The organism is Streptomyces tremellae (genome assembly GCF_039540215.1).
Lineage (GTDB): Bacteria > Actinomycetota > Actinomycetes > Streptomycetales > Streptomycetaceae > Streptomyces > Streptomyces tremellae.
Genome location: NZ_BAABEP010000023.1, coordinates 1 through 52,813, shown reverse-complemented (window position 1 = coordinate 52,813; position 52,813 = coordinate 1). Strand labels below are relative to the sequence as shown.

General features: G+C 74.4%; 46 protein-coding genes and 2 pseudogenes. 27 read left to right on the top strand and 21 right to left on the bottom strand.

Annotation, left to right across the window (positions count from 1 at the left end):
* Positions 1-564: 564 nt before the first annotated feature.
* Positions 565-1,806 (bottom strand): HAD-IA family hydrolase, encoded by a 1,242-nt coding sequence (locus ABEA77_RS17510; RefSeq protein ID WP_345647965.1) that lies wholly within the window; start codon positions 1,804-1,806, stop codon positions 565-567.
* Positions 1,807-1,894: 88 nt separating this feature from the next.
* On the opposite strand from ABEA77_RS17510, the gene ABEA77_RS17505 reads away from it, so the two are divergent.
* Together ABEA77_RS17505 and ABEA77_RS17500 are read left to right on the top strand one after the other, a co-directional pair.
* Positions 1,895-3,226, top strand: coding sequence for an FGGY-family carbohydrate kinase (locus ABEA77_RS17505; protein ID WP_345647962.1), 1,332 nt, complete (start codon positions 1,895-1,897; stop codon positions 3,224-3,226).
* A gap of 28 nt (positions 3,227-3,254) precedes the next feature.
* Entirely contained in the window at positions 3,255-4,139 is an 885-nt protein-coding gene (locus tag ABEA77_RS17500; protein ID WP_345647959.1) for a hypothetical protein, read from the top strand.
* Between the two features lie 30 nt (positions 4,140-4,169).
* Here ABEA77_RS17500 and coaA read toward each other — a convergent pair whose 3' ends face one another.
* The 3 genes from coaA to ABEA77_RS17485 form a co-directional block, all read right to left on the bottom strand.
* Positions 4,170-5,198, bottom strand: coding sequence for a type I pantothenate kinase (gene coaA / locus ABEA77_RS17495; protein ID WP_345648080.1), 1,029 nt, complete (start codon positions 5,196-5,198; stop codon positions 4,170-4,172).
* 128 nt (positions 5,199-5,326) lie between these two features.
* Positions 5,327-5,689: a nuclear transport factor 2 family protein gene (locus ABEA77_RS17490; RefSeq protein WP_345647956.1), complete on the bottom strand. Its 363-nt coding sequence runs from the start codon at positions 5,687-5,689 to the stop codon at positions 5,327-5,329.
* A 28-nt stretch (positions 5,690-5,717) separates the two neighbouring features.
* Positions 5,718-6,521 carry an SDR family oxidoreductase gene (locus ABEA77_RS17485; protein WP_345647953.1) on the bottom strand — a complete coding sequence of 268 codons (804 nt, stop codon included), beginning with the start codon at positions 6,519-6,521 and terminating at the stop codon, positions 5,718-5,720.
* A gap of 122 nt (positions 6,522-6,643) precedes the next feature.
* Here ABEA77_RS17485 and ABEA77_RS17480 point away from each other — a divergent pair, with 122 nt between their 5' ends.
* Complete coding sequence (locus tag ABEA77_RS17480) at positions 6,644-7,153, top strand: winged helix-turn-helix transcriptional regulator (RefSeq protein WP_345647950.1); 510 nt, start codon at positions 6,644-6,646, stop codon at positions 7,151-7,153.
* A gap of 93 nt (positions 7,154-7,246) precedes the next feature.
* On the opposite strand, the gene ABEA77_RS17475 is transcribed toward ABEA77_RS17480, so the two are convergent.
* Together ABEA77_RS17475 and ABEA77_RS17470 are read right to left on the bottom strand one after the other, a co-directional pair.
* Positions 7,247-8,020 carry a hypothetical protein gene (locus ABEA77_RS17475; protein ID WP_345647947.1) on the bottom strand — a complete coding sequence of 258 codons (774 nt, stop codon included), beginning with the start codon at positions 8,018-8,020 and terminating at the stop codon, positions 7,247-7,249.
* A gap of 65 nt (positions 8,021-8,085) precedes the next feature.
* Positions 8,086-9,894 (bottom strand): hypothetical protein, encoded by a 1,809-nt coding sequence (locus tag ABEA77_RS17470; RefSeq protein ID WP_345647944.1) that lies wholly within the window; start codon positions 9,892-9,894, stop codon positions 8,086-8,088.
* Between the two features lie 296 nt (positions 9,895-10,190).
* Between ABEA77_RS17470 and glmS the strand changes: the two genes are divergently transcribed.
* Genes glmS through ABEA77_RS17455 form a run of 3 tightly spaced genes read left to right on the top strand, consistent with a single transcriptional unit; the run spans position 10,191 to position 13,890 of the window.
* On the top strand, positions 10,191-12,038 hold the full coding sequence (gene glmS, locus ABEA77_RS17465; protein WP_345647941.1) for a glutamine--fructose-6-phosphate transaminase (isomerizing): 1,848 nt from the start codon (positions 10,191-10,193) through the stop codon (positions 12,036-12,038).
* Between the two features lie 33 nt (positions 12,039-12,071).
* A complete protein-coding gene (locus ABEA77_RS17460) occupies positions 12,072-12,440 on the top strand; it encodes a holo-ACP synthase (protein ID WP_345647938.1) in 369 nt (122 codons plus the stop codon).
* Between the two features lie 4 nt (positions 12,441-12,444).
* Positions 12,445-13,890 carry an NAD(P)H-hydrate dehydratase gene (locus tag ABEA77_RS17455; protein ID WP_345647937.1) on the top strand — a complete coding sequence of 482 codons (1,446 nt, stop codon included), beginning with the start codon at positions 12,445-12,447 and terminating at the stop codon, positions 13,888-13,890.
* 69 nt (positions 13,891-13,959) lie between these two features.
* On the opposite strand, the gene ABEA77_RS17450 is transcribed toward ABEA77_RS17455, so the two are convergent.
* The 3 genes from ABEA77_RS17450 to ABEA77_RS17440 form a co-directional block, all read right to left on the bottom strand.
* Complete coding sequence (locus tag ABEA77_RS17450) at positions 13,960-14,895, bottom strand: D-alanyl-D-alanine carboxypeptidase family protein (protein ID WP_345647934.1); 936 nt, start codon at positions 14,893-14,895, stop codon at positions 13,960-13,962.
* Between the two features lie 318 nt (positions 14,896-15,213).
* Positions 15,214-16,089, bottom strand: coding sequence for a LysR family transcriptional regulator (locus tag ABEA77_RS17445; protein WP_345647932.1), 876 nt, complete (start codon positions 16,087-16,089; stop codon positions 15,214-15,216).
* Between the two features lie 75 nt (positions 16,090-16,164).
* Positions 16,165-16,914, bottom strand: a complete 750-nt coding sequence (locus tag ABEA77_RS17440) for an SDR family oxidoreductase (RefSeq protein ID WP_345647929.1) — start codon at positions 16,912-16,914, stop codon at positions 16,165-16,167.
* Between the two features lie 299 nt (positions 16,915-17,213).
* Between ABEA77_RS17440 and ABEA77_RS17435 the strand changes: the two genes are divergently transcribed.
* From ABEA77_RS17435 to ABEA77_RS17410, 6 genes are all read left to right on the top strand, one after another.
* Positions 17,214-18,107 carry a FadR/GntR family transcriptional regulator gene (locus tag ABEA77_RS17435; protein ID WP_345647927.1) on the top strand — a complete coding sequence of 298 codons (894 nt, stop codon included), beginning with the start codon at positions 17,214-17,216 and terminating at the stop codon, positions 18,105-18,107.
* A complete protein-coding gene (locus ABEA77_RS17430) occupies positions 18,104-19,618 on the top strand; it encodes a CynX/NimT family MFS transporter (protein ID WP_345647925.1) in 1,515 nt (504 codons plus the stop codon). Before ABEA77_RS17435 ends, ABEA77_RS17430 begins: the two co-directional genes overlap by 4 nt.
* A 72-nt stretch (positions 19,619-19,690) precedes the next feature.
* Positions 19,691-20,854, top strand: coding sequence for an alanine racemase (alr, locus tag ABEA77_RS17425; RefSeq protein ID WP_345647922.1), 1,164 nt, complete (start codon positions 19,691-19,693; stop codon positions 20,852-20,854).
* A 59-nt stretch (positions 20,855-20,913) separates the two neighbouring features.
* Positions 20,914-22,167 (top strand): alpha/beta fold hydrolase, encoded by a 1,254-nt coding sequence (locus ABEA77_RS17420; RefSeq protein WP_345647919.1) that lies wholly within the window; start codon positions 20,914-20,916, stop codon positions 22,165-22,167.
* Positions 22,136-22,708 carry a tRNA (adenosine(37)-N6)-threonylcarbamoyltransferase complex ATPase subunit type 1 TsaE gene (gene tsaE, locus ABEA77_RS17415; RefSeq protein WP_345647916.1) on the top strand — a complete coding sequence of 191 codons (573 nt, stop codon included), beginning with the start codon at positions 22,136-22,138 and terminating at the stop codon, positions 22,706-22,708. The genes ABEA77_RS17420 and tsaE overlap by 32 nt, the downstream gene beginning before the upstream one ends.
* 244 nt (positions 22,709-22,952) lie before the next feature.
* On the top strand, positions 22,953-23,114 hold the full coding sequence (locus ABEA77_RS17410) for a hypothetical protein (protein WP_345647913.1): 162 nt from the start codon (positions 22,953-22,955) through the stop codon (positions 23,112-23,114).
* A gap of 22 nt (positions 23,115-23,136) precedes the next feature.
* Here ABEA77_RS17410 and ABEA77_RS17405 read toward each other — a convergent pair whose 3' ends face one another.
* The gene (locus ABEA77_RS17405; RefSeq protein ID WP_345647910.1) at positions 23,137-23,691 is read right to left on the bottom strand and encodes a hypothetical protein; all 555 of its coding nucleotides are present in this window, start codon (positions 23,689-23,691) and stop codon (positions 23,137-23,139) included.
* Between the two features lie 135 nt (positions 23,692-23,826).
* Between ABEA77_RS17405 and tsaB the strand changes: the two genes are divergently transcribed.
* The 5 genes from tsaB (at position 23,827) to ABEA77_RS17380 (ending at position 27,165) form a co-directional block, all read left to right on the top strand.
* Positions 23,827-24,510, top strand: coding sequence for a tRNA (adenosine(37)-N6)-threonylcarbamoyltransferase complex dimerization subunit type 1 TsaB (gene tsaB, locus ABEA77_RS17400; protein ID WP_345647908.1), 684 nt, complete (start codon positions 23,827-23,829; stop codon positions 24,508-24,510).
* A 29-nt stretch (positions 24,511-24,539) separates the two neighbouring features.
* On the top strand, positions 24,540-25,094 hold the full coding sequence (gene rimI / locus ABEA77_RS17395; protein ID WP_345648077.1) for a ribosomal protein S18-alanine N-acetyltransferase: 555 nt from the start codon (positions 24,540-24,542) through the stop codon (positions 25,092-25,094).
* On the top strand, positions 25,078-26,208 hold the full coding sequence (tsaD, locus tag ABEA77_RS17390) for a tRNA (adenosine(37)-N6)-threonylcarbamoyltransferase complex transferase subunit TsaD (protein ID WP_345647905.1): 1,131 nt from the start codon (positions 25,078-25,080) through the stop codon (positions 26,206-26,208). Before rimI ends, tsaD begins: the two co-directional genes overlap by 17 nt.
* Positions 26,208-26,471, top strand: coding sequence for a hypothetical protein (locus ABEA77_RS17385; RefSeq protein ID WP_345647902.1), 264 nt, complete (start codon positions 26,208-26,210; stop codon positions 26,469-26,471). Before tsaD ends, ABEA77_RS17385 begins: the two co-directional genes overlap by 1 nt.
* A gap of 319 nt (positions 26,472-26,790) precedes the next feature.
* Entirely contained in the window at positions 26,791-27,165 is a 375-nt protein-coding gene (locus ABEA77_RS17380) for a hypothetical protein (RefSeq protein ID WP_345647900.1), read from the top strand.
* 134 nt (positions 27,166-27,299) lie between these two features.
* Here ABEA77_RS17380 and ABEA77_RS17375 read toward each other — a convergent pair whose 3' ends face one another.
* Positions 27,300-28,496 carry a THUMP-like domain-containing protein gene (locus ABEA77_RS17375; protein WP_345647898.1) on the bottom strand — a complete coding sequence of 399 codons (1,197 nt, stop codon included), beginning with the start codon at positions 28,494-28,496 and terminating at the stop codon, positions 27,300-27,302.
* 677 nt (positions 28,497-29,173) lie between these two features.
* Between ABEA77_RS17375 and ABEA77_RS17370 the strand changes: the two are divergent.
* From ABEA77_RS17370 to groL, 3 genes and pseudogenes are all read left to right on the top strand, one after another.
* A pseudogene (locus ABEA77_RS17370) lies at positions 29,174-29,998 on the top strand (polysaccharide deacetylase family protein); the annotation flags it as partial.
* 356 nt (positions 29,999-30,354) lie between these two features.
* Positions 30,355-30,663: a co-chaperone GroES gene (gene groES, locus ABEA77_RS17365; RefSeq protein WP_023539274.1), complete on the top strand. Its 309-nt coding sequence runs from the start codon at positions 30,355-30,357 to the stop codon at positions 30,661-30,663.
* A gap of 96 nt (positions 30,664-30,759) precedes the next feature.
* The gene (groL, locus tag ABEA77_RS17360) at positions 30,760-32,382 is read left to right on the top strand and encodes a chaperonin GroEL (RefSeq protein ID WP_345647895.1); all 1,623 of its coding nucleotides are present in this window, start codon (positions 30,760-30,762) and stop codon (positions 32,380-32,382) included.
* 131 nt (positions 32,383-32,513) lie between these two features.
* Here groL and ABEA77_RS17355 read toward each other — a convergent pair whose 3' ends face one another.
* The 6 genes and pseudogenes from ABEA77_RS17355 to ABEA77_RS17330 form a co-directional block, all read right to left on the bottom strand.
* Positions 32,514-33,542, bottom strand: a complete 1,029-nt coding sequence (locus ABEA77_RS17355; protein ID WP_345647892.1) for a hydroxyacid dehydrogenase — start codon at positions 33,540-33,542, stop codon at positions 32,514-32,516.
* Between the two features lie 52 nt (positions 33,543-33,594).
* Positions 33,595-34,527 carry a carbohydrate ABC transporter permease gene (locus tag ABEA77_RS17350; RefSeq protein WP_345647889.1) on the bottom strand — a complete coding sequence of 311 codons (933 nt, stop codon included), beginning with the start codon at positions 34,525-34,527 and terminating at the stop codon, positions 33,595-33,597.
* Positions 34,524-35,501, bottom strand: a complete 978-nt coding sequence (locus tag ABEA77_RS17345) for a carbohydrate ABC transporter permease (protein ID WP_345647886.1) — start codon at positions 35,499-35,501, stop codon at positions 34,524-34,526. The genes ABEA77_RS17350 and ABEA77_RS17345 overlap by 4 nt, the downstream gene beginning before the upstream one ends.
* Entirely contained in the window at positions 35,498-36,832 is a 1,335-nt protein-coding gene (locus ABEA77_RS17340; RefSeq protein WP_345647883.1) for an ABC transporter substrate-binding protein, read from the bottom strand. Before ABEA77_RS17340 ends, ABEA77_RS17345 begins: the two co-directional genes overlap by 4 nt.
* Positions 36,833-36,982: 150 nt before the next feature.
* Complete coding sequence (locus tag ABEA77_RS17335) at positions 36,983-38,080, bottom strand: substrate-binding domain-containing protein (protein ID WP_345647880.1); 1,098 nt, start codon at positions 38,078-38,080, stop codon at positions 36,983-36,985.
* 276 nt (positions 38,081-38,356) lie between these two features.
* Positions 38,357-39,127: pseudogene (locus tag ABEA77_RS17330) on the bottom strand (SDR family NAD(P)-dependent oxidoreductase); the annotation flags it as partial.
* 103 nt (positions 39,128-39,230) lie between these two features.
* Between ABEA77_RS17330 and ABEA77_RS17325 the strand changes: the two are divergent.
* Positions 39,231-41,351, top strand: a complete 2,121-nt coding sequence (locus tag ABEA77_RS17325) for an FUSC family protein (protein WP_345647877.1) — start codon at positions 39,231-39,233, stop codon at positions 41,349-41,351.
* 73 nt (positions 41,352-41,424) lie between these two features.
* Here the strand turns inward: ABEA77_RS17325 and ABEA77_RS17320 are convergent, their stop codons facing one another.
* Positions 41,425-42,588: an epoxide hydrolase family protein gene (locus ABEA77_RS17320; RefSeq protein ID WP_345647874.1), complete on the bottom strand. Its 1,164-nt coding sequence runs from the start codon at positions 42,586-42,588 to the stop codon at positions 41,425-41,427.
* Between the two features lie 102 nt (positions 42,589-42,690).
* On the opposite strand from ABEA77_RS17320, the gene ABEA77_RS17315 reads away from it, so the two are divergent.
* Positions 42,691-43,290 (top strand): TetR/AcrR family transcriptional regulator, encoded by a 600-nt coding sequence (locus ABEA77_RS17315; protein ID WP_345647871.1) that lies wholly within the window; start codon positions 42,691-42,693, stop codon positions 43,288-43,290.
* 161 nt (positions 43,291-43,451) lie between these two features.
* On the opposite strand, the gene ABEA77_RS17310 is transcribed toward ABEA77_RS17315, so the two are convergent.
* A complete protein-coding gene (locus tag ABEA77_RS17310; RefSeq protein WP_345647868.1) occupies positions 43,452-44,183 on the bottom strand; it encodes an MOSC domain-containing protein in 732 nt (243 codons plus the stop codon).
* Positions 44,184-44,275: 92 nt separating this feature from the next.
* Between ABEA77_RS17310 and ABEA77_RS17305 the strand changes: the two genes are divergently transcribed.
* Positions 44,276-45,166: a LysR family transcriptional regulator gene (locus tag ABEA77_RS17305; protein ID WP_345647865.1), complete on the top strand. Its 891-nt coding sequence runs from the start codon at positions 44,276-44,278 to the stop codon at positions 45,164-45,166.
* A 122-nt stretch (positions 45,167-45,288) separates the two neighbouring features.
* On the opposite strand, the gene ABEA77_RS17300 is transcribed toward ABEA77_RS17305, so the two are convergent.
* Complete coding sequence (locus ABEA77_RS17300) at positions 45,289-45,660, bottom strand: WhiB family transcriptional regulator (RefSeq protein ID WP_345647862.1); 372 nt, start codon at positions 45,658-45,660, stop codon at positions 45,289-45,291.
* 307 nt (positions 45,661-45,967) lie between these two features.
* Here ABEA77_RS17300 and ABEA77_RS17295 point away from each other — a divergent pair, with 307 nt between their 5' ends.
* The 4 genes from ABEA77_RS17295 to ABEA77_RS17280 all read left to right on the top strand — a co-directional run bounded on the left by ABEA77_RS17295 (position 45,968) and on the right by ABEA77_RS17280 (position 50,722).
* Positions 45,968-46,579 (top strand): response regulator transcription factor, encoded by a 612-nt coding sequence (locus ABEA77_RS17295; protein WP_003948568.1) that lies wholly within the window; start codon positions 45,968-45,970, stop codon positions 46,577-46,579.
* Between the two features lie 477 nt (positions 46,580-47,056).
* Positions 47,057-47,632 (top strand): sigma-70 family RNA polymerase sigma factor, encoded by a 576-nt coding sequence (locus tag ABEA77_RS17290; RefSeq protein WP_345647859.1) that lies wholly within the window; start codon positions 47,057-47,059, stop codon positions 47,630-47,632.
* Positions 47,633-47,970: 338 nt separating this feature from the next.
* Positions 47,971-49,473: an IMP dehydrogenase gene (guaB, locus tag ABEA77_RS17285; protein ID WP_345647856.1), complete on the top strand. Its 1,503-nt coding sequence runs from the start codon at positions 47,971-47,973 to the stop codon at positions 49,471-49,473.
* A 124-nt stretch (positions 49,474-49,597) separates the two neighbouring features.
* The gene (locus ABEA77_RS17280) at positions 49,598-50,722 is read left to right on the top strand and encodes a GuaB3 family IMP dehydrogenase-related protein (RefSeq protein WP_345647855.1); all 1,125 of its coding nucleotides are present in this window, start codon (positions 49,598-49,600) and stop codon (positions 50,720-50,722) included.
* Positions 50,723-50,741: 19 nt separating this feature from the next.
* On the opposite strand, the gene ABEA77_RS17275 is transcribed toward ABEA77_RS17280, so the two are convergent.
* Complete coding sequence (locus ABEA77_RS17275) at positions 50,742-52,010, bottom strand: nucleotide sugar dehydrogenase (RefSeq protein ID WP_345647852.1); 1,269 nt, start codon at positions 52,008-52,010, stop codon at positions 50,742-50,744.
* Between the last annotated feature and the right edge of the window lie 803 nt (positions 52,011-52,813).

Sequence of the window (52,813 nt, the reverse complement as noted above, 5' to 3'; positions counted from 1 at the left end):
CGAGCGCGAGCCGAGCCCGGACCCGAGCGCGAGCCCGGATTTGAACCCGGACCCGAACCCGAACCCGAGCGCGAGCCGAGCCCGGACCCGAGCGCGAGCCCGGATTTGAACCCGGACCCGGACCCGAACCCGAACCCGAGCGCGAGCCGAGCCCGAACCCGAGCGCGAGCCCGGATTTGAACCCGGACCCGGACCCGGACCCGGCCCCGAACCGCAGCCGGAGTCAGATTCGGATTCCCGGCAACGGCGCGGTGTCGATCCGCGGTGCCGCCCCGCGGTGACACGCGCCGCCGCGCTTCGCGGTGGGGCGACGGCGGGGCCTCGCCACCCGGGGCTCGGCACCCGAGGCCTCGCCCCCGGGGTTCGGCCCAGGACCCCCATCTCACGCCCCCCGCCCCCCCCGCCCCGCCTCCCGCGATGACCTGACGCCCCGTCCGGCCCCGCAGGGCGGCGCGGGGGCCTTCGCGGTCCGGCCCCGGCGGGCGCCGTACCGCGGCACCGAGGGGCCGCGGTACGGGTGGGGGAGGCGGGCGCGCACCGCGCGACGGCCGTCGGCGTCGCCGGTCAGTGGCCGCAGGGCCCGGGCGCTTCGACGGGCGACAGGCGCAGTCCCCCGTCGGCCGTGACCACGCGCAGGCGGTCGAGCCCGTCCACCACGACATCGGCGCCGTCGAGTTCCTCGGGCGGTACGGTGCCGAGGACCCCGACGACGGCGCACCCGGCCGCGCGCGCCGCCGTAACACCGGCGGGCGCGTCCTCCACGACCACACACCGTTCCGGCGCGAAGCCGAGCCCGGCCGCCGCGCGGAGATAGGGCTCGGGGTCGGGTTTCGCCCTGCCGACCACGTCGGCGGTGACGAACACCCGGGGCGCCGCGAGCCCCGCGGCGTCGAGCCGGGCGGACGCGACTGCCAGGGATCCGGAGGTCGCGATGGCGTACCGGTGCGGCGGCAGCGCCTCGGTCAGTGCCCTCGCGCCCGGTACCTGATCCACGGTGGACGCGTCCCGCACCTCCAGCTCCTCGATGCGGCGCAGGCCGTCCGCTACCTGTTCCGGCGGGACGAGCTGCTCCATGAGGACCCGCGCGGGGCGGCCGTGGTTGTGCTCGACGACGGCCGTGGGGAGCCCGCGCTCCCGTGTGAAGCGGTCCCACGAGCGCAGGACCGACGCCGTCGAGTCGGCCAGCACACCGTCCAGATCGAACAGGACGGCGTCGAAGGTCCGCGCGAACAGCGCGGCATCCGGGTCCTGCGGCAGCCGGTGGCCCAGGGCGCGCAGGACGCGGAACCGCTGCTGGTCCGGGGAGAGCTCGGCGTCGACCGGCAGGTGCGGCACGGCAGGGGCCGGTGGCGCGGCGGCGTCGGGCCGGTACGCGTCGCGGCCGGCGGCACGGCCCGCACGGCGGCGCGCGAACAGCTCGGGATCGCCCTTCAGATGGACCATGCGCAGCGCCGCGGGCGCGACCGCCCGCGTGAGTGCCGTCCATTCGGGACCGCCGGTCAGCTCGGCGGTGAACGGGGCGACGAGGACCGCGGAACCGGCCGTCGCGACCACGTCGGAGGCCGTCGCGCGCAGGGCGGCGTAGCGCGCCGCGCGGATGTCCGCCGCACGCGGATGGGCGAGCCAGCGCTCGCCGAAGGACTCATCCGGCAGGCGCTCGAGCAGGGTGGTGGTGAGTGTGTCGAGGTCCAGCAGTGGCAGCCGCAATGCCTCGGCGAGCGCCCGGCCGAGTGTGGACTTCCCACTCCCGGCAACGCCGGAGACGCCGATCACGACGGGCGGACCTGGTTGACAGCGGGACGGCATGGTCCTGATGATAGCCCGGCAAGTCACCGGTGTCATGGCTCGCCATGACACCGGAGTCATCTTTGCTGGGCAAGGAAGGGAGCGGGCCATGGCCGACCGGCTCGTGGCAGGTCTCGACCTCGGTAGTACGGGGATCAAGCTGCTGGTCGCCGACGAGGACGGGGCCGAGCTGGCGCTCGTGGAGACTCCGACCCCTTGGCAGCCGGGGCCCGGAGGAACCGCCGAGCTGCCTGTCGACGGGCTCGTCGCCGCGCTGCACAGCCTGCTCCACAGCGCGGCGGACCGGCTCGAAGGCCGCCGGGTCGAGGCGCTCGCCGTCGCGGGGATGGGTGAGAGCGGCGTGCTGCTCGACGGCGCCGGCCGCCCCGCGGCACCGGTGTTCGCGTGGTTCGACCCGCGCGGCGCGGAGCAGGCGCGCGGGTTCCCCGCGGCGATCCGGGCGGAGTTCGCCGGAAGGACGGGACTGCCGCTCGGAGCGCAGGCGTCCGTGGCCAAGCTCGCCTTCCTGCGCGACGGCGGACTCGCTCTGGCGGGACACCGCTGGCTCGACCTGCCCGAGTTCGCCGCCACGGTGCTGGGCGGCCGGCCGTCGCTTGAGGCGTCGCTTGTCTCCCGCACGGGCCTGATCGACCAGGACACGGGCGAGCCGTGGGACGCGATGCTCGCCGAACTCGGCGCGACACGTGACCTGCTGCCGCCGATCGAGCCCGCGGGCACGGACCTCGGCGCGGTCTTCGACCGGTTCCCGGCAGCCTTCGCCGGCGCGCGGATCACCGTCGCGGGCCACGACCATCTCGTCGCCGCCGAGGCGGGCGGGGGCCTCGGCCCGGACCGCTACCACGTGTCGATTGGCACCGCCGAGGTCCTGCTGCGGGTGCTCGACGCGCCGTTGGGCTACGCCGCGCGCGCCCGGCTGGCCGAGCACCTGATCAACGAGGTCCGGCACGTCGTGCCGGGCAAGCACGTGCTGGTGGCGGGGGTGAAGACCGGACTGCTGCTGCGCCGTGCGCTGCGGGCGTTCGGGATCACCGACCGCGCCGGCCGTGACCGGCTTGACGCGGCGGTGATGGGCCTGCCCTTCGAGGGCGCGCTGCCCGAGGGCGGACTCGACGTCTCCGGTGCCCGCAACGACGACGGTGACCTCGTCCTGACCGTACGTACGGACGGCGCGACGCCCGCCGAGGTCTTCGGGGCCGTCCTCAGACACAGCAACGAGGAGATCCGGCGGCTCGTCGCCGCGATCGACCGCGAGGTCCCGCCCGCGACCTCGGCGACGCTGACCGGCGGCTGGGCCGGCATGCGCAGTGTCCGCCGCGCCCGCGAGCGCGTGCTCCCCGACCCGACGGTTTCCGAACGCTCTCAGGAGACCGCGTTCGGTGCCGCCCTGGTAGCCGCGCGGCTTCTGCCCGCTCCGGCCTGACATCGAACCGCGAAACAGGAGAAAGCCCATGAACACACTGACGACGTCCGAACGCCGCGGTCTGGCCTCGATCTCGACGCCGGGAGGCCGGATGCTGATCGTCGCAGCCGACCAGCGCAACGGTATGAAGGCGGCGATGAAGGACGCCCCCGGGGGCGCTTCCGCCATCAGCGCGGGCGAGCTGGCGGAGGCCAAGGCCGATGTCGTCCGCTACCTCGCGAACCGGGCACCCGCCATCCTGCTCGACGCGGAGGTCGCGCTGCCGGCGGTCGTCGACGACGGCACACTCGCGCGCGACACGGGCCTGGTCGTGGGCATGGACGCGTCCGGCTACGAAGTGCTCGACGGACTGCGCCACACCCGCTACGTGGAGGGCGTGAGCCCGCGGCGCGTGCGCGATCTGGGCGGTGACGTCGCGAAGATGCTCTTCTACCTCAGGCCCGACCGCCAGGGAGCCGACTCCCTCGTGGCGCGGCAGATCCGCGACCTGGTGCGCGCGTGCGAGGAGGAGGGCGTGCTGCTGATCGTCGAGCTGCTCACCTACCAGCTGGAGGACGAGTCGGACGAGGACTACGCCGCCGTGTTCCCGAGCCTGGTGGTGAACGGCGCGAAGCTCGCGGTGGACTGCGGGGCGAAGGTGCTGAAGCTGCAGTACCCGGGGTCGGCGGAGGCGTGCGCCGAGGTGACGGAAGCCGCCGGGGGAGTGCCGTGGGCGGTGCTCTCGGCAGGCGTCGACCACGAGACGTTCATCGGCCAGGTGAAGGCCGCGGTCGACAACGGCGCGGGCGGCGCCATGGCGGGCCGGTCGTTGTGGAAGGACAGCCTTTCGATCGCCCACGACGAGCGTGAGCGCCTGCTGACCCGCCAGGCCCTGCCGCGGCTGCTTGAGCTGGAGTCCGTCCTCGACGCGTGAGCGGCGAAGAGGCCTGAAGGGACGGCGCGGCTAGAGCTTGCGCAGGGAGAGGCGCTGGACCTTGTGGTCGGCGGCCTTGCGCAGGATCAGCGTGGCGCGGCCGCGGGTCGGGGCGACGTTCTCCAGCAGGTTGGGCTTGTTGACGGTGCGCCACGTCGTGCGCGCGTAGTCGAGCGCCTCCCGCTCGGAGACCTTGGTGTACTTCGTGAAGTACGAGGAGGGGTCCTGGAACGCGGTCGCGCGCAGCGTGCGGAAACGATTCAGGTACCACGCCTCGATGTCCTCGGCCCGCGCGTCCACGTACACGCTGAAGTCGAAGTAGTCGGCGAGCGCGACCCGCGTCCTGCCGTCCTGTCCGGGCAGGGCGGGCTGGAGGACGTTGATGCCCTCCACGATCAGGATGTCGGGGCGCCGCACCACCAGCCGCTCGCCTGGCACGATGTCGTAGATCAGGTGCGAGTAGACCGGCGCGGTGACCTCCTCCCTGCCCGCCTTGATGTCGGCGACGAAGCGGGTCAGCGCGCGGCGGTCGTACGACTCGGGGAAGCCCTTGCGGTGTACGAGGTCCCTGGCCCGGAGCTCCTTCATCGGCAGCAGGAAGCCGTCCGTGGTGACGCGTTCCACGCGCGGGTGCTCGGGCCAGCGCGCGAGCAGCGCCTGGAGGAGGCGGGCCACGGTCGACTTGCCGACGGCCACGCTGCCCGCGACCCCTATGACGAAGGGCGTGCCGCGCTGGGCGCCGTGGCCGCCGCCCGCGTCGCCGAGGAACGTGTTGAGCGCTCCCCGCAGCCCGGCCGTGGCCTGCACGTACAGGTTGAGCAGGCGGGAGAGCGGCAGATAGACGTCCCGCACCTCGTCCAGGTCGATCACGTCGCCGAGGCCGCGCAGCCGCTCGACCTCCTCCGCGGTGAGCGGCAGCGGCGTCTTCTCGCGCAGCGCGCTCCACTCGGCCCGTGACAGGTCGACGTAGGGGGTCGGCCCGTGGTCGGCCTTCCGCCGGGCGTCGGGGTACTGCGCGGGCGACTGCTGGGGCGCGGGAGAGCTGATCACGGGGTCCATTGTCGGCCGGGTCGCCGCGCCTGGCCCCGCCGCGGCCGCCCGGCCGCGGGTCGCGTTCGTCACGTCCGTACGGTTCCGGCGCGGCGGGCGCGCGGCGCCGGAACCGTACGGCGGGGTGCACGCGGGGCTCAGACCTCGATCACCAGGCGCTCGACGAGGTCGCCGCGCAGCGTGAAGCGGAAGGACAGGTCGACGGTGCCGCCGGGGAAGTCGCCCTCGACGCGCTGGGCGACCGTCCAGCTGTCGGGGCCCGAGCGCTCGGCGCCCGTGGGGGTGGAGGTGTAGGTGAAGCCGGAGGGGGAGGCGAGGCGGTCGAGCCACCCCTCGATGGCGGCGGTGCCCTCGTACACGGCGCCGTCGTCGGCGACCGAGGCGCCGGGGGCGAAGAGGGCGAGGGTCGCCGCGGTGTCGTGGACGCGGTGCGCTGCGAGGTAGCGGGTGACCACGGCGGGCAGGGCGTCGAGGGCTGCGGGGCGCTGCGGGGTGGTCATGGGGTGTTCCTCTCGGAAGGGGCGGGGTTCAGACGGTGGGGGTGGTGCCGCCGTCGATGACGTACTCGGCGCCGACGATGGAGGCGGCGCGGTCGGAGACGAGGAAGGCGACCAGCTCCGCGACCTCGTCGGGCCGGTTGGGGCGGCCGAGCGGGATGCCGCCGAGCGAGTCCATGAGGCGTTCGAGCGCGGCCTGCGTGCTGATGCCCGCGCCCTCGGCGATCCGCAGGACAAGCCGGTCGGCCGCCTCGGTGGCGATGGCGCCTGGGGAGACCGCGGTGACGCGCACGCCGTGCGGGGCAACCTCGTTCGCGAGGCCCTTGCTGTAGGTGGTGAGCGCGGCCTTGGCCGCCGCGTAGGCGAGGGTGCCGTCCCACAGCGGCATGCGGCGCTGGATGGACGTGACGTGCACGACCACCCCGCTGCCCGCCGCCACCATGCCGGGCAGCAGGCCGCGGTCGAGCCGCACGGCGGCCAGCAGGTTGGTGTCGAGCTCTCTGGCCCAGTGGTCGTCGCCGACCGCGGCGAAGCCGCCCGTGGGGGCGTCGGACCCGCCGAGGTTGTGGACGAGGATGTCGAGGCCGCCGACGCGGTCCCGCACCTGGGCGACGACCTCGGCCGCGCCTGCGGCGGTGGCCAGGTCGGCGCCGACGAACGACGTCTCGTCGACGCCTTCCGGGCGGCTGCGCGCGGTGACGAGCACGGTGGCGCCCGCCCTGCGCAGGCGCTCGGCGACGGCCGCGCCGGTGCCCTTGGTGCCGCCCGTGACCAGGGCGCGCCTGCCGTCGAGCGAGTCGCTGGGGAGGATTTGGGCTGTGGTGGACGTGGTCATGGGCCCGTTTCCTTCCGGAGGGGGCTGGTGGCATCCGGGCATGCCGAGCACCGCCCCACGAGTAACTGCTAAAATGGAACCTACTAGCTTCGACTTTAGCAGTAACCCGAGGGAGGGCCACCGTGGCGAACCGGATCAGGCTGGAGGACCGGGAGTGCCCGCTGTCCACGACCGTGCAGCACGTCGGCGAGTGGTGGACGCTGCTGCTCCTGCACGACGCCTTCGACGGCTACACGCGCTTCGACCAGTTCCAGGAGAACCTCGGCATCTCCTCCAGCATGCTCACCGCCCGGCTGAGGTCCCTGGTCGCCGACGGCCTGCTGGAGCGCAGGCCGTACCAGGCGAACCCGGTGCGGCACGAGTACGTGCTGACCGGGCTCGGCCGCTCCCTGCGCCCGGTGATCGTCGCGCTCGCCGCCTGGGGGAACGCGCGGCTCGCGCCCGCCGAGCGCAGCATGGTGCTGGTCGACGCGCGGACCGGCGAGGAGGTCGAGCCCGTGGTGGTCGACGCGGCGACGGGCCGCAGGCTCGACGACTGCGACGCCTATGTCTTCACCTCGGGGCCCGCGGCGAGCCCCGCCATGCGCGCACGCTACGCGGAGGGGCCGCAGGCGCTCGCACCCGCCGAGTGAGGACGCGGCCGGGCGCTTGCAGCGGCCCGGGACCTGAAGCGGCCCGGCGCACGCAGCCGCTCGGCGCCCGAAGCGGCCCGGGCCTGTCGGCGCTCAGCGCCTGAAGTGGTCGCCCATCTCCCACCAGCGCGGCACGTGCGTACGGTCCTTGGGCGGGTTGCGCAGGTCGCGCGCCACGACCACGAGGCCGGCGGTCAGCACCCAGAACATGGCGGCCACCGTGTAGTGCGGATGGGCCGCGCCGAGCTGGTCGAAGGTGGTGCGTACGGCGGCGAGCGCGGCGCCCGCGACCGCGAGGCACGCCAGGTAGAGGCCGACCGTCCGGCCGCGGGAGCGGGTGCGCGGGGGCGCGGGCGCCCGGGTGCGGCTGCTGAGCGCGGAGGTCCGCGGGTCCTCGCCCGCCGGCGGACGGGGCACGGCCTCGGGGGCGCGCGGCGCGGTACGGACGGCGGCGCGGGGCGCCACGGCGGCGAGTACGGCGTCCAGCGCGGCGATCCGCTCGGGCGTGAGCATCGCGTACAGCGTCGGCTCGACCGCGACCCGCACCCCGTCGGGGCCCGTCAGCACCCGGCCGCCGTCCGGGTGCGCGAGCACCTCCGCCGCCTCCGCGTAGCGGACCGTGGCGAAGCCCCCGGGTGTGGCGAGCGTCACGGCCTGGTCGCCCACATAGAGGCGGTCGTCGACCGTCGCGAGCGACCTGTGCCGGGCCGCGGCGGGGTCGGCGGCGGCCCCTGGCTCGTCGGAGAGCCGCGCGCCCGCGGACGCGGGCGCCCGCCGGCCGGCGGCGGGCCGGCTCGCCGCGGGCCCGGGCGCCGGAGCGGCGGTGCCGGCGGCGTCGGGACCGGACGGGTCGTGCTGCGGCGGCATGGGCGCACCTCTCCTCGCTCCGTGGTCGGGGCCCTCGGCCCGCTCCCCAGTGTCGCGCGGCGGGGTCACGAACGGGCCTCGGCCAACGGGCGCGGCCGGTGGCGCCAGGCGCGGGTGAGGCGGGTGGTGAGGTACGCGGTGGCGACCGTGGCCAGCGAGGCGCGGGTGCGGCCGACGCCGGGCGCCCACCAGGCGTAGACCGTCGCCGGGGCGCACACCGCGACCGCCGCGATCCGCGCCGCCCACCAGCCGCGCGGCCTGCGGGCGCGGCGGGTGACCAGCTGGGTGTCGGGCAGCCTGGTCAGCGTGAGACCCGGCGGCACGGGCGGCAGGCCGAGCGCGGCGACGAGTGACGAAAGCCGTGCCGCCGGCGCGTTGGAGGCGCGCAGCAGCGCGGTCAGCGGGCGGGCGTCCGCGATGCCGTACGACGCGGCGAGCGCGCGGGCCGTCGCCGCGGCCGTCTCGTGGTCGGGCAGCGGCGCGGCCGGGTCCCACACGTGGTCGGCGAGCCTGCGCCCGCGCTGGAGCAGCGTGAAGCCGTACCGGTCGCCGGTCCTGCGCAGCACCAGCGCGGGGCGGCGCACCGCGCGGGTCAGACTCGCGGTGACCGCGGTGAGCCCGTCCTCGCCCATCAGCGTCGCCCGCCGCGCCGAGGCGCCGCGCTGCGGCAGGCCCGCGGGCACCTCCGCGTACGTCGCGTCGCCGCGCGGGGCTATCCGCAGGTCGGCGCCCGCCTGCCGGGCCGCCTCCGCGACCCGGCGCGGCGCGGCCCGCAGCACCGCGACGGTCACCGCGTCGGCGGTGCGCGCGGCGCGCTGCGCGGGGACCGTACGGCGGCCCGTGAAGAACGGGATGCGCGCCGCCACCTGGAGCCGTACGCCCGCGCGGAAGTCGAGGAACTGCTCGCGCGGCGGCCCGAAGTACGCCCACGGGTACTCCGTCGCGTGCGTGCCGATCGCGCTGAACTGCGCGAGCGACTCCTCGGGGCGGCGCGCGAGCAGCAGCATCAGCGCCAGGTGGTTGCGCACGCCGGCGACCTCGGGGTCGCCCGGCTCGTACGCGGCGACCAGGCTGAGCGCCCGCTCCACCGCGGCCCGCACCCGCACCCGGGAGATCCGGGAGCGGCGGGTGTCGTCGCCTGCCGCGTCGGCGAGCACGTCGTACTCGACCGCGGCGAGCAGCGGCAGCGCGTGCAGCTTCGAGCCGGGCAGCGCGCCCTCGGCGGCCCGCTCGGCGAAGTCGAACATCTCCTCGTGGGAGCCGTGCCACTTCTCGCACAGGTAGTGGAGGGCCGCCACATGGCAGCCGTAGTGGTGCGGGGCGCGCGCCACGGCCTCGGCCCAGTACGCGTCGAAGACCTCGCGCGGCGACTGGCTGCCGGTGGCGTGTTCGAGGGCGAGCTGCCAGGGCACCGGGTCTGCGGGGTTGGCCTCGGCCGCCGCGCTGATCACCGGCACCGCGTCGTCGAGCAGCGCGAAGAACGCCTGGAACTGCTCCTGCGGCACGTCCCTGGCCCGTGCCCCCGTGCGGACCGCCCAGGCGTGCTTGAGGCTCACCGCGGCCCGCAGCAGCGCCGCGTCCGGGTCGTCGGGCTCCCGCCGGAACCAGTCGTCGAGCCCGCCGGGGTTGTGCAGCACGGCCGAGGCGAGCCGCGGCAGCCACGCGCCGCGGTTCTCCCACTCCCCGCACAGCCGGGTCGCGGCGAGCAGCGCGCGGGCCGGGCCGTGGTCGCCGCCGGCCGCCGCGACCAGGGCGGGGCGCAACCGCGGTTCTGGCGGGTCGAGGACGACGGAGGTGTCGGGCGGCAGGTCCGTGCCGACGGTGGAACCGTGCCGGAGCATCCGGGGGAGGCTGAGCAGCGAGCGGAGCGTCACACCCCCATTGAATGCCGTCCGGGCCACCGGCCACCAGGGGAACGGGGTGTTGTCCGCCCCGGGCCGCGATCCGCGCCTGCCGTGCCTGCCGTGCCGTCCGGGCCCTTGCGCCCCGGATCGCGGCCCCCGGATCGCGGCCCCTGAGGCGAGGCCCCCGGATCGCGGCCCCCGGATCGCGGCCCCCGGGGCGCATGCTCCGGATCGCGCACCCCGGACCGTGGACGCACGTCCGGCGCCGCGCCGTGCACCGCGTGCCTGTTCCGGCCCGCGCCACCGCCCCGCTTAGGGTGCCCGTTATGTGCGGAATTGTGGGATACGTCGGTCCTCAGTCGGCGCTCGACGTGGTCATCGCGGGACTGAAACGCCTCGAATACCGGGGGTACGACTCCGCCGGTGTGGCCGTGCTCGCCGACGGGGCACTCGCCACCGCGAAACGGGCGGGGAAGCTCGTCAACCTCGACAAGGCGCTCGCCGAGGCACCGCTGCCCACCGGGAGCGCGGGCCTCGGGCACACCCGCTGGGCCACCCACGGCGCACCCAACGACACCAACGCCCACCCCCACCTCGACAACGCGGGCCGCGTCGCCGTCGTGCACAACGGGATCATCGAGAACTTCGCCGCCCTGCGCGCCGAACTCGCCGGACGCGGCCACGCGCTGGCCTCCGAGACGGACACCGAGGTCGTCGCGCACCTGCTCGCCGAGGAGTTCGCCGGGGGCGGCGGCCTCGCGGAGGCGATGCGCCGGGTGTGCCGCCGCCTCCAGGGCGCGTTCACCCTCGTCGCGGTGCACGCGGACGAGCCGGGCACCGTCGTCGGCGCCCGCCGCAACTCGCCGCTCGTCGTGGGGGTCGGCGAGGGCGAGGCGTTCCTCGCGTCCGACGTCGCCGCCTTCATCGCGCACACCCGCGACGCCCTCGAACTCGGCCAGGACCAGGTCGTCGAGGCGCGCCGCGACGGCGTCACCGTGACCGGCTTCGACGGCACGCCCGCCGAGGTCCGCACGTACCGCGTCGACTGGGACGCCTCGGCGGCCGAGAAGGACGGCTACGCCTCCTTCATGCTCAAGGAGATCGCCGAGCAGCCGCGCGCCGTCGCCGACACCCTGCTCGGCCGGGTCGCGGAGGACGGCACGCTCCGCCTCGACGAGGCCCGCGTCAGGCCCGAGGTGCTGCGCGAGGCGCGGAAGGTGGTGGTCGTCGCCTGCGGCACCGCGTTCCACGCGGGCCTGATCGCCAAGTACGCGATCGAGCACTGGGCCCGGGTGCCCTGCGAGGTGGAGCTGGCCAGCGAGTTCCGCTACCGCGACCCGATCCTCGACCACCGCACCCTGGTCGTCGCGATCTCCCAGTCGGGCGAGACGATGGACACGCTGATGGCGCTGCGGCACGCCCGCGAGCAGGGCGCGCACGTCCTCGCGATCTGCAACACCAACGGCTCGACCATCCCCCGGGAGTCCGACGCGGTGCTCTACACCCACGCGGGCCCCGAGGTCGCCGTCGCCTCCACCAAGGCGTTCCTCACCCAGCTCGTCGCCTGCTACCTGGTCGCCCTCTACCTCGGGCAGGCACGCGGCAGCACGGACGGCGCGGAGATCCGCGCCGCCGTGCGGGAGCTGGCCCGTGTCCCGGACGCGCTGGAGCGCACGCTCGCCACCATGGAGCCCGTGCGGGATCTCGCGCGAGACCTCGCGGACAAGCGGACCGTGCTGTTCCTCGGCCGCCACGTCGGCTACCCGGTCGCTCTCGAAGGCGCGCTCAAGCTCAAGGAACTCGCCTACATGCACGCCGAGGGGTTCGCGGCGGGCGAGCTCAAGCACGGCCCGATCGCACTGGTCGAACCCGGCCTGCCGGTCGTCGTGGTCGTACCCTCGCCGAGCGGGCACCGCCTGCTGCACGACAAAATCGTCTCCAACATCCAGGAGATCAGGGCGCGCGGCGCGAGGACCGTGGTCGTCGCGGAGGAGGGGGACGAGAGCGTGGTGCCGTACGCGGACCATCTGGTGCGCGTGCCCGCCGTGCCCCCGTTGCTCCAGCCGCTGGTGGCGACCGTGCCGTTGCAGGTGTTCGCCTGCGCGCTCGCCACCGGGCGCGGCAACGACGTGGACCAGCCGCGCAACCTGGCGAAGTCCGTCACCGTGGAGTGAGCGGCGGCACCGACCGAGGGAGTGGGCGCAGAAGTGATCATCGGGGTGGGGATCGACGTGGCGGAGATCGAACGGTTCGGGCGGTCCATCGAGCGCACCCCGCAGCTGCTGGGGCGCCTGTTCACCGAGGGCGAGCTGCGGCTGCCCGACGGGGCGCCGCGCGGCACCGCCTCGCTCGCCGCGCGCTTCGCCGCCAAGGAGGCGCTGGCCAAGGCGCTCGGCGCACCGGCCGGCCTGCACTGGACGGACGCGGAGGTCTGCGTGGAGGACACCGGCAGGCCGGTGCTGCGGGTGCGTGGCACGGTCGCGGCGCGGGCAGCCGCACTCGGGGTACGGGCCTGGCACGTCTCGCTCAGCCATGACGCGGGAGTGGCGTCGGCCGTGGTGATCGCGGAGGGTTGAGCACATGCGGACTGCTTACGGCGTGGAGACGGTACGGGCGGCCGAGCGCGCCCTGATGGCAGAGCTGCCCGAGGGCGCGCTGATGCGACGTGCCGCCGCCGGGCTCGCCGCCGTCTGCGCGGGCCTGCTCGGCCGGGTGTACGGGTCCCGGCTCGTGCTGCTCGTCGGCAGCGGCGACAACGGCGGCGACGCGCTCTACGCGGGCGCGTACCTCGCGCGGCGCGGCGCCCGCGTCGGCGCGGTGCTGCTCGCCGCGGGCCGGGCGCACGCCGGGGGGCTCGCCGCGCTGCTCGGCGCGGGCGGCAGGGCGCTGGACACGGGCGCCGAGGCGTACGCCCAGCTCGCCGCGGCCGACCTCGTCCTCGACGGCATCACCGGCATCGGCGGGCACGGCGGGCTGCGGCCCGACGCGGTGCCGCCCGCGCGCGCCGCCCGGGAGAGCGGGGCCGTCGTCGTCGCCGTGGACCTGCCGAGCGGTGTCGAGGCGGGCGACGGCACGGTGCGGGGCGAGGCGCTGCGCGCGGACGTGACCGTCACCTTCGGCGCGTACAAGCCGGGGCTGCTGATCGATCCGGCGGCCGGGTACACGGGCGCGGTCCGGCTCGTGGACATCGGGCTCGGCCCGTACCTGCCGGACGTGCCCGAGGCGGAGGCGCTCCAGCACGCCGACGTGGCGCGGCTGCTTCCGGTGCCCGCGGGCGAGAGCGACAAGTACCGGCGCGGCCTCGTCGGGGTGGTCGCCGGCTCGGCGAAGTACCCGGGCGCCGCGGTGCTCGCCGTCGCCGGCGCGCTGCGCGGCGGCGCGGGCGGTGTGCGCTATGTCGGGCCCGGCGGCCCCGCGGTCCTCGCCCGCTTCCCGGAGACGCTGGTCAGCGAGGGCACGCCGGCCGAGGCCGGCCGGGTGCAGGCGTGGGCGGTGGGCCCTGGCCTCGCCGAGGGGCCGGGGCTCGACGACGTGCTCGCCTCCGACGTGCCCGTCCTCATCGACGCGGACGCGCTGCGCACGCTGGACGCGGCGGCGGTGCGGGCCCGCACCGCGCCGACCGTGCTCACCCCGCACGCGGGCGAGGCGGCCGCGCTGCTCGGCGCCGAGCGCGCCGAGGTCGAGGCGGGCCGGCTCGCCGCCGTACGGGAGATCGCCGCGCGCTACGGCGCGACGGTGCTGCTCAAGGGGTCCACGACCCTGGTCGCCGGCCCCGCCCCTGACGTGCCGGTGCGGGTCAACCCCACCGGCACGTCCTGGCTCGCGACCGCGGGCAGCGGCGACGTGCTCAGCGGCCTGACCGGCTCGCTGCTCGCCGCGGGGTTCGCGCCGCGCGACGCGGCCTCCGTCGGCGCGTATCTGCACGGCCTCGCCGCGCGCCTCGCGGCCGACGGCGCGCCGCTCGCGGCGCACGACGTGGCCGACCACCTCCCCGCGGCCTGGCGGAACGTCACCGGCGGGGCCTGAGGACACGGACACGGGTGGGGGCCCCGCCGTCCCGCGGGGCCCCCACCCGGTGCGTCCGACCGGCGCGCCTCAGCGCTTGAAGCCGTAGTCCATGAGCTTCTTCGCGTCGGCGGTGCGGTTCGCCTCAGAGGAGGAGGCGAGGACGGCGCCGATGACCGTGCGGCCGCCGCGCGTGGCCGCGAACACCAGGCAGTACTTGGCCTCGGGGCCCGAGCCCGTCTTCACGCCGATCGTGCCCGAGTAGCTGCTGAGCAGGCCGTTGGTGTTGGTCCACGACATGTAGCGGTACCCGCCGTTCTTCGTGGTGACCTTCTGCTTGGTCGACTTGGTCTTCACGACCGAGCGGAACGTGGCGTACTTCATCGCGCTGCTCGCCAGCTTGGTGAGGTCGCGCGGCGTCGAGTAGTTGCCTCCGTTGCCGATGCCGTCGAACGAGTCGAAGTGCGTGTTCTTCAGACCGAGGCTCTTGGCGGTCGAGTTCATCTGCCCGATGAACGACGAGACGCGCTTGGCGCGGGTGGAGCCCTTGCCGTAGGCGTCGGCGAGGGCGTACGCGGCGTCGCAGCCCGAGGGCAGCATCAGCCCGTACAGCAGCTGGCGCACCGTCACCTTGTCGCCGACGATGAGGTGGGCGGACGAGGCGTTCTTCGACACGATGTAGTCGCTGTACGCCTTCTGGACGGTGACCTTCTTGTCCAGGTCCAGGTTCTTCTGCGCGAGCACCACGCGGGCGGTCATGATCTTCGTGGTCGAACCCGTGGACCTGCGGGTGTCGGCCGCCTTGGTGAAGTACGAGGTGCCGGTCGCGTCGTTCATCACGTAGCCGCCCTTGGCCACGATGGCCGGCGCCTTGGGTGCCGCGCGCACGGCCGCCTGCACGGCGCGCGGCGCCGCCTGTGCCGCCGTGCTCCGCGCCGCGGGTCTCACCGAGGCCGCCTGCGCGGGCACCGCGACAGCGCCGGTGGCGAGTGCGGCGCCCACGGCGGCTGCGAGAGTCGGTATCACGTACGGCCTTCCGTTGCGGGTCTTCAAGTCGATCGCTCCAAACGCCCCTGGGAAATGGCCAGTTGTTCGTACCGCTTGCCTGTGAGAACGTCGGGAAACCCCGGAGGTTGCGGTACGGCCCGCAGTTTTCCGCGCTGTTTGCCCGGCGGTCCCGGCGGGGTCGGTGTTCACACCGCGGAAGCGTCAACTCCCCTTCGGCGCGCCCGCACGACGGCGCCCGGCGCCCGGCGCACACGCCCCCGCGCGCGGGACCCGCACGAGCGGCGCGCGGGCCCGGTCCGCGCCCGCGTCCGGAGCCGGCCGAGGGCGTCGGTCGGCTCAGAGGAGCGCGGTGGCCAGGAAGGCGTCCCTGGCGGGGCTCGTGGTGCGGGGGGAGTACAGGGCGTGCAGGGGCGCGTACGGCGGCGGGTCGAGGGCGAGGATGCGCACAGCGCCGCCGGCCGCGGGGCCCGGCGGCGTGGTGACGAAGGCGCAGCGGTCGGTGCCGATGACCGCGGTGACGGGCGGGGTGCCCTGGAGGGCGGTGCGCTCGGTGTCCGGTTCGAAGCCGGCCGCGCGGCAGTGGCCGACGAGCAGGTCGGTGTAGCCGGAGTGGCCCGGCCTGCCCCAGACGACGAAGCGCTGGTCGGCGAGGTGGGCCAGGGGCACGGACTCCCGCGCGGCGAGGGGGTGGTCGGCGGCGACCGCGATGTTGAGGGGCTGGTGGCCCAGGGTCGTGCGGGCAAGACCGCGCGGCGCGGCCATGGCACGGCACAGCCCGATGTCGAGGTCACCGGCCAGGAGGGCGTCGGCGAGTTCCGCGGGGTAGCGCTGGTTGACGTCGGTGGCCAGGCCGGGGTGGGCGGCGCCGACCCGCCGCAGCAGGCCGATGGCCTCCTCGCCGGTCACTGCGGGGGTGTGGCCGAGCCGCAGGACCTCCGGCTCGCCACGGCCGACACGGCGGGCGCGCTGGAGGGCGGAGCGCGCGGCGCCGCGCAGTGCGCGGGCGTCCTCGGCCAGGGCGGCGCCCGCGGGCAGGAGCGAGACGCCGGTCGCGGTGCGCTCCAGCAGGGGCACGCCGACCTCGCGCTCCAGGACGCGGACGGATGTGGAGAGCGCCTGCTGCGACAGGTGCAGGCGGGCGGCGGCGCGGGTGATGCTGCCCTCCTCGGCGACCGCGATCAGGTGCTCCAGCTTGTTCAGGTCGAGCCCCATGTCAGCGCGTCCCCCTGCCGCGGACGAGAGCGGACCGGCCGCGTCCGAGGGACGCGGCCGGCCGTGCGGTGCGGGTCATCGGGTGGTGTAGCCGCCGTTGGGGAACAGCGTCTGCCCGGTGATCCACGCGCCCTCCGTGGCCAGGAACCTGATGAGCGGGGCGACGTCCTCGATGCGGGTGAGCCGGCCCTCCATCGCCTGCGACTTGTGGAACTCCACCCGCTCGGGCGTCTCCTGGGGGTAGAAGAACGGCGTGTCCATCGGCCCGGGAGCCACCACGTTGACCGCAATGGACCGGTCGGCGAACTCCTTGGCCGCAGCCCTGGTGAAGTGTTCGAGCGGTGCCTTGCCTCCCGCGTAGGTGGAGTACCCGTCGGTGAAGGCGGCGAGCAGCGACGTGCCCAGGCTGATGATCCTGCCGTGGTCGTTCAGGCGGCGCCCCGCCTCCTGGATGAAGAAGTACCCCGCCTTGGCGTTGATGCCGAACATGCGGTCGTAGTCTTCCTCGGTGGTCTCCAGGATCGGCTTGCGCAGCACCATCCCGGTCGTGTTCACCGCGACGTCGACGCCGCCGTAGGTGTCCACCGCGGTGTCGAAGAGGCGCCGCACGTGCGCGACGTCCGTCAGGTCCCCCTGCACGGCGACGGCCTGCCCGCCGGCGTCCTCGATGGCCCCGACGGTCTCCTCGGCCTCCTTCTCGCCGGTGTGGTAGTGCACCACGACCCTGGCCCCGTCCTCGGCGAACACCCTGCTGACCAGGGCGCCCAGGTTCTTCTCGCCTCCGCCGACGACCGCCACCTTGTCCCGCAGCGTGTGCTCGGCCATGTCCGGAACCTCCTCGTGTCACCGTCGGTGATCGGTCTGATCACGTCCACTCACGAGGCTAGGCAGGGCAGGGGAGGGGGGACCAACGCAACCTGTCGGTGGCCTCACAAGCGCCGTCGATACCCGCTGCTCACGCCGGGTGCCGGCCCCTTCGGGGAAGGGCGGCTCCGCAGGCGTACGGGATGCGGCGGACTGCGCTCAGACATGGGATGTTAGGCTCATTCGCATCGATGGAGACATGGGATGTTCGGCAGTCTGCCCGTAGGGAGACGCGGGCGCGGGACGGAGAGGGGACGCGGGTGCCGATCCGTGCTACGGAGCGGTCGAGCCTGGTCGACCGGGTCATCGAGCAGTTGCAGAGCCTGATCGAGTCGGGCGAGTGGCCGGTGGGCACGAAGATCCCGGCCGAGCCCGTGCTCACCGGGATGCTCGCCGTGGGCCGCAACACCGTCAGGGAGGCCGTACGGGCGCTCGGGCACAGCGGCATGCTGGAGGCCAGGCAGGGCGACGGGACCTATGTGCGCGCGGCCGACGCCCTCGGCGCCGCCCTGCACAGGCGGCTGCGGCGCGCGGGGCACCTGGAGGCACTCGAAGTGCGCTCGTGCCTCGAACGCGACGCGGCGCGGCTCGCCGCCTCCCGGCGCGACGAGCGGGACCTCGCGGCCCTGCGCGCCGCGCTCGCCGAGCGGGGTGCCGCCTGGCGCGCGGGGGACACCGAGACGTTCGTACGGGCCGACGTGGCGTTCCACCACGCCGTGGTCGACGCCGCGCACAACGGCATGCTGGCCGACCTGTACAGCCATCTGACGGACGGGCTGCGCGGCGCGATCGCCTCGGTCGCCGACGCGCCCCTGCCCGAGCCGCAGCGCTCCCAGGCGGACTCGCACGCGGACCTGCTCGCCGCGATCGAGGCGGGCGACCCGGAGGCCGCCACCGGCGCGGTCGCCCGCTACATCGACGATTCGGTCAGCTCGCTGCGGGCCCTCCAGGAGGCCGACCCGCTGCCGGGACCGGGAGACGCGGCCACCGTCGAGGCGGCACCCCGCGCGGGGACACCCGCCGCCGCGGCGGCCCGTCCTGCGGGGGCGCCCGGCACCGCGGGGACACCCGCCGTCGTGGCGGCCCACCGCCCGAGGACAGACCACGCACCGCGCCAGGGCGGCGCACGGCGCGAAGAAGGGAACGGCGAGTGAGCACCGCTTCGGAGAACACCGCAAGCACCGGCCCTGAGGACGCCGGGGGTACCCGCACGGCCGGGAGCACGGGGCGCGTCGGCGCCGGGAGCACGGCAGCCGGGAGCACGGCAGCCGGGAGCACCGGCGACGACGACACGGGCCTGGACGGCGTCGGGGACGACCGGGCCCCGAAGGCTGCGGCGGACGCGGGTGCCGAGGGGACGGGGGCCGCGAACACCGGCGGCGCCGGAAGCACGGGACTGGAGGGCGCCGGGACCGCCCGGGCGGGCGAGGCCGCGTCGGGCGCGGGATCGCCCGGCCCGGGACCGGCGCGCCTGCGCGGTGGGATGCTCCTCGGCGCCGGCGTCATCGCGCTCGCGCTCAACCTGCGGCCCGCGATCGTCGCCGCCTCCCCGATGCTCGACACGATCAGGGCCGACACCGGCATGTCCGCCACCACGGCGGGCCTGCTCACCACGCTGCCGCTGCTCTGCTTCGGGCTGCTCGCGCCGTTCGCGCCGCGCCTCGGCCGCCGCCTCGGCATGGAGCCCGCGCTGCTGCTGACGATGGCTGCGATCGTCTGCGGCACCGCGCTGCGGCTCATACCCTCGATGGCCGCGCTCCTCGCGGGCACCGTCGTCGTCGGCGCGGGCATCGCCGTCGCGAACGTGCTGCTGCCCGGCGTCATCAAGCGCGACTTCCCCGAGCGTGTCGGCCTGATGACGGGCCTGTACTCGATGTCGCTGTTCGGCGGCGCCGCCCTGGCCGCCGGCATCACCGTGCCGGTCGGGCACGCCCTGTCCCTCGGCTGGCGGCCCACACTCGCCCTGTGGGGGCTGCTCGCTGTCGCCGCGCTCCTCGTGTGGGCGCCGCAGGTACGCCGCCACACGCGGATCACCGCCGGACAGGCGAGCGCGGCGCAGCACCCGGTGCGCGGGCTGTGGAGCCACCCCGTGGCCTGGCTGGTCACCGGCTACATGGGCCTCCAGTCCCTGTCGTACTACGCGGCCGCCGCGTACCTGCCGACGATGCTCACCAACGCGGGCACGGACCAGTCCACCGCGGGCTGGATGCTCTCCTTCTCCAGCCTCCTCGGCATCGCGGGCGCCTTCCTCAGCCCGGTGCTCGCCGCCCGCGGCGTCAGGCCGGGGCTGCTCGCGGCGGTCGGTGCCGTGCTGACGGCGGGCGGCTTCGCGGGCATGGCGACCGCGCCCGTGGGCGGCGCGTACCTGTGGATGGTCCTGCTCGGCCTCGGCCAGGGCGCGGCGATCTCGCTGGCGATGCTGTTCATCGTGCTGCGCTCGCCCGACACCCGGCACGCCGCGCAACTCTCCAGCATGGCCCAGTGCTTCGGCTATCTGCTGGCCGCAGCCGGGCCGCTGGCGCTGGGCGCGGTGCACCAGGCGACCGGCGGCTGGACCGTGCCGCTCGTCCTGCTGATCGTGCTGCTCGCGCCGCAGACGGCGGTCGGCCTCGGCGCCGCGATGAACCGGCACGCGGCCCCCGAGCAGCGGACCGACCGCGGGTAGCGCGGCGCGCAGCGCGGGCCCGGGTGGTCCTCGGGGCGTACCGGCGGGGTCCGTTCTGAGACACTTGGCCCGATGACCGCAGACCACCAGAGCTCACGGCACGTCAGGGCCCGTGCCGAGATCGACCTCGACGCCCTGCGCGCCAACGTGCGCACCCTGCGTGCCCGGGTCGCCCCCGGCGGCGCGCGGCTCATGGCCGTCGTCAAGTCCGACGCGTACGGGCACGGCATGGTGCCCGTCGCCCGCGCGGCCCGCGCCGCCGGGGCCGACTGGCTCGGCACCGCCACGCCGCACGAGGCGCTCGCGCTGCGCGCGGCGGGTGACGAGGGCCCGCTCATGTGCTGGCTGTGGACCCCGGGCGACCCCTGGGACGCCGGGATCGAGGCCGGGCTCGACATGGCGGTCAGCGCGCCCTGGGCGCTGGCCGAGGTCACCGCAGCCGCCCGGCGCACCGGCCGCGCGGCCCGCATCCAGCTGAAGGCCGACACCGGGCTCGGCCGCAACGGCTGCCAGCCCGCCGACTGGCCGGAACTGGTCGGCGCCGCGCTCGCCGCGCAGGCCGCGGGCGAGGTCCTGGTCACCGGCCTGTGGTCGCACTTCGCCTGCGCCGACGAGCCGGGCCACCCGTCGATCGCCGCGCAGCTCGACGTGTTCCGCGAGATGGTCGCGTACGCGGAGAAGGCGGGCGTCGAGCCCGAGGTGCGGCACATCGCCAACTCGGCCGCGGCCCTCACCCTGCCCGAGGCCCACTTCGACCTGGTGCGCGCGGGGATCGCCACGTACGGCATCGCGCCGAGCCCGGAGCTCGGCACCGCCGCCGAGCTCGGGCTGCGGCCCGTGATGACGCTCTCCGCGTCCGTCGCCCTGGTCAAGCGGGTCCCCGAGGGCCACGGCGTGAGCTACGGGCACACGTACCACACCGACCGCGAGACCACCCTCGGCCTGGTGCCGCTCGGCTACGCGGACGGCATCCCGCGCCACGCGTCGGGGCGCGGGCCGGTGCGCGTCGGCGGTACGGGCCCCTGGCGGCGGGTGGCGGGACGGGTCGCCATGGACCAGTTCGTGGTCGACCTCGGCGGCGACACCGTGCCGCCCGGCGCGCGCGCCGTGCTGTTCGGCCCCGGCGACGGGGGCGAGCCCACCGTCGAGGACTGGGCCGAGGCGTCGGACACCATCGCGTACGAGATCGTCACCAGGATCAGCGGCCGCGTGCCGCGGGTCTATCTCAACGAGTAGCGAGTAGCGACTAGCGGCCAACGGGCAACGGGCGGCGGGCGGCGGAAGGCGGAGGCTTCGTGAGCGAGGGCAGCGCGGCGCAGGACGTGGCACACGCCACCACCGCGGCCGCGGCCGGGACCGCGGCGGCCGTCGCGGGCGGCTGGCGCAGGGCGGGCATCGCGGGCGCCGCGATAGGCGTGATCGCGGCGAGCGCCGCGGCGGGCGTCGCCGTCGACCGGCTCACCCTCAGCCGCACCATGCGCCGCAGGGCGCGGCTCGCGCTGGACACCGCGGGCCCGTACGGCACCCTGCGCGGCACCCCCGGCCGCGCACGCGCCGACGACGGCACGGAGCTGTACTACGAGATCGACCCCACCGACCCCACCGACGCACCCGATACGGCGGACAGCGCAGGCCGGGCCGACAAGGCCGGTGCGGACGGCGGCCCCTTCACCGTCGTCTTCAGCCACGGCTACTGCCTCAACCAGGACTCCTGGCACTTCCAGCGCGCCGCCCTGCGCGGCCGGGTCCGCACGGTCCACTGGGACCAGCGCAGCCACGGCCGCTCGGGGCGCGGCGCCGGGCAGCCCGCGACGCCCGTCACCATCGACCAGCTCGGCCGCGACCTGAAGGCCGTCATCGACGCGGCGGCTCCCGAAGGGCCGCTCGTCCTGGTGGGGCACTCCATGGGCGGCATGACGGTGATGGCGCTCGCCGACCAGTACCCCGGGCTCATAAGGGAGCGGGTCGCGGGGGTCGCCCTCGTCGGCACGTCGAGCGGGCGGCTCGGGGAGATCACGTACGGCCTGCCCACGCTCGGCGCGGGCGTGGCGCGGCGCGTGCTGCCCGGCGTCCTGAAAGCCCTCGGCTCCCAGGCCGGCCTGGTCGAGAAGGGCCGGCGCGCCACCGCCGACCTGTACGCGGGTGTCGTCAAGCGCTACTCCTTCGGCGGCCAGGACGTCGACCCGGCCGTCGCGCGCTTCGCCGAGCGGATGATCGAGAGCACCCCGATCGACGTGGTCGCCGAGTTCTACCCGGCCTTCAGCGCCCACGACAAGGCCGAGGCGCTCGCGGTCCTCGCGGACACCCCCGCGCTGGTACTCGCGGGCACCGACGACCTGATCACGCCCGGCTCGCACAGCGAGGCCATCGCCGAGGTGCTGCCCGACGCGGAGCTCGTCCTGATCGAGGGCGCGGGCCACCTGGTGATGCTTGAGCACCCCGAAGCCGTCACCCGGCACCTCACCGACCTGCTGGCCCGCGCGGGCGCCCCCGGCTTTGGCCGTAACGTTGGCGGGCATGGAAGCACCGCACCCCACCCCGGCCGCTGACGGGCGGCCCGCACCCCGTACGGAGATCCGCCTCGACGCCCCCGAGCGCACGCGCGAGTTCGGCAGGGCGCTCGCCGCGCTGCTGCGCCCCGGCGACCTCGTGCTGCTCACGGGCGAGCTGGGCGCGGGCAAGACGACCCTGACCCGCGGCATCGGCGAGGGGCTCGGCGTGCGGGGCGCCGTCACGTCCCCCACCTTCGTGATCGCGCGCGTCCACCCGCCGCTCGGCGAGGGGCCCGCGCTCGTCCACGTCGACGCGTACCGGCTCGACGGCGGCCTCGACGAGATGGAGGACCTCGACCTCGACGTGTCGCTCCCCGAGTCCGTGGTCGTGGTCGAGTGGGGCGACGACAAGGTCGAGGAGCTGTCGGACGCGCGCCTGCACGTCGTCATCGAGCGCGCCACCGGCGCGGAGGGCGCCGCGGGAGCGGACGCCGGGCTGCCGCCCAAGGACGACGGGCGCCGCCTCGTCACCCTCACCGGGTACGGGGAGCGCTGGGCGGGCTCCGGTCTCGCCGGGCTCCGCGCGGTCTTCTGCTGACCGGGGCGGCAGCCGCGGCGCGTGCGGGGAGCGCGGGACGTGCCGACATGGTGTCGGCAAGATGTTGCGCGCCCGGCCGCGCCCGTGGTCCCATGGACCGCAGTACTGGTTAGGTCTGCCTAACCCCGTGTGCCCCCGAGCCCAGGAGGCAGTCATGACGGCGCCCCGGCATGAGCCCCGGACACCCAGCAGCACCACGCCCCCGCCGCGCCCGCACGGCGCCCAGGCGCCGTGCGGTGTGTCGATGAGCGACCTGCTGGCGTCCTGCGCCGCCGCGTCCGCAGTCTCCACGCCGCCCGCCGCCGCGGACGCGCAGGGCGCCCCCGCCGCCGAGGCCGACGAGGCCGAGGGGCGCGCCGGCCGCCGCGCGCGCCGCCGGGTGCCGAGCGCCGCCGCGGTCTGCTGAGCCGGCCCCGCGCCTCGGTGCCTCAGGGAACGACGACGACCTTCGAGCCGAGGGTCGCGAAGTTCCACAGCGCGGTACCGTCCGCGAGTCTCGCCCGCACACCGCCCGTCTTCTTCGACGGGTCGGGGCTCGCCATCGAGCCGTCCTGCGCCGAGCTGAAGCCGATGACCACGCCCTCGTTCTTGGCGAACAGCACCACGTGCTCGATGGGCACCCCGTCGGAGCCGGTGATCCGGTCGGTCCTGCTGGTCACGGCATACGAGCCGGGCTCCGGATCGACGGTGCTCGGCCGCACGGTGAACGTCCGCGCCACCTTGTCGCCGTCGTCCACGAGCCAGACCCTGTCGCCCTTCAGCGCGTAGACGACCCGCGCGCCCTGCCCGGAGTGCGCGGGCAGCGCCGCCGGGTCGCGGCGCGGGCGCTGCGGGCCCTTGGCGACGTGCGAGGGCGAGGCGCCGGGCGCGGGCTTGCCGAGGGTGTCGGGCACGTTCGCCGACGCCTGGTAGGCGAGGAACCCGACCGCGGCCAGTGCCGCGGCCGTGAGCCCGGCGACGATTCCCGAGCTGCTCCGTGACACCTGTTCCTCAGCCACCTCTCGTACCCGCGTGCGGTATCTCCGCCTTGACGCGCGCTGCGCGGCCGACGGTAGCAGCAGGGTACGGGCGGACCAGGGGCGCCGCGGCCCCGGCCGCCGGGGCCGTAGGCTGTTCGCGTGCTTCTCCTCGCCGTCGACACCGCCACCCCCGCCGTCACTGTCGCCCTGCACGACGGCGCCTCCGTCCTCGCCGCCGAGAGCGACGTGGACGCCCGCCGGCACGGCGAACTGCTGCTGCCGGCCGTCGACCGGGTGCTCGCGGAGGCCGGGACGGAGCTCCACGCCGTCACGGAGCTGGTGGTGGGCGTGGGACCCGGCCCGTACACCGGGCTGCGGGTCGGCATCGCGACGGCGCTCGCCTTCGGCTCCGCGCTCGGCGTCCCGGTGCGCGGCCTGTGCTCGCTCGACGGCCTCGCGTACGCCTCCGGCGTCGAAGGGCCGTTCGTCGTCGCCACGGACGCCCGCCGCAAGGAGGTCTACTGGGCCCGCTACGCCGACGCCAGGACCCGGGCCACCGAGCCCGCGGTCGCCCGGCCCGGCGAGCTCGCACAGGCGGTGGCCGGGCTGCCCGCGGTCGGCGCCGGCGCGCTGCTGTACCCCGAGGTCTTCCCCGACGCCCGCGGCCCCGAGCACCAGTCGGCCGCCGCGCTCGCGTCCCTCGCGGCCGGGCTGCTCGCCGGGGCCGGGTCCCGCGCCCCGGGGTCCGCGCCCGCCGCGGGCTTCCTGCCGCCGCGCCCGCTGTACCTGCGCCGTCCGGACGCGCAGGTCCCCAAGAACTACAAGGTGGTCACCCCGAAGTGAGTGAGCCCCCTTCCGCGGTGCTGCGCGAGATGCGCTGGTGGGACATGGACGCCGTGCTCGAACTCGAGGACGAGCTCTTTCCCGAGGACGCCTGGTCGCCCGGCATGTTCTGGTCGGAGCTCGCGCACGCGCGCGGCCCGTACGCGACCCGCCGCTACGTCGTCGCCGACGAGGGCGGCAGGATCGTCGGCTACGCGGGGCTCGCCGCGGTCGGCGGCGTCGCCGACGTGCAGACCATCGGCGTGGCCAGGGACCACTGGGGCGGCGGCCTCGGCGCCCGGCTGCTCACCGAGCTGCTGCGGCACGCCACCGCGTTCGAGTCCAGCGAGGTCCTGCTCGAAGTACGGGTCGACAACACCAGGGCGCAGAGGCTGTACACGCGCTTCGGCTTCGAGCCGATCGGCTTCCGCAAGGGCTACTACCAGCCGGGGAACGTGGACGCGCTGGTGATGCGGCGCGACATGAAGGAGACCCCGGGCGAGACGCCGCCCGCGGCGGAACCCGGCGCGGCACCAGAGACAGGACCCGGCCGCGGCACGGGACCGGGCACGGGAGGAACGGACACTGATGGCTCCGCTGGCTGACGAACCACTCGTCCTCGGCATCGAGACGTCCTGCGACGAGACCGGCGTCGGCGTCGTGCGCGGCACGACCCTGCTGGCCGACGCCGTCGCGTCGAGCGTCGACGAGCACGCGCGCTTCGGCGGCGTCGTGCCCGAGGTCGCCTCGCGCGCCCATCTGGAGGCGATGGTCCCGACGATCGAGCGGGCCCTCGCCACCGCCGGGGTCTCGGCGCGCGACCTCGACGGCATCGCCGTCACGGCGGGCCCCGGCCTCGCGGGCGCGCTGCTCGTCGGGGTGTCGGCGGCGAAGGCGTACGCGTACGCGCTCGGCAAGCCGCTCTACGGCGTCAACCACCTCGCCTCGCACATCTGCGTCGACCAGCTCGAACACGGCCCGCTGCCGGAGCCGACGATGGCCCTGCTGGTCAGCGGCGGCCACTCGTCGCTGCTGCTCGCGCCGGACATCACCGCGGACGTACGGCCGCTCGGCGCGACCATCGACGACGCGGCGGGCGAGGCGTTCGACAAGATCGCGCGCGTGCTCCAGCTCGGCTTCCCCGGCGGCCCGGTCATCGACCGGCTCGCGCGCGAGGGGGACCCGGCGGCGATCGCGTTCCCGCGCGGGCTGACCGGCCCGCGCGACGCGGCGTACGACTTCTCGTTCTCGGGGCTCAAGACCTCCGTGGCCCGCTGGATCGAGGCGAGGCGCGCGGCGGGCGAGGAGGTGCCGGTGCGCGACGTCGCCGCGTCCTTCCAGGAGGCCGTGGTGGACGTGCTGACGCGCAAGGCCGTGCGCGCCTGCAAGGACGAGGGCGTGGACCATCTGATGATCGGCGGCGGCGTCGCGGCCAACTCCCGGCTGCGCGCCATGGCGGAGGAGCGGTGCGCGCGGGCCGGGATCACCCTGCGGGTGCCGAGGCCCGGCCTGTGCACGGACAACGGCGCGATGGTCGCGGCGCTCGGCGCCGAGATGGTCGCGCGCGGCCGCTCGGCGTCCGCCTTCGACCTGTCGGCCGACAGCTCCCTGCCGGTGACGGAGACGCACGTCCCCGCGGACGCTGCGCACGACGCCGTCCACGCCGCCGCGCACGCGCACGTACACGCACACACCGTGCGGGAGCGGAAGGGGAACTGATGACCGTCACGCTGATGTGGGAGGCGAAGGCCGTGGAGGGCCGTGGCGCGGAGCTGCTCGCCTGGGCCCGTGCCCAGCGCCCGGCCGAGGAGCCGCTGCGCCGTGAGACGTTCCGCGCCCCCGGCGGCCGGGTCCTGGTGCTGACCTGGTGGCCCGGCGCGTACGACACCCCCGTGCCCGAGCTCCCCGAGCCGCCGGACGCCCTCCTCGCCCGCCCGGTCCACCGCTGGCGCTTCGAACCGCTCGACGAAGCCGGGGCCTGACGCCGGACGCCCCCTCGTGCGGCCCCGGCCCCACCCCGTCCGTGCGGCCTTTCGGCTGTCCTCTCCGCGTGGCACCGTGGGAGGAGAGACGGAAGGAGCGTCCGCCCCGCCGCCGAAGGAGGGGGGCGCCGGGCGTCCTGAAGTGGGCACGGCCGTGCGCGGAAGGGCCCCGGGAGGGGCGCGCCGCAGGTCGCGTGCGGTGCGGCGGGCACAGCTGCCGCACGTGACGCGTGCGGCGCCTCCTGTTGAGGCCGTTCCTACCTCGTCCGTCCTATTCTGGAGTGGACACGCATGCGCCATTCGGGTGAAGGGGCGGCGGATGAACTGGTTTTGGTGGATATTCGTCTTCTTCATGGTCGGCGGGTTCAGCTGGATCGCGGACACCGGCAGGTCGGCGCTCAAAACCAGGCACGACCGCAGGATGGAGCGCCTGAAGCTCGCCGAGGACGGGCGCCTCGCGCTCGAGGAGGCCCACAAGCCGCCCGAGGCCGTCTGCGGCTGCACCCATCACCTGGCCAAGCACGACAAGGCCGGTAAGTGCCATGAGGACGTGCAGGTCCCGACCGAGTGGGACGAGAACAAGAAGCCCCTCCACTTCGAGCTGCGTCAGTGCAACTGCCAGCAGTACGTGGGCCCCCAGCCCCTCTCCCGGATCTACGCGGACGAGCTGACCGACCTCGACGACCCGCACTGACCCGGCCGGGACCCGAGCGGGGCCGGCCGGGCCGCCCCCGGCGGGCGCAGCCGGCGCTCCTGCTCGCCACTGGTCCCCGGCCTGCCGCCGGCGCGCCTGCCGCGACCGGGTCGGCGCCTGGCGGGCGCCGCGGGTCAGCGGGGGCGCGGCAGGGGGTGGGCGAGGAGCATGGCGGGGGCGCCGGCGGTGCGGGTGAGGATGACGGTGGCCTCGTTGCGGCCCTTGAGCTTGAGCTTCCTGCGCAGTTCCTCGGGCTCGACCGCGGAGCCGCGCTTCTTGACGGTCAGGACGCCCACCTCGCGCTCCCGCAGCAGCGCCTTGAGGCGCTTGAGGTGGAAGGGGAGGACGTCGGTGATCTCGTAGCCGGTCGCGAACGGCGTCTCGTGGCGGACGTCCGAGGTGACGTACGCGATCGTCTCGTCGAGCAGGCCCGCGTCCGGCAGGTCCGCGACGGCCTCCGCGACGAGGTGCGCGCGGATGACGGCGCCGTCCGGCTCGTAGAGGTAGCGGCCGGGGGCGCGGACCGGGGGGTCGGGCAGGCCGCGGTCGGCGACCGCCGCGCCCGCGGGCAGGAGCGTGGCGCGCCGGGGCGGCCCCGGGGCGCCGGGGGTGTGCCAGAGGACCGCCTCCTTCACGTCGCCCTCGTACGAGACCCACTCGGCCGTGAAGTCGTCGGGCACCAGCGCGTGCGGGATGCCGGGGGCGATCTTGATCGCGCCGAGGCCTGTACGGCGTACCGCGTCGAGCGCCCAGGACAGCGGCGGCGCGTACGCCTCGGGGTCGAAGACCCGGCCCGCGCCGCGGCGCCGCGCCGGGTCGACGAACAGCGCCTCGGCGCCGGTCGTGTCGTACGCGGTGACATCGGCGCGCACGAAGGCGGCCCGCGGCCCGTCCGGCGCCAGGGCACGCACGTTCGCTTCGGCGATCTCGCAGGTCAGCGGGTCCAGATCGACGCCGGTGACGGCGATGCCCGCCCGCGCGAGCTCCACCGCGTCACCGCCGATCCCGCAGCACAGGTCGGTCACCCGCGCGACGCCGAGCGCGCGGAAGCGCGCCGCGCGGTGGGCGGCCACGGCGGTGCGGGTGGCCTGCTCGACGCCGTTCGGCGTGAAGTACATCCGGTGCGCGTCCCGCGCGCCGAACTTCGCCACCGCCCGCTGCCGCAGCCGCGCCTGCCCGAGCGCCGCGGAGACCAGGGCGGCGTCGTGGTCGCGGCGCAGCCGGGTGGCGAGCGCGAGTTCCCGCGCCGGGTCGTGGTCGCGGACCTCCGCGAGCAGGGCCTGGCCCTCCGGGGTGAGCAGGGGTGCGAGGCGGGGCGGTTCTTCGGTCACCGGCCCATTGTCGGGCAGCGGGCGGCACTGTCGGCCAGGCGGGGGAGTGCGGGTGCCGGGCGGCGGCGCCTGCGCGGAGCGGGCGTCCACCGCTGACAGGATGCGGCGCCATGCGACTAGTACGACAAACCGAAGAAATGATGAAAGAGCGGGCGTCCGGATCGAGCGGAGGCGCGCGTACCGGGCGCCGCAGACGCAGACCCGGGCGGGACGGCCGGGCGCAGCGGCGGCCCGCCCGCGCCGTCGCCTCCGCGCTGCTCGCCGCCTCGGTCGCCTCCGTCGCCGCGCTCGGCTCGGGCTGCTCGGCCGGGGGTGCCGACCTCGCGGGCGACGCGGGGAAGGCGGGCGCGGCCCGGCTCGCGGGCGCCGCGGGCGTCGCCGCCCCGCCGGGCGGGGACGCCGCGACCCCCGGGTCCGTACCGGCGGGCGGTAGCCCCTCGGCGGGCGCGTCCCCGGCCACCGGATCCGCCACGCCGTCCGGCACTTCCTCGGCGGCGGCCTCCGCGCCGGCGTCGGTACCGGCCTCCGCGGCGGCCTCCGCCACCGCGTCCGCGCCGCCCGCCGCCCCGGGCGACCCGTCCGCCTCCGGCGCGTCCTCCGCGCCAGGCCCCCACCGGCCCGGCGCGTCCACCGCGGGCGCGTCCCCGCCCTCCCGCACCCCCGAACTCCGCCCGGCAGCCAAGCCGTCCGTAAGGCCGGTGCCCGGCGCGCCCGCCGCCGGGGCGCGGCCCGCCGACGCGGCCGGTGCGCTCGCCTCGTACGCGGCGCGCGTGAAGGCGACCGCGGCGGCCCGGCTCGCCGCGGCGAAGAAGTGGGGCCTTCCCACCCCGCCGCTGCTCGCGCCCCCGCCGCCCGCGGTGAAGCCGGTGGTCCCCACCCGCAAGGGGTTCGAGGCCGAGGGCGGCGAGCAGGGGCTGCCGCCCGTCTTCACCCGCGTCCCCACCAAGGACAAGGTCGTCTTCCTCACCATCGACGACGGCTCGGAGAAGGAGCCCGACTTCCTCTCGATGATGTCCGAGCTGCACGTCCCCTACAGCGCCTTCCTCAGCGACTACCTGATCAAGGACGACTACGGCTACTTCGCCAAGGCGCAGGCGTCGGGCGTCACCCTCAGCAACCACACCCTCACCCACCCCTACCTCCCCGGCCTCACCCACGCGCAGCAGGAACACGAGATCTGCGGCCAGCAGGACAAGCTCGCCAAGGAGTACGGCAAGCGGCCGACGCTGTTCAGGCCGCCGTACGGCAACTACAACGGCGACACGCTGCGGATCGCCAAGTCCTGCGGGATCAAGGCCTTCCCGCTGTGGGAGACCGAGGCGTTCCCCACGCACATGGACTGGCGCGACGAGGCCCAGCACTTCGAGCCCGGCGACATCATCCTCACCCACTTCCAGGGGCCCTCCGAGTGGAAGGCCACGATGGTGGAGAACGTCCGCAACCTCCTGAAGCGCATCACGGACCAGGGCTACGCCGTGGCCCGCCTGGAGGACTACGTCTGACCCCGGCCGCGATCAGACGCACGCGGCACCGCGCGACCCGCGCCCACGCGGCCCCGGACGGACGTCCGGGGCCGCCGCCACGCCCGGGGTGCGGCGCCGGCCGTCCGGCGGCATACCGTGGCCAGGGGCCGCCCGCACCGCCCTCGGCGCACCCCCGGCAGCGCGGCGCGTGCCACGTCGACTGGCACTCCGCTTGACCGAGTGCTAACCGCGGTCATAGTCTCAGCTTTGGCACTCCCCGAGTGAGAGTGCCAGAACGCGCGACGGGCAGGTCCGGCACCCGCGACGACGGATCCACCTGGTCGCCACCCTCAGACAGTCAACCCCGTGAGATCTCCGAAGGGGGAGGTCGGATCGTGACGACCGCCAGCACCAAGGTTGCCATCAAGCCGCTTGAGGACCGCATCGTGGTCCAGCCGCTCGACGCCGAACAGACCACGGCCTCTGGCCTGGTCATTCCGGACACTGCCAAGGAGAAGCCCCAGGAGGGCGTCGTCCTGGCCGTGGGCCCGGGCCGCTTCGAGAACGGCGAGCGCCTGCCGCTCGACGTCTCGGTCGGCGATGTCGTTCTGTACAGCAAGTACGGCGGCACCGAGGTGAAGTACAGCGGCGAGGAGTACCTCGTCCTCTCGGCTCGCGACGTGCTCGCGATCATCGAGAAGTAACTCCACCCCGTATTGCTTTTCTGATCTGCGCCCCTGGCCCCCCTGCGAACGCCGGGCGGACGGGGGCGCAGGTCGTTCGAGAGGACAGAAGCTCCCATGGCGAAGATCCTGAAGTTCGACGAGGACGCCCGTCGCGCCCTCGAGCGCGGCGTCAACAAGCTGGCCGACACGGTCAAGGTGACGATCGGCCCCAAGGGCCGCAACGTCGTCATCGACAAGAAGTTCGGTGCGCCCACCATCACCAACGACGGCGTCACCATCGCCCGCGAGGTGGAGGTCGAGGACCCGTACGAGAACCTCGGCGCGCAGCTCGTGAAGGAGGTGGCGACCAAGACCAACGACATCGCGGGTGACGGCACCACCACCGCCACGGTGCTCGCCCAGGCGCTGGTCCGCGAGGGCCTGCGCAACGTCGCGGCCGGCGCCTCCCCCGCCGCCCTCAAGCGCGGCATCGACGCCGCCGTCGCCGCGGTCTCCCAGGACCTCCTGGCCACCGCGCGCCCCATCGACGACAAGTCCGACATCGCCGCCGTGGCCGCGCTCTCCGCGCAGGACCAGCAGGTCGGCGAGCTCATCGCCGAGGCGATGGACAAGGTCGGCAAGGACGGTGTCATCACCGTCGAGGAGTCCAACACCTTCGGTCTCGAACTGGACTTCACCGAGGGCATGGCCTTCGACAAGGGCTACCTCTCCCCGTACATGGTCACGGACCAGGAGCGGATGGAGGCCGTCCTAGAGGACCCGTACATCCTGATCAACCAGGGCAAGATCTCCTCCATCCAGGACCTCCTGCCGCTGCTTGAGAAGGTCATCCAGGCGGGTGGCTCGAAGCCGCTGCTGATCATCGCCGAGGACGTCGAGGGCGAGGCCCTTTCGACCCTGGTCGTCAACAAGATCCGCGGCACGTTCAACGCGGTGGCCGTCAAGGCCCCCGGCTTCGGCGACCGCCGCAAGGCCATGCTCGGCGACATCGCCACCCTCACGGGCGCGACCGTCATCGCCGAGGAGGTCGGCCTCAAGCTCGACCAGGCCGGTCTCGACGTGCTGGGCACCGCCCGCCGCGTCACGGTCACCAAGGACGACACGACCATCGTCGACGGCGGCGGCAACAGCGCCGACGTGACGGGCCGCGTCAACCAGATCAAGGCCGAGATCGAGACCACCGACTCCGACTGGGACCGCGAGAAGCTCCAGGAGCGCCTCGCGAAGCTGGCCGGCGGCGTCTGCGTGATCCGCGTCGGCGCGGCCACCGAGGTGGAGCTCAAGGAGAAGAAGCACCGCCTTGAGGACGCGATCTCCGCGACCCGCGCCGCGGTCGAGGAGGGCATCGTCTCCGGCGGTGGCTCCGCGCTCGTCCACGCGGGCAAGGTCCTCGAAGACAGCCTCGGCAAGGAGGGCGACGAGGCCACGGGCGTCGCCGTCGTCCGCCGCGCCGTCGTCGAGCCGCTGCGCTGGATCGCCGAGAACGCCGGCCTGGAGGGCTACGTCATCACCTCCAAGGTGGCCGAGCTCGACAAGGGCAACGGCTTCAACGCCGCCACCGGCGAGTACGTCGACCTGGTCAAGGCCGGCGTCATCGACCCGGTCAAGGTGACGCGCTCCGCCCTGGAGAACGCCGCCTCCATCGCCTCGCTGCTCCTCACGACCGAGACGCTGGTCGTCGAGAAGCTGGCCGAGGAGGAGGAGCCGGCGGCCGCGGGCCACGGACACGCGCACTGACACCGCGCACGGCGCACCGCGCCGTGGCACGCGCCGGGCGGGGCCCGGCACCCTCCGCACTGCGGACGGTGCCGGGCCCCGCCCGTTTCCCGTGGTGCGGGAGGTGCGCGCCGCCCGTGCGGGCTCACCCCCTACGCGGACCGGTCGAGCGCGGCGGGGAGCACGGGCCCGGCGAAGGGCTCGCCCTTCACGAAGCGCTCCACCTCGTCGAGCGCGTGCTCGGCCATGCGGTGGGTCTCGTTGCCGAGCGAGCCCGCGACATGCGGGGTGAGCAGGACGTTCGGCAGGTCGTACAGCGGCGAGTCGGGCGCCGGGAGCTCCGGGTCCGTCACGTCGAGCACCGCGTGCAGACGGCCGGACACCAGCTCGCGCAGGAGCGCTTCCTCGTCGATCAGCGAGCCCCGCGAGGTGTTGACCAGCGTCGACCCGTCGGCCATCGCGGCGAGCTGCACCGCGCCGATCAGGTGCCGGGTCGCGGGGAGCTGGGGCGCGTGCACGGAGACCACCGAACTGCGCGCGCACAGCTCGTCGAGGCCCACCGGCTCGGCGCCGAGCGCCGCGGCCCCCGCCGCGTCCACGTACGGGTCGTACAGCAGGACCCGCAGGTCGAACGGGCGCAGCAGTTCGATGACCCGCCGCCCGATCCTGGACGCGCCGACGATGCCCACCGTGCGGCCGTAGTTGCCCGCGTCGATCAGCTCGCCGTGCCAGTCGTGCGGCGCGCGCAGCGCGCGGTAGCCGCGGGCCGCGTCGAGGACGCGCTTGCCCGCGAAGAGGATCGCCGCGAGCGTGTACTCGGCGACCGGCAGCGCGTTGGCCGCGGCGGCCGAGCTGACCGCGATGCCCCGCTCCCAGCAGGCGTCGGTGACGAAGTGCTTCACCGTGCCCGCCGCGTGCACCACCGCCCGCAGCCGGGGCGCGGACGCGAGCACGGACCCGGTCAGCGCCGGCACACCCCAGCACGTCAGCAGGATCTCGGCCTCGGCGAGCGCGGTGGCGAGCGCGGGCCCGGGAGCCGTGAAGTCGTCGGCGACCAGGGCGGGGTCGGTGCGGACGAGCCCGGTCAGCCGCTTCCGCTGCGCGGCCGTGAACAGCCGGTCCGCGACGCCCGGGGCCATCGCGAGCAGCGCGGCGGGGCGATTGTCAGTGGCGTCGTGCATGGTGGGTCTCGTACTCCTCGATGGGGGGGTGCGGGGCCGGGGGACCGGCCGGTTACTTGACGCTGCCCGCGGTCAGGCTGGCCTTCCAGTGCCGTTGCAGGGTGACGAAGGCGACGATCAGGGGGAGGACGGCGAGCAGCGAGCCCGAGACGACCATCGGATAGAAGTCGGGCGTCGCGTTGGCGTTGCTGTGCCAGTTGTAGAGGCCGAGGCTCAGCGGATAGAGCTCCTTGTCGGACAGCATCACGAGGGGGAGGAAGAAGTTGTTCCAGATCGCCGTGAACTGGAAGAGGAAGACGGTCACGAAGCCGGGCATGACCATGCGCAGCCCGATCGACCAGAAGACCCGCAGTTCGCCGGCCCCGTCGATACGGGCGGCTTCGAGCGCCTCGTCGGGGATGTAGCCCGCGCTGAAGATGCGGGAGAGGTAGACCCCGAAGGGGTTGACCAGGACGGGGATCAGCACCGACCAGTAGGTGTTGACGGTGTGGGTCTTGACCGCGAGCAGGTACAGCGGCAGGGAGAGCGCCGTGGACGGCAGCAGCACGCCGAGCAGCACGACGGCGAACAGCTTCTCCTTGCCACGGAAGCGGTACTTGTCGAAGGCGTAGCCGGCCGCGACGCTGACGAGCGAGCAGCCCAGCGCGCCGAGCCCCGCGTAGAGGAGCGAGTTGCCGTACCAGCGGAAGTAGATGCCGCCGTCGTAGGACGCCAGGGTGGAGAGGTTGTGTCCGAAGTCGAAGCCCTCGAAGGAGAAGACGTTGCCGCCGAGGATGTTCCCCGCGTTCTTGGTGGCGGCGGTGACCAGCCAGACGAGCGGGAAGAGGGTGTAGGCGGCGGCGATGGCGAGCAGCGCGTTCACGGCGGCGCGCGAGGTCCAGCGGCCGGCGGCGGAGCGGCCGGTGGGGGCCGGCCGGCGGCCGGTGCGCGGGCGGGTGCCGGGGGCGAGTTGCCCGGCCGGGTCGACGATGAGGGGAGTGGTCATGCCGAGGCTCCCTTCCGGTTGGCGATACGGGTGACGGCGAAGGAGAGCACGGCCGCGGTCAGAGCGATGAGGACGGACGCGGCGGCGGCCCGCCCGTAGTCGTTCAGCTGGAACGCCTCGGCGTAGGCGTACATGTTGGGCGTCCAGGCGCTGGTGATGGCGGACCCGGAGTTCGACAGCAGCAGCGGCTCGGTGAACAGCTGGAGCGAGCCGATGACCGTGAACAGCAGCACGAGGAAGACGGAGGAGCGGATGAGGGGCAGCTTGATACTGAAGGCGGTGCGCCAGTTGCCCGCGCCGTCGACGGCGGCCGCCTCCAGCAGGGAGCGGTCCACGGCCTGGAGAGCGGCGTAGAAGATGACGACGTTGTAGCCGAGCCACTCCCACAGGGCGATGTTGACGACGGAGGGGAGCGCGCCGCCCGAGGAGAAGAAGTCGAATCCGATGCCGCCCGAGTGCATCGCCCTGACGACCGGGCTGAGTCCCGGCGTGTAGAGGTACACCCAGATCAGGGCGGCGATCAGGCCGGGGATGGCGTGCGGCAGGAACAGCGCGAGCTGGAAGAGGCGCCGGGCGCGGGCGAGCGCGGTGTCCAGCAGCAGCGCGAGGGCGAGCGCCCCGCCGACCATGATCGGGATGTAGAGGAGCACATAGCCGCCGAGCACCCGGAAGCCGTCGCGGAACGCGGCGTCAGCCAGGGTGTCGGCGTAGTTGCCGAACCCGTCGAAGACGTCGCGCGGCCCGCCGAAGCCGAGCCCGGACAACTTCTGGGTGAACAGGCTCAGCCAGAGCGCGTAGCCCACGGGAATCAGCATCGCCACGGTGAACAGGGCGAAGAAGGGGGTGAGCAGTACCCCGGCGGCGAGACCGGTGCGCTGGGCGCCGCGGCGGCGCGGGGGCCGGGCCGCGGGGGCGGTGGCGCGGGCGTCCCGGACACCCCGGGCGCCGGCGCCTGTGCTGGTTTCGGTGCTCATGAGGCGTCCTCGACCTTCAGACCGCTCTTGCGCAGGGCGGCCACGGTGGCGCTCTGCGTGGTGGTGATGGCGCGCGGCAGGGTGGTGCCGCCGCCGATGACCCCGTGGAGCTGGTCCCTGAGGGTGTTGTTGGCCGCGGCGGTCGGGCCCCACAGCCAGTGCGGGTCGATCGTCGCGCCGGCCTTCGCGTACAGGGCGTAGAGGTCCTGGCCGCCGTAGAAGCCGGTGTCGATGGCCTTGCGGGCGACGGGTACGAGCGCGGGCGCGGCCGGCAGGGCGGTGGAGGTGCTCGCGCTGACCCGGGCCCGTACGGAGTCGGGGGAGGTCGCCATCCAGAGGATGAACGTCATGGCGGCGGCCGTCTTCCCGCTGTTCTTGGAGACGGCGAAGGTGGAGCCCTGGCTCATGCCGACGCTCGGGTGGGCCGCGTCCCAGCTGGGCATCCGCATCGCCGCCCACTTCCCCTTCTCCTCGGGCACGATGCCCGCGAGGGTGCCCGCGCCCCAGGAGGCGCCCAGGTAGCCGACGGTGGTGCCCGCCTTGAGGGAGGCGGTCCACTCGGGGCTGTAGGAGGGCGCGGTGCTGACGAGCTTGTCGTCGATCATGCCCTGCCAGTACGCGGCGACCCTGCGGGTCGCCGGGTCGCTGGTGTCCACCCGCCAGGCGCCGTTCCTCGTGCTGAACCACGAGGCGCCCGCCTGCCAGGCCATGGTCTGGAAGAACGTCGGGTCGTCGGGGAAGAACGTGGCGATACGGGTGTCGGGCGCGGCCCTCTTCACCTGCCGCGCCGCGGTGCGGAACTCGGTCCACGTCTTCGGCAGCGGGATGTGGTGCTGGGTGAAGAAGTCCTTGCGGTAGTAGAAGATCTGCGGCGAGGCGTCGGACGGCACCGCCCAGTTCCTGCCGCCCATCGTCGTCAGCTGGACGGTCTGGGGGAGGAACTTCTTCTTCACCGCGGGGGTCATGTAGCGGCTGATGTCCTGGAGTGAGCCCTGGCTGACGAACTGGGCGAGCGACGGGTATTCGATCGACAGCACGTCGGGCGCGATGCCCGCCTTCACGGCGTTGGCGATCTTCGGGTAGCCGCCGAGGCCGCCAGAGGGTATCTCCTCGAACTTCACCTTGACGGTGTCGTGCGTGGCGTTGAACTCGTCGGCGACCTGCTGGGACCCCTTGGTCCAGGCCCAGAAGGTGACGGTGACGGGGTGCTCCCGCGTGCCTTCCGCGGGGGCCTGCGCCGCGCCGCCGCACGCCGTGAGCACTGCGAGTGAGACGAACGCGGTGGCGGCTCCCACGGCTGTTCGCAGGGACCGGGACCAACTGCGGCTCACGGCGCTGCTCCTCTTCGTTGGGGGACAGGCGGTCGCGGCGATACTTCGAGCCGCCGTGAGCGAAGTCAAGACCGAAAGATCGAATGATCGGAAAATGAGCGAAACCGCTTGCCCTCAGCGGTCTCAGCGGTCTCGGTGGTCTCGGTGCTCTCAGCGCACCGGGGCGTCGGCCGCGCCGCAGGACGCGCGGACGCGCAGGGTGGGCAGCAGCTCCAGGTGGCGCCGGGGTGCCTCCTGGCCTTCCGCGCCCGCCGTGAGCCGCTCGACCAGCAGCTCGACCGCGCTGCGGCCGACCGCGCGCTTCGGCGGTGCCACGGCCGTCAGCGGGGTGTCGGCGAGCGCCGCGACCTCGTCGTCGTACGTGATGAGGGCGATGTCGCGGGGGACGCGGACGCCGAGCGCGGCCAGGCGCCGCACCATGCGGGTGGCGTCCTCGTCGTTGTGCATCAGCGCCGCCGTGGCCCGGCCCTCGCGCACGAGGTCGCGCACGGCGAGCGCGGTCGCCTCCGGCGGGTGGCCGGGGGTGTCGGGCGTCGAGTCGAGCACCGGGAGGCCGGCGCCGAGGCCGAGCGCGTCGAGCGCCCGCGCGTACCCGGTGCGCACGGCCTGCGCCGTGGGGCTGTCGGAGCGCGCGACGAGCAGCGGCGCGCCGTGCCCGAGCCGTGCCAGGTGGCGCACCGCGATCAGCACGCCGTGCGCGTGGTCGGAGCCGACCCGGTCCATGCCGTCGAGCGGGCCGCCCGGCTCCGCCCTGCGCTCCACCAGCACGGCGTCCACGGGCAGCCGCGCGATCCACTCCGCGTATGCGGCCTGGTGCTCGGGCCGCGTCCAGCTCGGCACGACGAGCAGCCCCTGCGCGCCGGCCGCGAGCAGCCCCGACGCGTGCGCGGCGTCGTCCTCCGGCCGGTAGTCGGAGACCCGCAGGATCAGCCGGGCGCCGAGTGCCGCCGCCGCCTCGTGGGCGCCGCGGATGATGTCCGCGAAGTAGTAGCCCGCGGCGGGCGCGAGCATCCCGATCACCGGGCTGCCGCCGCCGGGCGCCGTCCCGGCGGGCCCGTGCCGCTCGGGCCACGACACCGCGCCGTGCACCCGGTCGAGCAGCCCGCGCGCGGCCAGCGCCTCGGCGTCGCGGCGCGCCGTCACCGGCGAGACGCCCAGCTGGACCGCGAGGTCGGCGACGCGCACCCGGCCGCGCTCGCGCACCAGGTTCAGCAGGCGGTCATGGCGTTCTGCGGCGCCTTCACGCACGGCGGCGTTCTCCTCGCTCCCTCGGCGGACCTCTGAGCGAACCGCGAGGCGGTTCGATCATTCGATCACTGTAATCGAGTGCCGTGCACCCGAATATGCCCCCGGACTCGGACTGTGGCGCTGGAGCCGGACTGTGGCGCCGGACTCGGACTGTGGCGCCGGAGCCGGACTGTGGCGCCGCACTCAGACCGTGGCGCCCGAACCCGAGCCGGAGCCGGAGCCGGGGTCTGCGCTCGCGTCGGCGCCCTGCGCGGCGTCCGCGTCCGCGCTCCCGTGGCGCGGCCCGTACTTGCGGCCCGCCCTGGAGGAGATGCCGCCCAGCAGGCCCCGGGGGGCGAGCCGTGCCGCGCCCATCAGGGCCTTGTAGCGCGGGTCGGGAATGGAGAGCGACCTGCCGCGCGCCAGGTCCGCGAGCGCCGCGACCACCAGCTTGTCCGCGTCGAGCCACATCCAGCTCGGGATGTTGTCGGTGCCGAGGCCCGCGCGCTCGTGGAACTCCGTGCGGACGAAGCCTGGGCAGAGCACCATCAGCCGCACCCCGGAGCCCGCGAGGTCGCGCGCCACGCCCTGGGTGAACTGCACGATCCACGCCTTCGACGCGCCGTACGTGCCGCGCGGCACGAAGGCGGCGACGGACGCGACGTTGACGACGCCGCCGCGCCCGCGCTCCCGCATCCGGGCGACGGCCGCCCTGGTGAGCCTGAGCACCGCCTCGCAGTGCACCTTCAGCATCACCAGCTCGTCGTCGAGCGGCACGTCGAGGAAGGCGCCGCGCTGCCCGAAGCCGGCGTTGTTGACGAGCAGGTCGACGGGGGCCCTCGGGTCGCCGAGCCGCTTCTCGACCGCCTCGATCCCGCTGTCCTTCGACAGGTCGGCGGCGAGCACCTCGGCCTCGATGCCGTGCCGGTCGTGGAGCTCGGTCGCGTGCTCGCGCAGCCGCCGCACGTCACGGGCCACCAGGACGAGGTTGTGCCCGTCCGTGGCCAGGCGCCGCGCGAACGCGGCGCCGATCCCGGCGGTCGCGCCCGTAATCAAAGCAGTCGTCATAGCGGCACGGTAGCGCTTGTGCCGGGCCGCCAGGTCGGCCCCCGGCACGGTGCCCGTGCGGGTTCCACGCGCCGCGACGCCACTAGGTGTAACATACATCTATATGGATGAGGTACAGGGCTGGTGGCGCTCGATCCGCCACAGCTTCACCGCCGCGCTCCGGATCGAGCGCGTCTTCCCCGACCCCGAGGCGATCGCGCGGGCCCTCGCCGCCGCGGTCGGCGCAGCCGTGCTCGGCGCGCTGCTCGGCGACCCGCTCGCCTGGGCGATGGCGACGGTCGGCGCGTTCATCTGCGGCATCGGCACGCTGCTCGCGCCGATCAGGCACCGCGCCGTCAACGCGACCGTGCTCGGCGCCGCCTTCACGCTCGCCGCCCTGGCCGGAGTCTTCCTCCACCCCCTCGGCTGGTGGTTCCTGCTGCCGCTCGGCGCCGTCGCGTACGCGGCCGGGCTGTGGCGCGCCCTCGGCGTCGCGCCCGGCATCCGCGCCTGCCTCGTCGCGATCGGCCTGATGATCACGGCCGACCTGGCGCCGACCACCGCGGCCGGGCTGACCATGGTCGGCTGGATCGGCGTCGGCGCCGCCATGGTCGCCGCCGCCCAGTCGCTCCCGCCGTACGGGCGGCGGCTGCCCGCCCAGCGCAGGGCGCTCGCCGCGCTCTACCAGTCGCTCGCCGGCTACGCCCGCCTGGGCGCCGACCCCGCCGTGCGGCTGCCCTCCGCCCCCTTCACCGCGGCCCGCCGCGCCCTCGACCTGCTGCCGCGCTTCTCCCGCCCGGCCGCTGCCCCGCTGTACGGGCTGCTCGCCGAGGCCGAGGCGGTACGGCGCGCCCTGCACGCCGCCCGCACCCCGGACGCCGTCCCGCGCGAGGCGACCGCCGCCGTGCTCGACGCCGTCGCCCGCGCCCTGCTCACCGGCCGCGCCCGGGACGCGGAGGCGGACGTGCCCGAGGGCGCGGGGCGCGACCTTGCCGCGCGGCTGCGCGAGGCGCAGCGGCTCACAGGGCACTGGCTCGCGAAGCGCGGGCCCGAGGGCCTCGACGGGGTGCTCGGCGCCTTCCCCGCCGTCCACCCCGCGCGCACGGGGGCCCAACTGCTCCGCGCCGAACTGCGGCCCGGCGCACCGCTGTTCCGGCACGCCGTACGCATCGCCCTCGGCACGGTCGCCGCCGAGGCCGCCGGGCGCGCGCTCGGCGACTTCTGGGGCAACGCCCTGCCCCAGCACGGCTTCTGGGCCGCGCTCACCACGATGCTCGTACTCTTCCCCGACTACGGGCACACCTTCGCGCGCGGCTGGGGCCGCCCCATCGGCTCGATCCTCGGCGGCCTCGCCGCCTGGGCCGTGCTGCTGCCCGCGTGGTGGACCCCAGGCGGCCTGGTGACCGCCTCGGTGGTGCTGGTCGCGCTGGTCTACGCGACGCTGCGCGTCGGCCAGTTGGTGCTGAACTTCTTCATCACCGCGTGGATCGTCCTGCTCATCACCCGTCTCGGCTCCGCGCCCCACCTGATCGCCTGGGGCCGCCCGGCGGACACGCTGCTCGGCGCACTGATCGGGCTCGCCGTGTTCGTCGCCGTGCCCACGTACCACCACGACCGCCTGCACACGCTCGTCGCCGAGTGGCTCGACGTGCAGCGGCGGCTGCTGTCCGCGCTGGTCGCCGGGTACACCGGCGCTGGGGCCCTCGACCCGGCCACGGTCGACGTGCTGCGGGGCCTCGCGCGGCAGAGCAGGGAGCGCGTCGAGACCGCGGCGGCCGGTCTCGCCCACGAGCCGCGCGCCCACCGCGCGCACTGGGACGCCGCCGGTCTCGCCGCGGTCCAGGAGTCCCTGCACGAGGTGACCCGCTGCGCCTCCCTGCTCTACGACCTGCTGCCCGCGCGCGACGCGGACGCCGTGCCCGAAGCGGTCGGGCTCGCCGCCGCCGTCGAGTGCGGCCTCGCCCGCCTCGCGGCGGCGGTCACGGCCCGCGGCGCCCTGCCCGCCGGCGCCCTGCGCGCCGACTTCGACGACGTCGCGGCCCGCAGCGGCCTCGCCGACCTGGCGGACCCCGCCGCCCCCGACGGCGTCTCCCGCGCCCGGGGCCGCCTCCTCGCCCTCGGCCTGCGCACGGCCACGACCCTGGAGACCCTGAACACCCGACTCGCCCCAGCACCCGCCCCCGACAGGGAACCCCCGCGCCACCACCCCCGCCACGCGCGCGGCAGGGAGCGCGTGGCCCGCTGATACGGCGACACGTGAGGAGTCGCTCGGTTCGGGTGGGGCCGGCTCCCGGGGAGTCCGGGCTCGCGCGTCGGTGTCAGGGGCGAAGGGTGCGCAGGCCGGTGCGGATCTCGGCGACCAGGATCTCGGGCTGTTCCAGGGCCGCGAAGTGCCCGCCCCTGTCGGCCTCGCCGTAGTGGATCAGATCGCTGTAGGTGTCTTCGATCCAGCTCCGTGGCAGGCGTGGGATGTCCCTCGGGAAGACGGTCACCGCGACCGGAAGCGTCAGCTTCGGGCCGGCGAAAGTGGCCGACTTGTTCTCCCAGTAGATGCGGGCGGACGACGCCGCGCTGTTGGTGAACCAGTAGAGGGATATCGCGTCGAGCATGTCGTCCGTGCTGAGGGCGTCCTCGGCGAGCCCGTGATTGTCGCTCTTGGACTGGAACTTCTCGTAGATCCAGGCTGCCTGACCCGCGGGAGAGTCCGCCAGGGCGAATCCGACGGTCTCGGGCTTCGTGCCCTGGAGGTGGTTCGACCCGCCGAGATCGCCGGTGTAGAGGGCGAGGGTCTCCACGGCGCGGCGCTGTCCCGGGGACAAGGTGTCGGGTATCCGCGCGGGAAAGGCGTACGGGGTGTTCAGGTGGATTCCGAGCAGTCCCGCAGGCCGCATGGCCCCGAGGGCGGTGGTGACGACGGCACCCCAGTCGCCGCCCTGCGCGGCCCATTCCGTATAGCCGAGACGCTTCATCAGCTCCACCCACGCGCTTGCGATGCGCGACACGGTCCAGCCGGTCTTTGTGGGCTTCTGGGAGAATCCGAACCCGGGGAGCGAGGGGATGACGACGTCGAACGAATCGGCGGCGTCGCCTCCGAACGGGACCGGATCGGTCAGCGGGCCGATCAGCTTCAGGAACTCGACGACCGAGCCCGGCCATCCGTGCGTGAGGATCAGTGGCATGGCGTCAGGATTCCTGGACCTGACGTGGACGAAGTGGATGTCCAGCCCGTCGATCTCGGTCAGGAACTGGGGGAAGCGGTTGAGCTCTGACTCGAAGCGCCGCCAGTCGTAGCCGTGCTCCCAGCGGTCGACCAGAGTTCTGGCGTTCTCCGAGCGAACCCCTTGCGACCAGTCGCCCACCGTTTCCGGATCCGGCCATCGGGTTCTGGCCAGGCGTCGCCTCACGTCGTCGATCTCCGCCTCCGGGATCGACACGGTGAACGGGCGGACGTGGGCCGGGGTCTGCGGCGTCGCTGCAGTCATGGCTTTCCTCTCGTCTCCTGAGCTTCCAGGCGCAGCGCAACTCTCCATTGCACACTGCTGTGCAATGTACATTGCTGCACAGCAGTGTGCAATAATGGCGTCGTGCCCACCGAGTCCTCCCGCGTGCGCTCGATGAACGAGACGCGCGATCGCATCCTCGACGTCGCCCTCGACGTGCTGGGAGAGAATCCCGACGCCGGAATGGGCGAGATCGCCTCCGCTGCCGGCGTCGTCCGCCGCACGGTCTACGGCCATTTCCCCTCGCGCCTCGACCTGGTGCGGACGCTCACGGAACGGGCCGTCACCGAGATGACAGGCGTGCTCGCCGAGGTCAACGCCTCCGACGCGGAGGCGGACGCGGCGTGGGTCGCGTTCGTCGCCCGCCTCTGGCCGGTGGCGCACCGGTACCGCGTGCTGCTTGCGCTGCGCCGTGGCGAGTACGGCGAAGCGATCCACGGTCTGCTCGGGCCGTTCGACGAACTCCTCGCCGACCTCGTGCAACGGGGCCAGGACGGCGACGTGTTCGCGCGGCACCTGCCGGCGGACACGCTGAGCCAGCTTGCCTACGGCGTCGTGTTCGCCGTCGCGGACAGCGACCTGCCGAACGGGGCCCCCGGCACCCGAGCGGCGACGATCACGAGCCTGCTGACGCTGGGAGTTCCCGAGACGCGTGCGATCGCCCTCGTGGGCGACCAGCCCTGACCCGCAGCTGTGGAGCCGCACCGGGTGCGGTTGTCGCCCTCGGCCCCGGGGCCCGTGGCGCGTCCGGGCGACCTTCCGTGCCGCTCGTGCCGGCTGCGCCGCTCCCGTGCCGCTCCCGTGCCGCTCTGGCCGGCTGTGCCCCTCCCGTGCGGCCCCGCCGCCTACGCCCGGACCGCCGCGGGCGGCGTCTCCCCCGCGTCCCCGCTCCCGGCCGCCGCGGCCTGCCCGTCGCCGTACCTCGCGACGTACGCCCTGGCCTTCCGCAGCTCCTTGGCGTGCAGCGCGTCGCCCGCTGCGAGCACCCGCGGCAGCAGGTGGCGCTCGATCGTCGACGCGCGGAACGCCAGCTGCACCGTGACGTCGTGGGCGGGCCTGTGCACCACCTCGATCGGGTCGCCCGCCCGGACCGCGCCGGGCGAGAGCACCCGCAGATACGCCCCGGTCTCACCGCGCCGCGTGAAGCGCCGCATCCAGCCGTCCTCGCCGAGCCACGCCTGGAAGGTCCGGCACGGGATGCGGCCGCTGGTGATCTCCAGCAGGAGATCGGCGCCGACCCGCCAGCGCTCGCCGATCAGTGCGTGCGTCAGGTCGACGCCGTACGTGGTGAGGTTCTCGCCGAACGCGCCGTTGGGCAGGGGGCGGCCGAACTCGGCGGCCCAGTGGTCGAGGTCCTCGCGCGCGAACGCGTACACCGCCTGGTCGCTGCCGCCGTGGAAGCGGTGGTCGCACACCGCGTCCCCGGCGAGGCCGCCGCCGCCCGCCTTCTCGGGGCCCGGGTCCCTCACCATGACCGGGCCGGCGACGGGGCGCTTGTCGATGCCCGTGACGCCGCCCGGCGCGTCCGTGTAGGGGACGCGCCGGGGCCGCCCCACGTTGACCGTCAGCACCATCATGGCGGCCACCGTAGTGGTGCCGGTGTAAAAGCATCCACCCCGTTTGTCCAGGAACCCCAAAGGGTGTCTTATGCCCCCGTAGACTCGGAAGCGTGATCGAAGCCCGCCATCTGCGCGTCCTGCGCGCCGTCGCCGCCACCGGGTCGTTCTCCGGCGCCGCCCGTGAGCTGGGCTGCACCCAGCCGGCCGTCAGCCAGCAGATGAAGTCCCTCGAAGCCTCGGCGGGCACGCGCCTGCTCGTCCGCGCGGGCCGGGAGACCCGCCTCACCCAGGCGGGTGAGGCGCTGGTCCGGCATGCGACGGGCATCCTCGCAGGACTCACCGCGGCGGAGGAGGAGGTCGCCGCGATTGCCGGTCTACGCGCGGGCCGGGTGCGCCTTGTGTCCTTCCCGAGCGGCAGTTCCACGCTGGTGCCCGCCGCGCTCGCCGCGCTGCGCGCCGCCCACCCGGGCACCCGCGTCTGTCTGGAGGAGGCCGAGCCGCCGCGCTCGGCCGCACTGCTGCGGGACGGCGAGTGCGACGTGGCGCTCGCCTTCCGCTACGAGGGCGGCGAGAGCGAGTGGGACGACCTGGTGGTGCGACCGCTCCTGGTGGACCGCCTCGTGGGGCTCGTGCCCGAGGGGCACCCCCTGGCGGACGCGGGGAAGGTGGCGCTCGCCGACCTCGCGGACCAGCCCTGGATCGCGGGCTGCCCGCGCTGCCGCACCCAGCTGGTCGACGCCTGCGGCGCGGCCGGCTTCGTGCCCCGCATCGACTTCGCCACCGACGACTACCCGGCCGTGACGGGCCTGGTGGCCGCGGGGCTCGGGGTGGCCATGCTGCCCGAGCTCGCGCTCGCCTCGGTCCGCGCGGAGGGTGTCAGGCGGCTCGGCATCGACCCCCCGGTCTCCCGCGAGATCGTCGCGCTCACCCTGCCCGACCTCGCGGCCGTGCCCGCGGTCGCCGCCACCCTCGACCAGCTGGCGGTCGCCGCCGCGCCCTGACCGCCCGTGGGGGCGGCGGGCCGGAGCACCCGAGGGCGTGCGGACGCGCACCCGACCAGGCCCCGGCCGCGGGGACGACTGCGCGCAGGAACGTTTCTTCTGTTGGTCGCCGTCTCGCGGCGTCAGTCGTCCGCCGTGCCGTCGGGGCCGTCGACGGCCCCGACGCCGTCGAGGCGGTCGCGTCCGCCCACCGCGGCCGAGGCGGGGACCAGGCGGGTGCGCGCCCTGCCCATCAGTTCCTCGCGCTCGTCCTCCGTCAGGCCGCCCCACACGCCGTACGGCTCCCGCACCGCCAGTGCGTGCGCCGCGCACTCCGCGCGGACCGGGCACCGCATGCACACCTCTTTCGCCGAGTTCTCTCGTGCGCTCCGTGCCGCACCCCTCTCGCCCTCGGGGTGGAAGAACAGCGAGCTGTCCACACCCCGGCAGGCCGCGAGGAGCTGCCAGTCCCACAGATCCGCGTTGGGTCCGGGAAGGCGGGAGAAATCTGCCATTGCTCATATCCCCTTGAAGCCTGGACGGCGTCGGATGCTCATGACGGTACATCTCTTGTGTAAGTAGATGTAAATATGACTCTTTGCGAATCTAGCCCCAGACACCACCAGAAGCGAAGAAAAGCCTCTAAATGGGGCATAGCTCTGCGTGAGGGACCCGTAACTCTTTCGGGTGACCATCGTTGATGAGGTCAGGCGGTTGAGAGAACAAGCGATCGGGCACATGCCCGAGAGCATCAACCGCGCAGATGACGACATGTACAGCCTGGAGGCTCAAGGTGACGCGCATCAGCTGCGGAGGACGTTCATGACATCCGTGCTCGTCTGCGACGACTCCCCGCTTGCCCGAGAGGCGCTCCGCCGCGCGGTCGCGACCGTGCCCGGCGTCGAGCGCGTGACGACCGCGGCCAACGGCGAGGAAGTGCTCCGCCGCTGGGGCGCCGACCGCTCCGACCTGATCCTGATGGACGTGCGCATGCCGGGCCTCGGCGGCGTCGAGACCGTGCGGCGGCTGCTCTCCGCCGACCCGGGCGCGCGGATCATCATGCTCACGGTCGCCGAGGACCTGGACGGCGTCGCGCTCGCCGTCGCCGCGGGCGCCCGCGGCTACCTGCACAAGGACGCGTCCCGCGCCGAGCTGCGCGCCACGGTCACCCAGGCGCTCGCCGACCCGACCTGGCGGCTCGCCCCCCGGCGGCTGCGCTCGGCCGAGATGGGCGCGGCGCCCACGCTCACCGCGCGCGAGATCCAGGTGCTCGAAGGCATGAGCCACGGCAGGTCCAACGCCGAGATCGGCCGGGAGCTGTTCCTCTCGGAGGACACGGTCAAGACCCACGCGCGCCGCCTCTTCAAGAAGCTCGGCGCCTCCGACCGCGCGCACGCGGTGGCGCTCGGTTTCCGCTGGGGCCTGGTGCGCTGAGACCGCAGGGCTCCCCGCCCGTACGGCACGGGCACGTACACGGAGGATCGCGGCCGGCGGACTCGTACCCGGTTCCGCCGGAGCCCTCCACGGCCCCCGCGACGCGGCGGGCCGCCGCCCCCTCCCGGGAGCCCGCCACCGCGCGGCGCGGGACGATCCGCTCGGCGCTGCGGTCCGAGGGGCGCATCCGGCGGAAGCGCGACGGCCCAGGCCCTCCAGCCCCCTCAGCAGCGGGGTTCCACGGCCGGGGGCCGCGCCGGGCGCAAGGCACGCGACAGCGCCGTACGGCCCACGGCCCGTCGCATCCGTTTCCCGCGCGATGACGCATCCTTGACTGTGTGGAGTTCCTCGGGGACCAGCCGGACGAGCGCGAGGGGAGGGCGCAGGATGAGTTCCGCCGCACCTGCTCATAACGCTTCGGTGCACAACGACAGACGCGGTGCCGCGAATCAGAGCCCGCCAAGGCACCATGGACCGATGCGCGACGACGAGACGACGGCGATCGGTGCTCTCGTCCATCGGGCTGTCGACGGCGACGAACAGGCGACCCACGACCTCCTGGCGCACGTCCATCCGCTCGCGCTGCGCTACTGCCGTACGCGGCTGAGCCGACTGCCGGGCGACGCACGCCACTTCGTCGAGGACCTCGCGCAGGACGTGTGCGTGGCGGTGCTCATGGCGCTGCCGCGCTACCGCGACACCGGCAAGCCCTTCGAGGCGTTCGTCTTCGCCATCGCGGGCCACAAGGTGGCCGACCTCCAGCGCGCCGCCATGCGGCACCCCGGCTCGACTGCCGTGCCGTCCGACGAGATGCCGGAGCGCCCCGACGACTCGCTCGGCCCCGAGGAGCGCGCGCTGCTCAGCAGCGACGCCGAGTGGGCGAAGAAGCTCCTCGCCAACCTCCCGGAGACCCAGCGCGAACTGCTCGTCCTGCGCGTCGCGGTGGGTCTCACCGCCGAGGAGACGGGACAGGTGCTCGGCATGTCGCCCGGCGCGGTGCGCGTCGCCCAGCACCGGGCGCTGAGCAGGCTGCGGGCGCTCGCCGAGCAGTGAGCCGCGGCGGACCCGCTGTGCCGCGGGGCCCCGCACGCGGGAGATCGCGGGAGATCTCTGCCACGTACGGAATGCCCACAGGCCCGGCCGGCGGGTCCCCGGGGCGGGCGGTCCCCGGCGGGTGCGAAGCGGCCCGTACCGGCGCCGAGCGCCGTGGCAGCAGGTCGCGGGGCCTGCGGCGGGTGTGGGCGGCCGGCCGGTGGGCAACCGCTCACGGTAGCGGCGCGGTGGCGGTCGGTGGGTCCGTTCCCCGCGGTTTCCGCGGACGGAGTCAGGGACCCCTCCACGGCCGTTAGCATGGACATCCGCACCGATCAAGGCCATATGGGGAAGGTGTCATGACTGCGAACGTCGACGGAGTGCCCGAGAAATTCGCGACACTAGGGCTGACATACGACGACGTGCTGCTGCTGCCGGGCGCCTCCGAGGTCCTGCCGAACGAGGTGGACACCTCCTCCCTCGTCTCGCGCAACGTCCGGGTGAACATCCCCCTGCTCTCGGCGGCCATGGACAAGGTCACCGAGGCGCGCATGGCCATCGCGATGGCCCGCCAGGGCGGCGTCGGCGTGCTCCACCGCAACCTCTCCATCGCCGACCAGGCCAACCAGGTGGACCTGGTCAAGCGGTCCGAGTCCGGCATGGTCACGGACCCGATCACGGTCCGCCCCGACGCGACGCTCGGCGAGGCCGACGAGCTGTGCGCGAAGTTCCGCATCAGCGGGGTGCCGGTGACCGACGCGGGCGGCAAGCTGCTCGGCATCGTCACCAACCGCGACATGGCCTTCGAGTCGGACCGCCGCCGCCAGGTGCGCGAGATCATGACGCCGATGCCGCTGGTCACGGGCAAGGTCGGCATCTCGGGCGTCGACGCGATGGCGCTGCTGCACCGCCACAAGATCGAGAAGCTCCCCCTCGTGGACGACGAGGGCGTGCTCAAGGGCCTCATCACGGTCAAGGACTTCGTGAAGGCCGAGCAGTACCCGAACGCGGCGAAGGACTCCGAGGGCCGCCTGCTGGTCGGCGCGGCCGTGGGCGCGAGCCCCGAGGCGCTCGACCGCTCGCAGGCCCTCGTCGAGGCCGGGGTGGACTTCCTCGTCGTGGACACCTCCCACGGCCACAACAGCAACGCGCTGAGCTGGATGGCGAAGATCAAGTCCGCGGTCGGCGTGGACGTCATCGGCGGCAACGTCGCGACGGCCGACGGCGCGAAAGCGCTGATCGACGCCGGTGTCGACGGCGTCAAGGTCGGTGTGGGCCCCGGCTCCATCTGCACCACCCGCGTGGTCGCGGGCATCGGCGTCCCGCAGGTCACCGCGATCTACGAGGCCGCGTCCGCCTGTCTCACCGCCGGCGTCCCGGTCATCGGCGACGGCGGTCTCCAGTACTCGGGCGACATCGGCAAGGCCCTCGCCGCCGGCGCGAGCACGGTGATGCTCGGCAGCCTCCTCGCGGGGTGCGAGGAGTCGCCGGGTGAGCTCCAGTTCATCAACGGCAAGCAGTTCAAGTCGTACCGCGGCATGGGCTCGCTGGGCGCGATGCAGTCGCGCGGCCAGGGCCGGTCGTACTCGAAGGACCGCTACTTCCAGGCCGAGGTGGCGTCGGACGACAAGCTCGTCCCCGAGGGCATCGAGGGCCAGGTGCCCTACCGCGGCCCGCTCTCCGCGGTGCTGCACCAGCTCGTCGGCGGGCTGCGCCAGACGATGGGGTACGTGGGCGCGGCGTCGATCGGGGAGATGGAGAGCAAGGGCCGCTTCGTGCGCATCACGGCGGCCGGGCTCAAGGAGAGCCACCCGCACGACATCCAGATGACCGTGGAAGCGCCGAACTACAGCTCGCGCTGAGCGCTCGCGCGCGGACCGTACCGCCGGGGCGGCGCCGGGACACCGGCGCCGCCCCTGTGCCGTGCCAGGCTGCGCCCCTCGGGGATACTTGGACGCGGCAGACGTAGCAGGGAAAGGCGACATCGTGACTGAGATCGAGATCGGGCGCGGCAAGCGCGGCCGCAGGGCGTACGCGTTCGACGACATCGCCGTCGTGCCCAGCCGGCGCACGCGGGACCCCAAGGAGGTCTCGATCACGTGGCAGATCGACGCCTACCGCTTCGAGCTGCCGTTCCTCGCCGCCCCGATGGACTCGGTGGTCTCGCCGCAGACCGCCATCCGCATCGGCGAGTTCGGCGGCCTTGGTGTCCTCAACCTCGAAGGGCTCTGGACCCGGTACGAGGACCCGCAGCCGCTGCTCGACGAGATCGCGGGCCTTGAGGAGGCCACGGCCAACCGCCGCCTCCAGGAGATCTACGCGGCCCCGATCAAGGAGGAGCTGATCGGGCAGCGCATCAAGGAGGTGCGGGACTCCGGTGTCGTCACGGCGGCCGCGCTCTCCCCGCAGCGCACCGCGCAGTTCTCCAAGGCCGTGGTCGACGCGGGCGTCGACCTCTTCGTGATCCGCGGTACGACGGTCTCCGCCGAGCACGTGTCCGGCGCCGCGGAGCCGCTCAACCTCAAGCAGTTCATCTACGAGCTCGACGTGCCGGTCATCGTCGGCGGCTGCGCCACCTACACGGCGGCGCTGCACCTGATGCGCACGGGCGCCGCGGGCGTCCTCGTCGGCTTCGGCGGCGGCGCCGCGCACACCACGCGCAACGTGCTGGGTATCCAGGTCCCGATGGCGACGGCCGTCGCGGACGTGGCCGCGGCCCGCCGTGACTACATGGACGAGTCGGGCGGCCGGTACGTGCACGTGATCGCGGACGGCGGCGTCGGCTGGTCGGGCGACCTGCCGAAGGCGATCGCCTGCGGCGCGGACTCGGTGATGATCGGCTCGCCGCTCGCGCGCGCCTCTGACGCGCCGGGCAAGGGCCGCCACTGGGGCATGGAGGCCGTCCACGAGGACGTGCCGCGCGGCAAGCTCGTCGACCTGGGCGTGGTCGGCACCACGGAGGAGGTCCTCACGGGCCCCTCGCGCATCCCGGACGGCTCGATGAACTTCTTCGGCGCGCTGCGCCGCGCGATGGCGACCACCGGCTACAGCGAGCTCAAGGAGTTCCAGCGGGTCGAGGTCACGGTCGCGGACGCCCAGCACAAGCGCTGACACCCCACTGCGGGCGCCCTCAGAGGCGGTGGGCGGCGCCCGCCGGGCTCGCGCCCCGGGTGTCGAGCAGCAACTGCGCCTTGACCGCGAGCCCCTGGAGGTCGTAGGTGCGGTGGTGCTGGAGCAGCACCGTCAGGTCGGCGTCGGCGGCCGCCTCGTACAGCGACTCGGCGCGGGGTACGGGCAGGCCGCGCACGCCCCAGTCGAAGACGTACGGGTCGTGGTAGCTGACGCTCGCGCCGAGGTCCATCAGCCGGCCGGCGATCTCCGTGGCGGGTGACGCCTCCTGGTCGGCGAGGTCCTGCTTGTAGGTGACGCCGAGGAGCAGTACCCGGGCGCCGCGCGCGGACTTGCCGTGCTCGTTGAGGAGGGTCGCGCAGCGCTGGATCACGTACTGCGGCATGCGGCCGTTGATCTCCTGCGCGAGGCCGACCATCCGCAGCGGGTGCGGGTGGCCGGGGGCGCGGCCGGTGTGCGGGAGGTAGCCGGGGTCGATGGGGACGCCGTGGCCGCCGACGCCGGGCCCCGGCCGGAAGGCCTGGAAGCCGAACGGCTTGGTCTCCGCGCATCTGATGACGTCCCACAGGTCGACGCCGAGGTCGTGGCAGAGGATCGCCATCTCGTTGACGAGGGCGATGTTGACGTGCCGGAAGTTCGTCTCCAGCAGCTTGACGGTCTCCGCCTCGCGCGGGCCGCGCGCGCGGACCACCTTCTCGGTGAGGCGTCCGTAGAACGCGGCGGCCGACTCGGTGCAGGCGGGGGTGAGGCCGCCGATCACCTTGGGGGTGTTGGCGAGGCCGTGGGTGCGGCTGCCGGGGTCGAGGCGTCCGGGGGAGTACGCGAGGTGGAAGTCACGTCCCGCGCGCAGCCCGGAGCCCTCTTCGAGCAGGTCGCGCAGGAACCCCTCGGTGGTGCCCGGCGCGACGGGCGACTCCAGCAGGACCGTGGTGTGCGGGCGCAGCCGGGCGGCGAGCGCGCGGGCCGCCTCGCCCACGGCGGTCAGGTCGGGGGTGCGGTCGGGGCCGAGCGGCGCGGGCGCGCAGATCACGGCCGTACGGACCCGGCCGAGCTCGGCCGGATCGGTCGTGGCGCGGAAGCCGCCCGACAGCATGCGGCGTGCCTCGGCCGCGGTGAGCGCCCCCTCCGCGGGGGTGTGGCCCGCGGAGAGCTGGGCGACGGGCCGCGGGTCGGTGTCGAAGCCGACGGTGGCGACGCCTGCGGACACGGCGGCGCGTGCCAGCGGCAGGCCGAGATGGCCGAGTCCGACGACGGCGAGGTCTGCAGGCATGGCGGCGGCCGTCCTTCCCTGGTCCGAGCGGTTGTGGACGCCTGCCGGGATGCGGGCGGCGGGCGGGGCCTGCACGGACGCGGGGAGCGGGCGTGCACGGCGGCCCCGACGCACGCAGCGGTCAGGCGCACTGTCAGACTAGGCGTAAATATGACCGTTATGTCGCATTGGTGGATTGTGCAAGTCGGCGTGTTGTCGCAGGTGGGGGCGGTCGCCAAGGGTGCAACCGGATTGCGATGACCGGTATCTGACGCGGCGTCGCGCCCTGTGCCCGGGGAGAAGCCGGGGAGAAGCCGCCCCGCGTTGCGCGTCCGTGACCGCAGTCGGCCCCGCCGGCGCGGGAGTTGGGGGCGAGGTGTGACTACCGGCGCCGGGCGGGGGCACCCGGTCACCGGCGCGTGCTCCACGGGCGCGCGTCCGGGCCCCCGCCGCCGGTTCCGGGGCGGTGCCGGCGGCGGAGGCCCGGCCGGGCCCGGTGCGGGTGGTGCGTGTGCGCCGGGCACATGCCCCGCTCCCGCACGGGGCGGCGAACGGCTGCGCTACCTTCTGACCCGGGGGGAGCCGGGGTCGCCGCGTGGGGGACAATGGAGCCTCTGGCGGGGCGCGTTACGGGATTCGCAGAGGGGACGCATGTCGGAGGCTGAGCAGCCGCGGAGAGCGGCGCGGGACCCGCAGCGGGACGAGCCCCGACGGGACGCCCCCACGCCGGACGAACCCGCAGGTGACGAGAGTGCACGCCCGACCGCGCGGGGCGCGGGGGCCGCCCAGGCCGAATCCGCGCGCGACGCGCAGCCGGAGGCGGA

What these genes read in the sequence shown, in the direction of transcription:
- ABEA77_RS17325 (WP_345647877.1), top strand. Translation starts at nt 39,231, where the DNA reads ATGGATGAGGTACAGGGCTGGTGGCGCTCGATCCGCCACAGCTTCACC.
- ABEA77_RS17505 (WP_345647962.1), top strand. Translation starts at nt 1,895, where the DNA reads ATGGCCGACCGGCTCGTGGCAGGTCTCGACCTCGGTAGTACGGGGATC.
- ABEA77_RS17445 (WP_345647932.1), bottom strand. Translation starts at nt 16,089, where the DNA reads ATGGGGCTCGACCTGAACAAGCTGGAGCACCTGATCGCGGTCGCCGAG.
- ABEA77_RS17350 (WP_345647889.1), bottom strand. Translation starts at nt 34,527, where the DNA reads ATGACCACTCCCCTCATCGTCGACCCGGCCGGGCAACTCGCCCCCGGC.
- rimI (WP_345648077.1), top strand. Translation starts at nt 24,540, where the DNA reads ATGCGCTGGTGGGACATGGACGCCGTGCTCGAACTCGAGGACGAGCTC.
- ABEA77_RS17300 (WP_345647862.1), bottom strand. Translation starts at nt 45,660, where the DNA reads ATGGCAGATTTCTCCCGCCTTCCCGGACCCAACGCGGATCTGTGGGAC.
- ABEA77_RS17510 (WP_345647965.1), bottom strand. Translation starts at nt 1,806, where the DNA reads ATGCCGTCCCGCTGTCAACCAGGTCCGCCCGTCGTGATCGGCGTCTCC.
- ABEA77_RS17475 (WP_345647947.1), bottom strand. Translation starts at nt 8,020, where the DNA reads ATGCCGCCGCAGCACGACCCGTCCGGTCCCGACGCCGCCGGCACCGCC.
- ABEA77_RS17275 (WP_345647852.1), bottom strand. Translation starts at nt 52,010, where the DNA reads ATGCCTGCAGACCTCGCCGTCGTCGGACTCGGCCATCTCGGCCTGCCG.
- ABEA77_RS17385 (WP_345647902.1), top strand. Translation starts at nt 26,208, where the DNA reads ATGACCGTCACGCTGATGTGGGAGGCGAAGGCCGTGGAGGGCCGTGGC.
- ABEA77_RS17490 (WP_345647956.1), bottom strand. Translation starts at nt 5,689, where the DNA reads ATGACCACCCCGCAGCGCCCCGCAGCCCTCGACGCCCTGCCCGCCGTG.
- coaA (WP_345648080.1), bottom strand. Translation starts at nt 5,198, where the DNA reads ATGGACCCCGTGATCAGCTCTCCCGCGCCCCAGCAGTCGCCCGCGCAG.
- ABEA77_RS17290 (WP_345647859.1), top strand. Translation starts at nt 47,057, where the DNA reads ATGCGCGACGACGAGACGACGGCGATCGGTGCTCTCGTCCATCGGGCT.
- tsaD (WP_345647905.1), top strand. Translation starts at nt 25,078, where the DNA reads ATGGCTCCGCTGGCTGACGAACCACTCGTCCTCGGCATCGAGACGTCC.
- ABEA77_RS17440 (WP_345647929.1), bottom strand. Translation starts at nt 16,914, where the DNA reads ATGGCCGAGCACACGCTGCGGGACAAGGTGGCGGTCGTCGGCGGAGGC.
- alr (WP_345647922.1), top strand. Translation starts at nt 19,691, where the DNA reads ATGACCGCAGACCACCAGAGCTCACGGCACGTCAGGGCCCGTGCCGAG.
- ABEA77_RS17355 (WP_345647892.1), bottom strand. Translation starts at nt 33,542, where the DNA reads ATGCACGACGCCACTGACAATCGCCCCGCCGCGCTGCTCGCGATGGCC.
- ABEA77_RS17485 (WP_345647953.1), bottom strand. Translation starts at nt 6,521, where the DNA reads ATGACCACGTCCACCACAGCCCAAATCCTCCCCAGCGACTCGCTCGAC.
- groL (WP_345647895.1), top strand. Translation starts at nt 30,760, where the DNA reads ATGGCGAAGATCCTGAAGTTCGACGAGGACGCCCGTCGCGCCCTCGAG.
- ABEA77_RS17345 (WP_345647886.1), bottom strand. Translation starts at nt 35,501, where the DNA reads ATGAGCACCGAAACCAGCACAGGCGCCGGCGCCCGGGGTGTCCGGGAC.
- glmS (WP_345647941.1), top strand. Translation starts at nt 10,191, where the DNA reads ATGTGCGGAATTGTGGGATACGTCGGTCCTCAGTCGGCGCTCGACGTG.
- ABEA77_RS17310 (WP_345647868.1), bottom strand. Translation starts at nt 44,183, where the DNA reads ATGATGGTGCTGACGGTCAACGTGGGGCGGCCCCGGCGCGTCCCCTAC.
- ABEA77_RS17500 (WP_345647959.1), top strand. Translation starts at nt 3,255, where the DNA reads ATGAACACACTGACGACGTCCGAACGCCGCGGTCTGGCCTCGATCTCG.
- ABEA77_RS17295 (WP_003948568.1), top strand. Translation starts at nt 45,968, where the DNA reads ATGACATCCGTGCTCGTCTGCGACGACTCCCCGCTTGCCCGAGAGGCG.
- ABEA77_RS17320 (WP_345647874.1), bottom strand. Translation starts at nt 42,588, where the DNA reads ATGACTGCAGCGACGCCGCAGACCCCGGCCCACGTCCGCCCGTTCACC.
- ABEA77_RS17410 (WP_345647913.1), top strand. Translation starts at nt 22,953, where the DNA reads ATGAGCGACCTGCTGGCGTCCTGCGCCGCCGCGTCCGCAGTCTCCACG.
- ABEA77_RS17380 (WP_345647900.1), top strand. Translation starts at nt 26,791, where the DNA reads ATGAACTGGTTTTGGTGGATATTCGTCTTCTTCATGGTCGGCGGGTTC.
- tsaE (WP_345647916.1), top strand. Translation starts at nt 22,136, where the DNA reads ATGGAAGCACCGCACCCCACCCCGGCCGCTGACGGGCGGCCCGCACCC.
- guaB (WP_345647856.1), top strand. Translation starts at nt 47,971, where the DNA reads ATGACTGCGAACGTCGACGGAGTGCCCGAGAAATTCGCGACACTAGGG.
- ABEA77_RS17455 (WP_345647937.1), top strand. Translation starts at nt 12,445, where the DNA reads ATGCGGACTGCTTACGGCGTGGAGACGGTACGGGCGGCCGAGCGCGCC.